Genomic DNA, 57,671 nt, shown 5'->3' on the forward strand with positions numbered 1-57,671 from the left:
CATGGGTTCATAGTAGGTTTTGGGGCAAGGGTTATAAATACACAGACCTTGCAGATCATTGCCTAATTGTCTCAAGCAGGAGAGCGGTGCTCAAAAGACCCATTTAGAGTAGGAATAGTCAACCGCTGAGCAGGGTGTCATAGACACCCTGCTCAGCGGTTACAAAGAGCTGCCGAGAGATCGTGATGCTGCTTAGAGACTATTTGCGTTCTATAGAAATGGTTTCTGTAAAAGATCCAGTCGCAGAGTAGTTGCAGCGCGGGACAACTACACCTTTACACCCGAGCCAGCAATGGGCCAGCTCCTAATGGCTTTCAACTTTATAAAGCTGGATGGGTGAGAGGGTAAATGACCAGACCCAGCAGAGCGGAAACCAGCACAATGAGTGGCTCAGGCAGCTTCTTTTTGAAGATCAGCAGCAAAGCTAGGGTGACAACAGCCACGATGACTGTGGGAATATCTACCAGCGATCGCTTCCCAAGCACCACCACCGCTCCGGTGATTGCCCCGATCGCCGCTACCGTCACCCCTTCGACAAAGGCCGCTACCCCTGGCTGCTTGCCATGCTTCTTAAAGTACGGTGCTGGAATAATCGTAAATAGATAACAGGGTAGAAACGTCGCCAGGGTCGCCACAATTGCTCCGGCTAACCCCGCTACCAGAAACCCAATAAATCCAACCGTAATAACAATTGGCCCTGGTGTAATCATCGCCACCGCTACGGCATCGACAAACTGTTCAGAATTCAGCCACTGCAACTCATTTACCAATCCACCGTAGAGAAAAGGCACAATCGCTAGGCCACTGCCAAACACAAACGCCCCTGCCTTGCCAAAGAAGGTGAAGATTTGCCAGAGGATGCCTGGATCGGTGACTGGAACAGCCATCAGAGTCGGCAGGAAAGGCACTGCAGCAAAACTAGATAGCCTTTTAGGCCGCCACTGCTTGGGCGGAGCCTTCACTAACCACACCAGCACCCCCGCCGCCAAAATCAGCGCAATTTTTTCAGACTCGGTGATTACCGTGACCGCCGCTGAGACAATGTAAATCGCCCAAAACAGCCAGTCTTGGCCGATAGTTTTGACCGTGAGCTTGTAGCTGCTGTTGGCAATGATGCCGATGACCGTGGCACCGACCGTGTAAAAAATGGCCTGCATCCAGGGCAGGCCCCCATAAATTGTGTAGGCCCACCCCAGCCCCAGCACCATTAAAAAGGCTGGTAGGGGAAAGACTAGCCCCGTCAGCGTTGCGCCCAGAGTGCCATAGTGGACATAGCCCATATAGATCGCCAGCTGCTCCGCTAGGGGGCCAGGGGCCAACTGCGCCAGAGATAGCCCTTCTTTGTAGTCAGACTCAGAGATCCAGCCGCGCTCTTCCACCAGGTCGCGTTTCATATAGCCCACTAGGGCAATGGGGCCACCAAATCCCCAGGTGCCCAACTTGAGAAAGTACAGCACCATTTGCCCCAGCGAGTAGGGCGGCGGCGACAGTTCGGGGTGCTGGTTTGCTGGCAGTGGGGCCTCGGCCATGGGGTGATTCCTCTGGTGACAGAACAATTTCTCTGAAACTATTCAGAAGATGCTCAGTCAAAACTGTAATGCTTGTTTATCTTGTAAGCAACATGTGTTGCACAAAATTTGATGCGCCTGTCTCAGTTTACCGCTCAGCGGCTTGAGGGGCGGAGGAACCTAGCGGAATGGCCCGCTCCTGAGCCAAGGTTGCGTACAGCCCCTCAAACAGAGCAATACCGTGTAACTCTAGGGCAGTGTCAGAGAAATCGGTCAGCAGCCAGCCCCGCAGCAGGGCATCGACCCCCGCAGTCTGGGGCTGGCGGTATTGACCATCGCGCAGGTCAATTTCATGCACAATCTGACCCAGCACCTGCAGAGCTGGATCATTGTCTAAACCAAAGGCTTTAACCATGACCTCAAAGGTGCACAGATTGCCCTGGTGCTGAAAGTCGCCTTTGTCCATATCAAAGGTGACTTCGTCAGCTGCCGCCGTTTTGGCGTAGCGAATCACAGCCTTGGGGTCAATAAATCGACGAATCAGCCAGATGCAGGCCAGGCGATCCACATGGGGACGGGGCCGAGTTACCCACGATCGCTGCTGATACTGGTCTAGGGCAGCGGCGACAATGGCGATCGCCTCCGATACAGGCGTAAGGTCTTCAGCAATCTGGTTGAGACGGGCCATCACCTGCGCCCCTTCAGGGCAGTCAAAGAAGTCGATGCGGCGAATGTCAGCATAGTGCTTGTAGAGCTTTTCGAGGCGCTCGTGTAAATCACCCTGGGCATCAGAGGCAGGGGAGCTAGCCAGCGCTGTAGCCTGGGTCGCTAGCTCGGCGTAGTCGTCGCGTCGAGCGGCTCGAAACCGCTCGACGATCTCGGAGTCGGATAGGCCCTCAAACTGCTCAACCCGCATAATCAGTGCTTCTCCACTGGCTTTTTGCACCTCTTGGGCTAGCCACTGAAACGCTTCGAGGCACTCATCGCGATCGGGCAGCACCTGAACACTGTTGAAGGCGATCGCCCCCAGCCGCTTCAGCCGCCGCCACAGGGTTACCCTCGGGCTCGACGAGGCCTTTGAGGGCAAAGAATAGGAAAAAACCAGCCAGCTCACGCTATGACCTCTACTCAAAGGCCAGAGTAACGGATATAGCTATAAGGAGCAACAGGTGTTGCTACACGCTGGCTTGGCTGGGGCTATTGACCTTTAAAAGGGCTGGCGACGCGCTGATGGTGACCAATGGCCTTGAGCCGCCTATACCCCGAGAAGCAGTTAAATCAGGACTTAAAGTTGTTTCCCTTTCTAGCAAAATTGATATGCCCAATGTCTCTGAGCTTGTGTAGCGGCCCAATGCCGTGTGTCGATTGCACATTGCTCTTAGGAAGGGGCGGGCAGAACCGTATCGTGAGCTCGCAGCTCTGGCAGGGTGAGTTGCTGCGGAGCAAACGTACTCTGCAACGGTTAAGGTACGAGAAACTATAGAGCCCGACGCGATCTTCCGTGAATCACCGTAAAACTTGTATCACGAACAAAGCTTTCACTTGAGTGTTTCCGTAAAAACGCGGATTCTGACTGATGAATTAATTCAGACTAAGGCGACTTGTCCTGGCTAAGCAAGCTCGTATTGGTGTGGCTAAAACAACGTGGACCTTATGGTCTGTGGGGTAATCGCACACTTGTCCGCATCGGGAACTCGATTTTTCAGGGAAAGGGGAGAGTGCTTCTGTTTGAACAGGACATCACGCTTGGCTCAACTCACGCCGTTGAGTTTAGACCTGCCTCAAGCTCACGCATGGACAGTCTCTAGTTCTGCTCAGGGCTCAATTTGAATTTTATCTTAAGGCTTTTTTATGTTCGATCCCGTGCTTAATCTTTCTGACCTTAACGGCAGCAACGGCTTTGTGATTACCGGCATCGCTGCAGATGACAATTCAGGCTTTTCTGTCAGCAATGCAGGCGACATCAACAACGACGGCATTGACGACCTGATTATTGGGGCAGATGGAGCAGACCCCAACGGCAACAGTAATGCTGGCGAAAGCTATGTGGTCTTTGGTGGAACCGGCGTGGGCAGCAGCGGCAGCTTCAACCTCTCTGACCTCAACGGCAGCAACGGCTTTGTGATTAACGGCATCGCTGCGGAGGACAACTTAGGCAGATCTGTCAGCAGTGCGGGCGACATCAACAACGACGGCATTGACGACCTGATCATTGGAGCATTCGTAGCAGACCCCAATGGCAAAAGTGGGGCTGGCGAAAGCTATGTGGTATTTGGTGGGGCAACGGTGGGCAGCAGTGGCAGCCTCAACCTCTCTGACCTTAACGGTAGCAACGGCTTTGTGATTGAGGGCATCGATGAGTTTGACACCTTAGGTTTATCCGTCAGCAGTGCGGGGGATATCAACAACGATGGCATCGACGACTTGGTTGTTGGGGCAAACCTAGCAGACCCCAATGGCACCGTTAATGCTGGCGAGAGCTATGTGATTTTTGGTGGGGCCGGCGTGGGCAGTAGTGGCAGACTCAACCCCTCTAGCCTCGACGGCAGCAACGGCTTTGTGATTAACGGTACGGAGGTGGATGACTTCTCAGGTTTTTCGGTCAGCAGTGCAGGAGACATTAACAACGATGGCATCGACGATCTGATCATTGGGGCACCCAAGGCACTCCCTCCAAGCAGCGCGGGGGCTGGCAAGAGCTATGTGGTGTTTGGTGGGGCCGGCGTGGGCGCTGGAGGCAGCCTCAACCTCTCTGTTCTCGATGGCAGCAACGGCTTTGTGATCAACGGTATTGATGCAGGTGGCATCTTAGGCAGTTCTGTCAGCAATGCGGGTGACATCAACAACGATGGCATCGACGACTTGATCGTTGCGGCAATCGTGGCAGACCCCAACGGCCTCTTTAATGCTGGCAGAAGCTTTGTGGTATTTGGTGGAGCAGGTGTGGGCGCTGGAGGCAGCTTCGACCTCTCTGCCCTCAACGGTAGCAACGGCTTTGGAATCAACGGCCTTAACGGGGGCGATCGCTTAGGCACCTCCCTCAGCGCAGCGGGTGACATCAACAACGATAGCATTGACGACCTAATCATTCGGGAAGGTGCTAACGAGGGCTATGTGGTGTTTGGCGGAGCAACCCTGGGCAGCGGGGGCAGCTTCGACCTCTCTACTCTCAACGGCAGCAACGGCTTTGTGATCAACAGCACCGATGAGTTTAGCAGCATAGGCCCCGCCGTCAGCGCGGTGGGAGACATCAACAACGATGGCATCGATGACGTGATTCTTGGCGCACTTTTTGCAAACGCCAATGGCAACGATAGGGCTGGCAAGAGCTATGTGGTGTTTGGCAGGGCAAGCGCCCCTAACCTTGCCCCCGATGCCGTCAATGACAGTGGCTTCACCGCCAACCAAAGCACCCCTTTGGTAATTTCCGCGACGGCGCTGCTGGCCAACGACACTGATCCGGATGCCAACACCGTACTGCGCGTCACCGCTGTGAGCAGTGCCACAGGCGGCAGCGTAGCGCTGAGCAACAATGACACCCCCAATGACTTTGCTGACGATTTTGTCACTTTTACCCCCAATGCTAACTTTAGCGGCACGGCTAGCTTTGTTTACACCCTCAGCGACGGCAGCTCGAGCGATACCGCTACGGTGAGCATCGCGGTGGGCAAAACCGTCAACGGTGGCAACGGCAAAGACACCCTCATCGGCACCGCAGGCAACGATAACTTGAACGGAGGCAATGGTGACGACGCCCTATCGGGCCTAGCGGGCAACGACACACTGGTAGGTGGCAATGGCGCTGACCGTCTGGTGGGCGGTGCTGGGGGCGATGGCTTAACCGGGGGTAATGGGGCTGACAGGTTTGTCATCTCCAGCTTGAGTGACTCGCTGTTGAGCAACTTCGACCGCATCACTGACCTGAAAATTGGCACCGATGTGATTGATGGTCCTACTGCTGTCAACGCGGCCAACGTAGCAGAGCTAGGTGCAGTTGCCTCTCTGAATCAGGCCGGTATCAGTGCTGTGTTGACGGCGGGTGCCTTTGAAGCCAATCGAGCAGCGACCTTTAGCTTGGGCTCCCGCGCCTTTGTCGCTCTGAACGACAACACGGCCGGATTTCAAGAGGCTAGCGATGCCGTGTTTGAGATTACTGGCTTCAGCGGCAGTTTGACCAGTTTGGCGATCGCTTAATCACTCATCGACCCATTAAACCAGTGAGGTGCAATCTCACTGGTTTTTACCGCTTCTGGCATTACGTACAGTGCGATCGCCTCATCTAAAGTGAGCCACAGAAGTAGGAATAAGGCATTGTTTCTAGTCCTACAGTGGTTGAGATTAGGTCTTCAAACTCACTGGCAGGACAGCAATATTGGCTTAAATTTTTTCGCTATATAAAAGAGCAACTTTACTGTGCAGGCAGGAATTGGTCTGTACTCGCCACAGTGAGAGTGGAGTAATCGCCTGCGCGCAGCTAGCCTATATGTTGTTGCCACAACCAGTCAACGAGAGAATGCGGGTTTCCCGTAGTACGCTTAGGGGCATATCATTAAGCTCGATCGCGGCTATCTTTATTCCACTTCCTTGATAAAATCAAGCACCTGCTGCGCTTCTTGAGGGCGATTTTGCTGTCTTAGCATCTCAGCGCAACGGTGGTAGGTATTGATGATGAACTCAGTAGAATATTGTTGAAACCATGGCTCGCTCAGCTGCTCGCGAATTGGTTTATATACTTCAGCAGACTGCTCAAAATAGTTAATGGCTAAGTCGGTTTGATTCTGCGCAATTAGCGCCTCCGCCATATTGGCAAGCGTTGCTGCTTCAAACACTTCCACTGTAAGCGTAGTTTGCAGCGCTTCAACCCCGCGTTCGGCTTGAAGGATTGGCAAAGCTTGCTGGTAATACTCAATGGCTTGCTGAGGCTGACCTAAGGAATTGTAAGCAAAGCCAAGATGATGGCTTACAAACGCTTCCCCCTCGGGATAGCGTATGGCTCGATAGTTTGACAAAGCTGGCTGAAGATACTCAATGGCTTGCTGAGGTTGATCCCAGAAAATGTAAGCCTGGCCAAGAGTGGTCTGTACGTTCCCTGCGTAATAGCTATCATCCAAAGATTGATAAATGGCCAAGGCTTGCTGAAAGTACTTAACGGCTTGTTGGTCCTGACCCAAGTCATAGTAAACCAAGCCCTGACTATTTAATGCATACGCTTCGTCGTCCCGATCGCCGTTCTGACGAAAAACTTCTAAAGCAGCTTGAAACGATTGCAAAGCTGCTTGATGTAGACCAGCATCATGCTGGTTAATACCTTGGCTCAAAAGGCGCTGGGCTTCTCGGTCTAAGAGGATATCAGGATCTCGAATGCTAGATGGGTGAATTGGGGCAATTTCGATCCGGTTTTCTTGCGCTCGTGTAAGCGGCACAGCAACAGGCGTAAGAAGCGCTAGCGGAAGAATAATCAACAACAGTAACGGTTTGGTGAAGCGCAGGGAGGGTAGAAGCATCTGCTTTCTAAGGGAGGGAGAAGATTATCGCTGACGCTTCAACCGTACTGCGGAGTTACTAAGGCAAACAAGGCTAGAAAAGCTACTTTAAGTAAACAAGTTGATCGGACACTGGTTCGTTAAGACGAGATACATCGAACCCCTCTCATACAAAGATTTCCTGGGTTGATAAGGGATGAGAGCAGAGGCCTATCGCTGTCACCACCACCGTTGCAATTGCCCCATCACTTAAGTTTGAGTGGCCCCTCGCCGTCCTGTAGGCATGGTTACTAACCACTGATTGAGGACGTCCTCAATCAGTAGTTGGTGAGACTTCCGCGCTGGTTCAGACCAGCGTTATACTCAGACCAGTTACGGACTCGGTACTGCATCGGCGTCAGGTTTTGGGTGGTACTTAAACATTAGGCCATCGCCCCGTTCGTAACACCTTACTCATACAGCAACGCCGTTTGGGGTGATAATCTGGGAGTGCATTCCCGGTTGTAAACCTGGCATTCGTTCTCTCTTCTCTAGTTTGGGTCAAACGAGAAATAGTCAGATTGCGTCCAGGTATCTTTAGTCCAGGTGTCTATGGTTGCACTGCTCGGTTATCACCCCCAAGCGCTGCTGTACGAGAGCGCTAACTCGCGGGTGTATCGAGCTACAGCGGCAGCTAACGCCCAGCCCGTGATTCTAAAGGTGCTCAGCCCAGACTACCCGACACCGGCCGAGCTAGCTCGCTACCGGCGGGAGTACGAAATTCTCAGCAGCCTATCCGGGGCGGGCATTGTTCGGGCCTACGGCTTGGTACCCTACGAAAAAACCTTGGTGATCATTCTGGAAGATTTTGGAGCGATCGCCCTGCGCGATGTGATCCACCAAGAGTCCCTCAGCCTAGAGCAATTTTTAGAATTAGCGATCGCTATCACCGCTGCCCTAGCCCAAATTCACGCTGCCAATATTATTCACAAAGATATTAACCCCGCCAATATTGTTTTGAATCGGCAAACCGGACAGGTCAAAATCATTGACTTTGGCATTGCCACCCGTATTAACCAACTCAGCCCCAACCTCAAGCACCCCAACGTTTTAGAGGGCACCCTAGCCTATCTTTCGCCAGAGCAAACCGGGCGGATGAATCGGCTTTTAGACTACCGCACCGACTTTTATTCCCTTGGGGTAACCTGCTTTGAGCTATTGACCCAGCGGCTGCCCTTCTATGCCGCAGATCCCCTGGAACTGATCCACAGCCACCTGGCCAAGCAGCCCCCCGACCTCACAGCCCTCAATCCGGCAATTCCGCCCCTAGTGTCGGCCATCGTGCTCAAACTGCTGAGCAAAAATCCTGAGGATCGCTACCAAAGTGCCCTGGGCCTGCAGGCAGATTTGGAATATTGCCTGGCCCAGTGGCGACAGCAGGGGGCGATCGCAATGGTGCCCCTGGGCCGCGAAGACTATGTTGCCTGGCTGAGCATTTCCCCAAAACTCTACGGTCGAGAGGACGATCTGGCCGCGCTGCTGGCGGCCTTTGACCGCATTGCCACTGGCAACGAGGCCACCACCGAGGCCAGCGGAGCCCAGTCCCAACGCCCAGAAATGATCACCGTCACCGGCTACTCGGGCATTGGTAAGACGACGCTGGTGCGCGAGATCTATCGGCCGATTACCGAGCGGCGGGGCTACTTTATTACTGGCAAGTTTAACCAGCTCCAGCGCACCATTCCCTACAGCGCCCTAGCGGCTGCCTTTAGCGACCTGGTCAAACAGTTGCTGACCGAAAGCCCAGAGGCCTTACAGCAGTGGCAGGCTAAACTGCGGGCGGCGCTGGGAGCTAGTGGCCAGGTGATTGTCGAGGTGATTCCCGCTGTAGAACTGGTGATTGGCCCGCAGCAGCCGGTGTCCGCTCTGGGGCCCGCCGAAACCAAAAACCGCTTTCAACGGGTCTTCCAAACGTTTGTTCGCGCCCTTAGCGATCCGGCCCACCCGCTGGTGATCTTTCTTGATGATTTGCAGTGGGCCGATGCCGGTAGCCTGCAGCTGATTCAGCTGATGCTGAGCGATCGCGACGCCCGATCGCTGCTGCTGATTGGGGCTTACCGCAGCAACGAGGTCAGCAGCACCCACCCGCTGACTATGGCCCTGAAAGGTCTGGCGGCTGGGGGAGTGCCCCTCACCCAGATTCTGCTCCACCCCCTCACCGTCGATCACCTCAGCCAGCTCCTGGCCGACAGTCTCCACAGCGATGCCGACAGCACACGGCCCCTGGCCGAGCTGATTCACCACAAAACCAACGGCAACCCCTTCTTTGCCAACGAGTTTTTAAAGACCCTAGCGGCAGAAAACTTACTGCATTTCGATCTGGATCAGCGCCTTTGGGTCTGGGACATTGCCCAGATCCAGGCCCAGGCCATCACCGACAATGTGGTCGAATTGATGACAGAGAAGCTGCGCAAGCTGGACCCCAAGACCCAAGGAATGTTGCAGTTAGCCGCCTGTATCGGGTCCGGCTTTGGCCTTAACACCCTGGCGGTGATCGCCCAGCAGCCACAGGCGGCGATCGCCGCTGATCTGTTGCCTGCCCTTCAGGCGGGGCTGGTATTAGCGCCCTGTGAACCCGACGACCAGGGGGTAATGCAGACCTACCGCTTTCTCCACGACCGGGTGCAGCAGGCGGCCTATGCCCTGATTCCAGAGTCGCAGAAGCAGCGACTGCACCTGCAAATTGGCCAACTGTTACTCAACGACAGCTCCAGTCGCCCCCGGGCCGATGGTGGCGATGAGACTCTGTTTAGCATCGTGGATCACCTCAACATCGGGCGATCGCAGCTGTCCACCGAGGCTGAGCGCCTGGAGTTGGCCCAGCTCAACTTGCGAGCGGCTCGCAAGGCCAAAGCCTCTACCGCTTACCAGGCCGCCCACAGCTACCTGGCGGTGGGGTTAGACTGTCTGCCCTCCGCCACCTGGAATCAGCAGTACGCCCTCACCCTGGCGCTCCACCAGGAGCAGGCGGAGGTGGAATACCTGATCGGCAACTTTGAGACCTCCAAGCAGATTCTCAACACTATTCTCTGCCATGCCACGGCGGTGATTGACCAGGCGGAGGCCTACAACCTGCTGGTGGTGCAGTCTACTCTCAAAACCGACTACGCTGCTGCTCTAGACTACGGGCGGCAGGCTCTGGCGCTTTTGGGAGTCGAGTTTCCCGCCGACCAGTACGAGGCGGCCTTTGAGCAGCAATATCGGCAGTTTCAAGCTCGCCTGGGCGATCGCCCGCTGTCGGCCCTGCTGGATCAGCCGGAAATTACCGAGGCCGAACAGCGCCTGGCGGTGAAGGTGCTCTCGAATATGGGGTCGGCGGCCTACCGATACCGACAGGTGATCTGGCAGGTGGTGGTCACCGTGTCAATGAACCTCTTTTTGGAGTATGGCAACGGGCCCGAGTCGTGCTACGGCTACTCGAATTATGGCACCCTACTGGGTTCGGTGCTAGGCAACTACGCAGCGGGCTACGAATCTTGCCTGATCTCGATGCAGCTTAGCGATCGCTACCAGAGCCTCACCCAGCGATCGCGCGACTGCTTCATTCTGAGCAATTTCGTCCACTCCTGGGTGCAGCCCCTACGGCTGGCCGATGGAATCAACCAGGAGGGGGTGCGCGCCGGTCTGGAATCTGGGGAATTTCAGTACGTCGGCTATTCCCTCAGCTACCGCATCTCCAATTTGATGGCCCAGGGCAAACCCCTGCCAGAACTCACCGAGCGGGTGCAGGAGGCACTGCTGTTTTGTCAGGGGGTGAACAATCAGTGGGCGATCGATGTGCTGGAGGGCTACCAATTGGTGCTAGCCAACCTGGCCGGGCAGACCGCCGATCGCCTCAGCTTCGATCTGCCAACCCTGACCGAAAGCAATTATCTCCAGGCCTGCGAAGCCCACAAAAGTTATAGCGCTCTGTGCCGCTACGCCATTGCCAAGGCCCTAGCGCTCTACCTGTATCACGCTGATGAGGCGGCCTGGGCCTGCATCGAGCGGGCGCTGGCGTTGCAAAACTATATTTTGGGGGTGATCTCCAACGCCGAGCTGCACTTCTACGGGGCGCTGATTTTGCTGCGCCTGGCCCACAACGCCACCGATCGCCAGCGGGCGGAGTACCAGCAGCAGGTGGCCACCCATTTTGCCAAACTGGAGTGCTGGGCCACCAGCTGCCCCGACAACTTCCAGCACAAGGTCTGGCTGCTAGAGGCCGAACTAGCTCAGCTCCAGGGCAGTTCCCTGGATTACACCCTCGACCGCTACGACCGGGCGATCGCCGCCGCCGCCGCCCAGGGTTTTTTGCAGGATGAGGCCATCGGCCACGAGTGCGCCGCCGACTTCTGGCAGCGCCGCCACAAGCCCGACTTTGCCCGCAGCCACAGGCAAAAAGCCCGCTACACCTACAACCGGTGGGGGGCAACGGGCAAAGTAGAACAGGTAGACCTGCCAAAGAGTGGCAACCCGGAGCGCCCCTGGCACCCCAGCGGCGCCACCACTACTGGATCCACCTCCGGCCAGGCCCTCGATCTGAGCACGCTGATGAAGGCCTCCCAAGCGATCGCCAGCGAAATTGTACTGGACCAACTGCTGGCCCGGCTGATGGAGGTGCTGATGGAAAATGCCGGGGCCCAGCGGGGCCACCTGATGCTAGAGTCGGCGGGCAGCTTTTATATCGAGGCTACCAGCGAGGTCGATGGCGAAACCACGGTGCTGGCCTCGCTGCCCATGGCCGACCGGGTACCCGTGAGCGTGATCAACTATGTGCTGCGCACCCAGGACAGCCTGGTGTCCCACCAGACAACCGAGGCCGCGCTGGGCCAGGATCCTTACATTCAGCGCCATCGCCCCCAATCGATCCTCTGTACACCGCTGATCCACCAGGGCAAGCTCACCGGCATTTTGTATTTAGAGAATCGCCTAGTGGCCGAGGTCTTTACCCACGATCGCCTAGAGTTGCTCAAGCTGCTGTCGGCCCAAGCGGCCATTTCCCTGGAGAATGCCCGCCTGTACACCACCCTGGAGCAAAAGGTGCTGGAGCGCACCCAGGAATTAACTGCTGAAAAGGCCCTCTCTGAGCGGTTGCTGCTCAACATTTTGCCGGAGTCAGTGGCGGAGCGGCTCAAACGGCAGAATCAGGCGATCGCCGACGGTTTTGACGCGGTCACCGTGCTGTTTGCCGACATTGTCGGCTTCACCCGCTTTGCCAGCCAGATTCCTCCTCAACAGCTAGTAGATCTGCTCAACCACATCTTTTCTCAGTTCGATCAACTCTGCGATCAGCACGGCCTAGAAAAAATCAAAACGATTGGCGATGCCTATATGGTGGCCGGTGGCTTGCCTGAGCCCCACCCCGACCACGCCGCCGCCATTGCCGATATGGCCCTGGCCATGCAAGCTGCCATTCAGAAACCCCTGGTCCTATCCACCCTGCCCCAATGGCTGCCCCCTCAAGACATTGCCATTCGCATTGGTATTCATACGGGGCCCGTGGTAGCTGGGGTGATCGGCACCAAAAAATTTACCTACGACCTGTGGGGCGATACAGTTAATGTAGCCAGCCGCATGGAAGCCCAGGGGCAGGGCGGTAAAATTCAGGTTTCCGCCACCACCTACGAACAGCTTAAGGGGCGCTACCACCTGCAGCGGCGGGGAGCGATCGCCGTCAAAGGCTGGGGCGAAATGGTCACCTACTGGCTGACAGGGCCACGCTAAGGCGGGAAAACGGCAATCGCCAACCTGTAATGGAATATGGTGGCGTAGCGCGTCACCAGCGTCGGTCAGATCGAAAAGAGGGCGGCGAAGGAAATAGTTCCAATCGAAATCACTTGAAGAAAAGTCTCCAAATCGCTCCTGCAATATCGCTGTTGTCAGATCGCGCCGCTTGGGTAAGCGCGCTCTTTCGGCGGAGGCCAGTGCGTCGGGTTGCTTTGCTAGGGTAAGGTCAGTGCAGTAGACAGGCGCTCCCGGTTGCATCCGCCAGAAGTTTTTGAGTGAGCCAGCATCGAAGGCATCAAAACCTGTATCTGCCACCAGCGCCATCCCACTTCACGATCCCTGTCCCGATCTGCCGCCACAGGTAAAGCAATACGGCCTAGGCTTCCCGCAGGCTTTCCCTTGTTCGAGAAGGAGCCCGAAACAACGGTGTTCCAGGCTTTGACAATGGGCCGACCCAGTTGTTCAACGACCCACAAGCTCTCGACTTGTCCCGCGTCGATGGCCTCGATCCTGTTGTCGCGCACGGGGTGGTAGTTCGACGTGTCTATGGCAATGGTGTCCTCTAGCACGCCTGCGAACAAGGACGCAACCTTGGAGTAGCTGGTGGAATTGATGGAGAGAATGACAACGTCAACGTCCTGCACGGCTTCTGCGGCTGTAACGGCGCGGGCACCAAACTCCAGCGCATCGACGGGGTAAGATTATGATGCTGCTCTGTGGTGCAGGGCAACTAGTTTAGGCTATTATGCAGCCTGATCATGGGTTAACCCTCACATTTAAGGGCTCAACCTTCTCATTCCATCCAACATGATGAATGCCACAAAACCGTCGTTTCTAAAGAAGAAATGCTTTGATTTTGCTCAATACCCATCTCATATCTATTAATAAACTGGCTTGAAGGGCATCGAGAGGCACCATAAGATTAGAGCGGATCCTATAGCTTGACTAGTCGATATAGTCTTGCCATTTTAGGCCCTAAAGCGTTTGGCTCAAAGAGTCAAAATGGAAGCAGTACTATACTGAAAAAACCAATTCTTCTGTACTACCCTGCGACTCGAAGCTTTTGATGCCAGATCTTGTGGCCAGGATTTGATCGACTGACTCAAGAATTGACTTTAAGCCAGCCCCCTTAGAAAGGACAGCATCAGCTGAGGGACAAATACCTTCTGCAGAACAGAGCATATCGTTAGTGAAGAATGCAGACATCAGCACTAACAGAGGCGGTTGGCCAAGTTCACTCTTGAGCTTACAGATGAGTTCAGCTCCGTCTAAAGCTCTTTGGTAGCTTCTACCGGGCAAACAGAAATCAACCAGTGCCAAGTCGAATTGGTGAGCAACTGGAATAAATTGAAAAGGGTCTTGGAAAGCTTTAGCCTTAAAACCTACTTGTTCTAAGGAGCAGGCGAGTGCAAAGCCCCATGCTTCATTGTCATCAATAACAGCAACCCGCATCATCTTTAATGAAACCTACCTAAATTATCCAAGTATCATTATCCAATTGCTTCTAATCCACTTTTACTGCACGAAGCACTTCTATGAGTCCTCCTCGGGAAGGATATCTTAATAAAATCCAAAAAACAACAGCCCCTAAAACAACGCTCATACAGTTTTAAGAAGTGGTTTGGAATGATCTTTGGCTGTCTCTTGAGCCACTGAGAAATATTCAATTTTAATAATATTACTAAGCATGCTCAATTCTTGAATGCTTCTCAATCGCCTACTTGGCGAACAATTGAAAGACCCAGACAATTTCTGCACATTTCAAAAATTATGAGTGGTTATCTATCGTGTGGATGAAGATCTTTTCATCCACACGATAGACTAGAAGGCTCGCGGTGGCAGATAGGGTAGTAGCCATGTTATTCGCTGTTCGCCAAAAGGTTTTTCTCAGAAGCTCTTTTTTGGCAAGTTCAGCATTAGGAGGAGCACGCGGAATCTGCCGCACCTAATATTACGTCTTGATTGATAAGGAGAATCGGTTATGAAGCTACCTACACTTAAAGCAAAAGGAGCTCTTACAGCAATTACTCTAATGCTGCCTTTAGGGCTAATTGGAACAGTAGTTTGGGAGCAAGAAGCAAGGGCACAACAAAATAGCCCTTCAAAACTATCTGACTCCTTACCGGATGGTGTATACCTCTACAGTGATGTGCCGCAGCCTGACCAAATTCAGCATACCTACATCGTTTTTGAAAAGGAACAGGGCAAGGTCGTCGGAGCACTCTATACTCCTCAATCGGAATTTGCCTGCTTCACAGGAGAGCAGGAGGGGAATCAGTTAGAGGTTAAAGCTGTCCCATCCGAGGCTTCTCAAAGTTTTGAGGCCACCGCTAAACTCAGCGAACTTCATCGTATCGATTCCTACAGCACGAATGACCAACGCATTCTCTCGATCTGCAAGCAGGATGCAACTAGCGTTAATTGATGACCTCAGTTGCCTTCCGAGAAACAGGGTGCCGAAGGAGGCTCCACAATTTCATCACAAAGAGGCGATTTAGGTCAGATTAGAGGGTCATGAATTGGGACAGGGGCACTATTCCCCTAGAAGGGAGTGGCTAATTCTCTCAGCAGCAGGGAACATAGGGCATGGAATGGGTTCTGAGGCTCTATGGGCGTCTTTAGCGGTAAATCCCTACAGCAGGGAAAATATGTTGTTGAACAGGAACTAGGCCGCGGCGGCTTTGGCATCACTTACAAAGCCAGAAATACCGTGCTGGCGCAAGCTGTGGTGCTGAAGACGATCAATGATGCGTTGCGTCAAGAGCCCCAATTTGAGGAGCACCAGAGGCATTTCCAGGATGAAGCCAAACGGCTAGCCCGGTACTCCCACTGGGTAGTTGATACGGCTCATGTGGTCTCCTCTTAACCCCTCCCGCCGTGGAGTACCCATTGGGCATGTGACACTTGAACGAAAGGTTTTGTTTACAGACTTTTAGGGAATGTCCGTGTAGGGTAGCAACCCAACATAGCGGTACAGCAGAAACTCATCAGCTTCTAGGTTTGAGCTTAAGAGATTTGGCGGCAAGTGCATTGTTGTAAGGGAAACCGATTAGGTTCCTGAAGAAGAGCAATGGGAACCGATGCATACCGCTGTCGTCAATGTTTCCATCCCTTGCTGGGCAAAACTTCTTAAATTAATCATCCAAAATAAAAACTCATTCAGAGTTGGGGATAGATCAGGTTCGCTTAGGTTTCGTAGTCTTAAGCTATCCATATCGGGATCGCATCCTCAGTCAGTTCCTATGACAAGCAGTAATTCTTTAGCTTATAGAGGAATCAAGATTACCCTGATCATCTTGATGGCAATGGGGTTGACGATCGCCTCTTTGCGCTACAAGCAACCTGCTCATTGTGAAACACTTTGCAGAGATGCTCAATCCTGCCAAATTGGACAGTGCATGTTTGGTGAGCAGCAGGCAGGCTTCCCTCTGTCGTTTGTTCAAGATACGGAGGCTAATTCCCCTACAAGTGGTTGGGGTAAGGTCGGACCAGAAGATTATTTCTATGCGAATCTTGAGGCATTTGCCCTCAATGTTGCTTTTTACAGTCTCATCCTATGGCTGTTTCAAAGGCTGCTTAAATGGCTTTTTTCGTCGTTTCAAACCTAATTCAGTATCAAGGGTGCATTTTCAGAGAACAGCCTCTTACTCAAACTTTCTAGCTCTATCGAGTCACTATGAAATCTAACGTGCTCTGTGCCAAACTTCTCCTCCTAGCCGCCCTACCCGCTCTTGGAATACTTACCCCGAAACAAGCGATCGCCCTACCCGCTCCGGATCTGCAAGCCAGATTGCTGTCAGACATCGCCTTTCAATATGCAAAGCTGGGTGATTCGCAACAGGCATTTGCTATTTCTGAGCAGGCCCTGGAAGCAGCAGCGGCGATGCAACCCTGCTTCAAAGCAAATTCTCTAGCCAAGGTAGCGGGTAGCTACTGGCTAATTGGGCAGGAGACAGAAGGCAAGCGACAGGTTACAGAGGCCATTGAAACCGCCCGTACTCAGGAGGCAACCGGATGTAGTGGCAGTGCCACCTCTCCGACCGAATCGTTAATGAACCGGGCTGTGGAATTGTCCGACGAGGGGCAGTTTGAGTTAGCGATCGCGCTAGCCAGCGGGATGGGAGCCCCACTGGCCCTGTCGGAAATTGCAGCTGATTTGTTGGACGTAGGACAATCTCGGCGAGCGGACGAGTTACTAAAGGAAGCGATCGCCCAGACACAAACGATTAAGGAAGCGCTCGGCCAGGCACAAACGACTAACGATGCCTATTACCAAACGCAAACGTTGAACATGATGGGCATGAATCTGGCTCTAGCAGGGCATCCTGAGCCCGCAAAGATGGTGCTAGAACAGGCCATTCTGAGCGCGGAAACCGTGGAGACCGACAACCCCGAAAGGGCTTCGTTGCAGGGAAGTGCTCTGCTTTGGACGGCCCGGCAGTTTGTGGAGTTAGGTGCAAACGATCGGGCGATCGCGGTTCTTGATCAAACCCTTCCCAAAATCCGTAACCTTCCTACTGCCCCGCTTCCCCTCGATAAAGTGATTCAGTTTGTCGATGCGGCGCTCCTTTACCAGCAGGTAGGTCTAAACGACAAAGCCGTGGCGACACTGGAAGAGGCCCATCAGGTTGGAAAAGCCATCGCTCCCGCTAATGCCTTGCGAGGTCGAGCCGATGCGGATGCGCTGGGTCGAGTAGCCGTTGGCCATGCCAAAATTGGCGACTTTGAGCGAGCCATGCAAATTGTCGAGGAAATCCAGCCGGTCAGCGAGCGGCAGGGGGCATTGGGAGACATTGCGATCGCCTATGCCGCAGCAGGTAATTTAGACGAGGCAGTCAAACTGGCGGAGTCTAACCCCAACCGTAACGGTGCGATGATCGGCATCGTCAGACACTATTTGCAAGAAAAGCAGCTAGATCAGGCGTGGCAGGTTGTTCAGGTACAGCAGGTCAAAGGCATCTTGTCAGAAGTGGCAGTTGGGTATCTCGATGCAGGCCAGCCTGAGCGGGCGTTGCAGCTCGTTCAAACCGGCAAGCTAGAGGGATTTATGCCAGACATCATGCAGGGCTATGCTGCGGCTGGGCAACCGGAGCAGGCAATGGAACTGGCTCAAAGTGAAGGCATCGAATGGCTCCTGCCCTCGGTGGTGCAAGGATTTGCTCAGCAAGGGCAGTTTGATGCTGCTTTGCAAACGGCGCAATCGATTGTCGAGCCGGTCGATCGCGCACAGGCGTTGATTGCGATCGCTCGTGCCTATACTGAGCCACCGGCTGAGGCACAAGGGATACGACGGTTCGTGACGCGGACGCAGGATAGGATTGTCGGGCTGTTTGGCACCTCCGATCGTGAACGAGCAGCTGAGGTGTTGGTACAAGCTCTACAAGCGACTCAATCTATCTCCTCAGAGGAATGAGGGATGTGGGAGCGCAAGCAGTCGTTTTTGCGTTCTAAAACCGTCGTACTACTGTCGCACATCAGGCCGCTGGAGCTGCCGTCGGAGGCATTGTCGATGACGCGCGCGATCAGCTCTGAAGCCTACCGCGTCAGTACTATGACTAAGTTGAATGCATCGGCTGAGACGCAGTACAACCATTCTGGTGCAACGGACTAACGGAGTTACTTTTAGGATTACAAATTCTTTTGTAGTCGCAGCCAGAACCGTTATCTGATGAGGACACGCAACCATTGCATTGAGTGACATTCGACTTGGAGTGCAGGTTGATGAAACTTAGCAGTCTTATCAGTAACACACCGATAGTGGTGTTCTCGCAGAGGTGCTGGTGCAAAACAACGTATCAGTAGATGAAAGGTCGCAGGCTTGCGAGCAAGTCAGGAGACAATTTATTAGCCTTGTGCAGGATTACATCACAAGGCAGCCAACGGGATTAACACGAATTTTTGGTGCTTTTGAGCTTACCCGCAAGCCTCGCTCGGGCTCCAAAGTCGTGATTACTTTCGCGACTTCAGCGGAGCAGCCATTCATTCCGCTGAGTTTAACCACACCTGAGCTCCAATTCATAGCCTGATTCTGGAACGTCGAAACAGCAAAGCTGATCCGATAAACATCATGACGAAAAATGCGTTCAGACCCAGTACACCTAACACACCCATAGATGCTTCTACCGAGGTCACCTGAGGCTTGTTGATGATCAGTGCGATCACAGGAACCAATGCCTGAGCGAGTGCTGTTGTAATCAACGTACGTGCCATTCCCTGTGGCCGAAAACGCGCCATGGTGGCACCGAGGATTCCAATGGCGAGCACTCCGAAATACATCAGGTTAACGGGGTTGTCCTCAGACCCGATGATCCCAACGGCAAGATTCATCCAGACGAGCAGGAACGCTGCCGCAAGGGCAATACCAACAGCTACTCGGTATGCCATAGTGCCCCCTTTCTTCGCTACCAGTTCATAAGCGAGACCTGTACCAAAAATGAGGGCACCGGCAACAATGAAGTCGATCAAGTCCCAGACCATTTGATCGGTAAACAGCATCGCTAACAAGGGCAACAGCAATATGGATGCTGTCCCGAGCGCAAGGTAAATAATGTTTTTGTTTTGCATAATGATATTTGTTATGTTCTCTCTCATAATTCCTGCAAATGTTTCGAGGAACATCCAAAGAGCGCAACCCAATAGCGCTCGTCTTTCCTCGGCACGCTCTCGGAGAAGATCAGTGAAAGTTTGCTTCATTCCCTCACCAAACCGCTCATAGTACGGCTTTGAATAGAGACGAAGCAGTTTTGCATACCAGTTTCGGTATCGTCGTATTAAGCGTTCAGATGTCATACGCAAAAGTATTCGGAAAGATCCGCTTCTGTTGTGCAACCATCAAAATTTCGCTGTATCGCTCCAATTCCGCGGCGAGTGCTTTTTTACCGAGTCCGGTGATTTTGTAATAGATCCGCCGCTCGTCGTCCATTGTTGGGTCTATCTTTTTGTCGCTCTCACCTATCAATCCCGCCTTGATCATGCGACCAATCGAGCCGTAGAGCGTTCCAGGCCCCATCTTTACCTTTCCCTGTGAATCCGACTCGACCTGCTTCATGATTTCATAGCCATGGCTCTCCTGTGTGGAGAGTGCAAGAAGGATATAAAACACTGCTGGAGTAAGGGGTTTATGGGTTGTATTCTTTTTAGCCATGCTTCATACTATATCCGCTGCGGATATATGTCAATGCGATACCAAGAGGCAGCGATCGCGCTCATCTAAAACATAATCAGTGGCAATCGGTTTAGACTGCGTTCTGATGCGATCGCCACTAGGTTGCAACCGTTTCAGACCATGATTCTGAAGACAGGGGATTAGGGGCGATCGGTGAAGTGTTTCGAGATCAGGAGTTGAAGTGATCAAAGGTGGTGTTAAGACAACTTTGAATGAGCAGACGATACTGCTGGAAGGTAGCCAAGGTGACCATCGATCAAACCGAATGCTCAATGGCCTCAACCTACTGAAGGCTTTTAGGCGGCTGGCGATCGCATTTGCCTAAAGCTAAACTTGTGGCGGTCGATGTGATGGCAGCGATCAAGTGCAAGGAATGTGGCCGCGATGCGAGCAGCAAAGCGAAGCCGTCCCCTACTTGCGGAGCACAAGTGACAGGCACTATGGAGTCGGTGGTTTGGTGGACGATAGTAGGAGTCTTTTCTGCCGCCGCACTGGGTTGTGCATATCTTCAGGACTTATCAAATCAGTGCTGTGCGGATGGGCTTGAGCGGGAGTCCGGGGGATTGATGCAATCAGCAAGAGCAGGATACCCCTGCTAAGTATTAGCTGTCCCACCGGTGAACTACTCAACCCACTCCAAAGCCACAGCTAAGCCATCCAGCTACCCCTGCGCGGGCCTCGACTAATTGGGGCAATCTAGGCTCAGCATATTTGTGATACATCCTGAGAATTTCCCACTGGCTGCACTGGCCGGTGGGATTTATTTTGGTCGGTGCTGACCATTGACCGCGATGCTTAAACCGTTTATGTGGCGATCGCGTGGTCAGGCTATTGGGCGGGCGGAGCGGGTTGCTGAAGGTTGATAAACGGGACGGTTTCGCCCGTCACTTGAGGGAGAACCCCGTTCCACTTTTCGATGGCACGTTGCTGGAGTAGTTCGGCGGAGATGGACTCTTGCTGAAGGCGGTTAGCTTCTGCCTGAGCGCGGGCGGTCGCGACCGTTGCCTCACCGTTGGCCTTTGCCTTCTCTACTTCCTGTCGCGCCCGCTCAGCCTCCTGCTTGGCCGTGATGACAGAGTTGATGGCAGCCTGCAACTCTGCGTCTGGACGGAGGGAGACAAAGCTGATGGAGTGGACCTGGAAGCCGAGGGGATCTAGGTCAGACTGAATCTCCTTGAGGACGGTATCGAGGAACAAGCTTTTCTGCTCTCCGTAAATTTCGATTGCTTTCATAGTGGAGCCGACTCGGTTGAAGGAGTCCTGCACCATACGTCGAACGTACACATCCGCAATCATTTCAGGGGACTGGCGAAACTCAGAAAAGATTTGCTCGGCCTTGTCGGGGGCGAAGCTGTAGGAGATAGCCACGTCTGCCGTGAAGCTAGCGCCCTCAGATGAGTTGAGGGTAATCTGCTCATTCTGGTCAGGGTTGTCGCTGCGCTCCCAAACCAGGTTTTGGCGGTAGGTGGGGAAGTTGTAGATGTCCTCGGTCACCGGGTTGACACCGTAGCGCCCCACCTCAAGGGTTTCCATCTGACCACGCTTGCCGCCTGCCTGGTAGACCTTTACACCAACATTGCCGGGAGGGACGGTAGCGCAGCCGCCGAGAAGAGTAGCAGAAAGAACGATCGAGATTCCAAGGGTCTTGGTCTTCATTTGATTTGCGCCAAAGCGTAAAGGACAGAGAGTGTGCCTGCCAGACCCAGGATTACTGAGGCTGGCAGGGCAAAAGGAAAGGCAGCATTGAAAGCTTCTTTTGCCAGCAGAAACAAGATGACTCCGCTCGCTAGCGGGAAAAATACGTTGAGCGTCTTCCGGATCATGGCTAAATAGGGTTCTGGATTTGTAGGATGGTCAGCCTTGCAAGCCTGTCCTTGAGGGGTAGATGGTCCAAGTATTCCCTGAAGTGTTCGATCGCTTCATTTCACTGATGACTCCACGTGCGATCGCGACCCTGATTCCGTTGTGCCCGTTGGTTGAGTAGCTAGGGCACTATGCGTCAACCCTAGCTGAAGTAGATAAGTGGATTGTGATTCCACCGTTCAACAGTTCACAACGCTTTGCCCAGTACACTTGGGCAGTGCTCAAAAAAGCGTTCTCAGAAGTATTCTCAAAATCGCGCTAACCCACTCTGAATCGCGTTACAGCAGGTTCAATTGCTGTACCTTGGGCTGGTCCACTTCATCGGGTATCGCTGGCCTCAGCTCTGCCAAATGGCCTTTCCAATCAGCCTCAGCATCGACGTAACCATATTTTTAGCCCCCCTTGGACACCATTCCAGTGCGGCCATCGGGCAAGACAACGCGATCGCCATAGTCAAAGCCGTGGGGGTTGAATTGGTGCAATTCATACTCTGCTGAGTTTTTGGAAATATGCTGACTTTGGGATCAATACATTTATTTTTCTGATGCTCGGCATTGAGATTAATCTAGTCTTAATCGCTCACTTATAGCAAAGGGCATGCTAATTGCTAGTTAAAATTGATTGCAAACCGTATCGTGGTATACTAAAAAATGTTTACCTGAATTAAGAGCTAAGCCTGTTAGGAAAATGAATGCTGACGTTCATCGACACTTAAAATCTGCTAAAAAAGCAGTTGCAAATTCAAACTTTGATCACTTTGCCGCTCGGCACTGGGAAAGAACAGTCAAGCAGAAGTTGCTGTAATCGCTTCGCTGTAGTAGCACTGTGCGACTTGAACCCCACCAAGTTTTGCTATAAATTGCTAGCCGCTTTAGATCCTAGTTGAAAGACAAGGGTGGTCACTTCAGTTTATCAACCTGAAGATGATTGTCATACAGTTTTTTTTGGGAATCTATTTAGGTTGGATTCGTAATCCATTCATTGGATTCGGAAAGTTGCATGGGTATTCCATGCAACTTCAATTTCATGCGCTCAATATTCTTCTTTTTGCCCCTGCGTTAACTCTTTTTTCACTGAGTTAATACCACTTATATCACAGCCAATTTGCTTTGCACGATGTGAAGACTCAGCAAGAGAGCCTTTCAGAATGTGCTTACTAGTTTGAGATATCTATCAACAGTTGGCTTTTACTCCTCTCTTTCACATGCCTCAAAAAATTTTCGTCATTGATTAGTTTGTCATGGTGCTTACTCCGCTTATAACCTCACTTGCGATCGCCTGTTTTGCCCTGTATCTCAGGAAAATGGCACAGGAAGAGATGGTCAGGATATTTGCCGCAATTGTATCGCTTCTAAGTTTGCTCGCAAGTCTTACTCTAGCTCCCTGGTTTATTCAAGCGTTACTTCTGATTGTTATCTTGATGTCTTGGCGTAATTCAGTTGTTCGCTAAATCTATTGTTGTTTTCAATTGTCTAATAATTCTTCTTCAGTTACTGCAGGAAAATTCAAGTGAAAAAGGAAAAGTTTCAAGAGGGTAGGATCAATGATTGTCCCTCATATTGCCTCTCAAACCGTTAGGTGAAACGAGTTGGGCTAGGCCAACTTTCGCTTGACGGATTACCCCAGTATCGAGCATCTATGGGAGATTATCTTCTGTGCTTACTTGATGATTAGTTTCCATACAAAGCACTTCTGTCAGCATGCCCCAATATGGCTGGGGGCTCGGCTTTTTTGCCTCACCCTGGATCTTCTCAATGAACGGCTTCAGAAGCTTTTCCATGCGCTGATTGTCGATATAGCGGCTGATGGCATCGTTGTCGCCCCGCTCAGTGCTGGCCCCTCTTTGCCCGCGATAGGTACCATCGGCAGCGATCGCCTTGCAGTAGCCGCTGCTCAGCGACCCAATTTACGGATTGATAAGGGCTATGAGGTTCAGCCCATGAGCCAGCAAAGCGCCTTATTCTGAGTAGAGTTATTGCCAGAAGGCCGCAAACTATGTCTATCGCTACAGCTGAGAACGGCTGGGTCAATACTGTTGATGGTCAAACTCCAGAGGTAATCATCAGGGCACGAAAAATCCTTGAGGGTACTATCTACGGCACCCCCTCCACCAGTTCCCCCGATGGCTTGCCCTGGGTCTCCCCACTCTTCTTCACCTACGATTCTGACTGGAACCTGTACTGGTCTTCAGCAATGGTGGCCCAGCACTCTCAAAACCTCTATGCCAACCAGGGTCGGGCTGCGATCGCCATTTACAGTACAGATCGGGAAGAGGGCAAAGGCCAAGGGCTTTATCTCTCTGGCACTGCGGCTGAAGTAGAAACAGAGGATATGGATCGGGTGATTCCCCTTCTGCTAAAGCGGGCAGCTAAGGGCCAGCAGCGATCGCCTGCTGATTACCTCGCCCCATCCCCTCGACGGCTCTATCGGTTCCAGCCCCAAACAGTTTGGATCACTGGAGAGCGTATAGCCTTCAGTGAGACCGTTTTGATAGACACGAAGATTCAGCTCAATCTAGCCAGCCTAGTCACTAGGTTTTAGCTTCCTATCAAATCATCTACTCACAGCGTTTCTATTTAGGAAAGGTTCAACTATGGCCAGCTCGTTTCAAAACTATCCTGGCCACTGCCATAGACCAAATCTCCAAACTGCTGCCAATGCACAATTTCGTGTTCGGACATGGGCGGAGATGTGAGGGCAGCAAGATTATCTTCCAATAACTGGAGGGTTTTGGGAGCCGTTAGCACTAACCGAATAGCGGGTTGGTACAATCCAAAGCGATAACAATCAGAAGCTGTTGGCGGGGCAGTAAGCCAATCTGTAGGTTTTTGCAGGAGCGTTCCCCAACGAGTGCTTGTAAAAGCGACGACCGGGATTTTAGCGGCCTCTGCCATGGGAAACACGGTTTCTTCAGCCTTACGGTGAGCCATGTTGTAGCGATGCATTAGAACATCACAGAGAGATTCTTGGATAAGCTGCTGGGCGATCGCTCGATTATGGGTTGTGATGCCCACATACCGAATTACCCCATCAGATTTCCAACGATAGAGCTGATCCGCCAGGGCCCTTACCTGCTGCCAATCATCGGTAGGGGAGACATATTCGGCAAAGAGCACGTCTATTGTGTCGATGTCGAGGGTCTGCTGTACCTGCTCAATGTACTTTCGCCAATGGCCAATCTCTCGCTTCTCGCTCCCTGTAGCCACAATGACGGACTCTCTATGCTGCCGTAATAGCTGCTTCAAATCATTAACAATGGGGCTATCTCCAATGCCATAGGAAAAGAAGTAATTGACGCCAGCTTGCCAAGCCAGATCAACACAGCCCGCCTCCATAGTCTGCTGTACTGCTAGTCCAAGCATGCTGGCGGGGTTGCCCTGAATTGTTTGAATGTCCATAGCGGTTTTGTCTCCACAGACTCAAGAAAGGCAGGAAACCACTACCTCGACGTTAAATTAAATCCTTGACCCCTAAAACGCTACGCATTTTTATCTTCTTCAATGAAGGGTACAGCGATTGCATCAGCATCTACCAGCATCAGTCGATGGGCTTTGCCCTCAACCTTTTGCTTGAGCTTGTCCATTGTCGCCTCTGAAATATCACCCGGGCGTAGGCATAGTCAAGCTTGACCATAAGCAGAGCGATCTGCCCGGTGCCAATACCAGACTCAAGAAAGGTGGTGTCGGGGGTAGCCTGCCCCAGCCTTAAAATCTCAACCGTAAGCCGTTCAGACACCTCTGGAGCCAGGGTGCGGGTATTGTCGTAGAAATCAGCGGCTCGGTTGAAGGAAATGGCCATCAATTCTTCCTGGGGCAGTTCTAGCTCTTAAGCTACCAGCCGCAGGCGATCCACTTGGCTAACCATCATCAATTTAATGCCGATGCTAATTCAACTCCTGCCCATGATCCTGGTGGCTTGCTTGGGGTTTGGGCTGAGGCGAGCTGGGGTGCTGCACTCTGGCGATGCCAAGACCATTGGCAAGCTGCTGACTACGCTGGTGCTTCCAGCAGTAATTCTGCGGGCGCTGGCCACCGTCACCTTTGCCCCAGAACTTATCTACCTGCCCCTGTCTGCTTTAGTAGTCGTGGCGGGCCTAACAGCGATCGCCTTCTCCGGAGTTTGGTGGTTCAAGTGGGACAAACCAAAGGCTGGGGCTCTGATGACCACCTTTCCCACCTTTGAGGGCGGTGCGGTGGGGTATCCCATTATGCTGCTCACCTTTGGCGATCTGGGTCTCAGTCGAATTGTGTTGTTTGACCTAGCCCAGGCCATCTATCTGTTCACGGTGGTCTACTGCCTCTCCGCTTGGTTTGGCCGAGCTGAGGTCACAGGCCGGGCGGTAGCTCTGAAGCTGGCCCAAACGCCTTTCTTCTGGGCCATTGTGCTGGGTCTACTACTCAACGCTCTGGGCTGGATGAATGAGGTGCTGCTGGGCCTGCTGAACATTGCCGAGGGGAGCTTTTTGCTGCTGGTGCTCCTGCTACTGGGAATGGAGTTTCAGGTTCAACTTGCCTCTGTAGGGCGTTATGCCCTCCTGGTACTAGCCAAGATTGGCTGCGGGTTAAGCTTGGGCTGGGCAGCTACCCAAGCCTTTGGTCTTCAGGGTGTGGAGCAGGCCGCTGTCCTCGCCGGAGCAGCCCTACCCCCTAGCCTGCTAACCCTACTCTTCGCCCAAGAGAACGATCTCGACACTCGCTTTGTTATTAGCTTTATCTCCGCTGCGGTACCTCTTTACCTGGCGATAGTGACTCCCCTTCTAGTCCATTTATCGCTGTTACCCTAGCTAGGCTAGGTATCCTGGCACGGCCAACAATAGAAGAGCAATGGTGCAAGAGGCGATCGCCCTAATATGCCGTGAGCTTTAGTTGCCCTCACCATTGCAGTTGCACATTTTAGAATATAAGCAAATCTGAAAAATAGGCCATTTTCTCAATCACCCCAAAGCTAAAGATATATCTTTAGCCAAATTGGGGGCAGAGACAGTTTTAGTTCAAAATTGGATCGTTTAAAACAGTTGAACGCCAAACCTTTTGACTTAAGAGCGTTTTAGACATTGACACTTCAGTCTCGAAAACTATTTTGGGAAAACCCAACGGGGGTTCGAATCCCTCCCTCTCCGTTTTGTCATTGTGCATTGCCTGCAGGCTTGCCTATTCGGACTGGTGCCAGTAGTTCAATCTGGAGTTACGAGCACCAGTCCAAAACAAGCAGCGTTTTGCGCCTAATAGAGCCCAAAACAAGCAAGCAGGAGATTCAGGATTGAGCTTGACCTAAGCCGCCTGGGCTTGGGCTGGGTGCTTGCCCTCACAAAATTCCTCCACAATTTTGCTGTTGAAGGCGGGCAAATCGTGAGGGTTGCGGCTGGTGACTAGCCCCTGATCGACGACCACCTCTTGATCAACCCAGGTGGCACCGGCATTGCTGAGGTCGGTCTTTAGAGAAGGCCAGGAGGTGACGGTGCGACCCTTGACCACATCGGCTTCAATCAGCGTCCAAGGCCCGTGACAAATTGCCGCTACGGGTTTGCTATCGGCAAAGAACGCTTTGATAAACTGAACCGCCTGCTCGTTAGTTCTCAGCTGGTCGGGATTTAGCACCCCACCGGGCAACACGAGAGCGTCGTAATCGCTGGCCTGAACCTGATCAAGGGTGCGATCGACCGGCACTGGGTCGCCTTTGTCATGGTGGTTCCATCCTTGAATGGAGTCGCCCTCAGGGGCGATCACATGCACTTGGGCACCGGCTTGTTCTAGGGCCTGTTTGGGCTCGGTTAGCTCAACTTGCTCAAATCCATCGGTGGCTAAAATTGCCACTTTGCGGTTTTTAAGTTTTTGGGCCATGCTAAGTCTCCTGCGGGTTAAGGTTTTGCTTGTCGGTTCTAGATTTCCACCGCTCTCAGCCGAATTCTGCCCTTGAAATTAAGGCAGCACATCCTCAGTCGTGCTAAGCACAACCAGCATCCATTCACTCAATTTGACGGGCTGTGCTAGCCGTTGCGGATGCGTTGGTTACACCGCCTGCTAACTGGTCGGGGCCACAGGCTGAAGCTTGCAGATTTGTTGCCAAGAGCTGTCTTCAGCTTAGGTATCTGAACCGAGGGCAACGTCTAGCCGCGGGTGGAGTTAGTCCGTTCACGGCAGCGGTTTAGCCACACCTAGAGCGGTAGGGCCAAACCGCCGTCGCTAAACCTACCTCAGGGCAGACGAATGGGTCTACTACTGCAGTTGCCAACGAAAAGCAGGGATTAAAAACGTCTTTACTGGATTGAGAACTGTGATGGAAGATTGAGAACCCACAAGTCCCTTTTGAATACTTAAACTGAAGCTAATCAGCGCTAATTTGGACCACAGCTTTTTGGCAAAGCAGCGATTAGCTATGTCTTTCGGTTGATAGAGCCAGCTACATTTTCTAAAAATCGGCTGACATAGTTTGTCCAATAGAGCGATCGCGCGCTGTGTTGAAACAGCCTAAAACAGCGAGATTCTCCCCAGCGATCTTCAGCAGAGACTATTTAAGATGGAGCGAGTTCCATGAAAAATACCGCTATTGAGACCAAGCCTCACCGGGTTGTGATTGTTGGAGGAGGGTTTGGCGGGCTTTATGCCGCTAAAGCCTTGGGAAAGTCTCAACACGTTGAAGTCACGTTAATTGACAAACGAAATTTTCACCTGTTTCAACCGCTGCTCTATCAAGTTGCCACTGGTAAGCTGTCGCCCGGGGATATTTCATCCCCCTTGCGAACTATTTTGAGTGCTTACCGCCATGTCAGAGTGCTGATGGATGCGGTGATTGATGTTGACCCCCAGCAGCAGCAGGTGACACTAAACCATACAACTCTGCCCTACGACACGCTGATTGTGGCCACGGGCGTTAGCCACCACTACTTCGGCCATGACCAATGGGAGGACGCCGCACCGGGGCTTAAGACCCTTGAAGATGCCTTAGAAATGCGGAAACGAATTTTTGGGGCGTTTGAAGCGGCTGAAAAAGAGTCAGATCCAGAGCGGCGGCGGGCCTGGCTGACATTTGTAGTGGTAGGTGGTGGGCCAACCGGTGTGGAACTGGCTGGGGCCTTAGCCGAACTGGCTTTTCACACGCTTAAGGACGAATTTCACCACATTGACACCACCGAAGCCCGCATTTTGCTGCTGGAAGGGCTCGATCGCGTACTGCCGCCCTACCCCGCTGACCTGTCGGCCAAAGCCGCCGCATCGCTGAAGGATCTAGGCGTGACAGTGCGCACCCAGTCACTAGTAACCGACATCGAGGACGATATAGTGACGGTACGTCAGGGCGAGCAGACAGAGCAGGTGCGGGCCAAAACCATTCTCTGGGCCGCTGGAGTAAGGGCTTCTGGACTGGGCAAGGTGCTGGCTGCTCGGGCCGGGGCCCAGCTCGATCGCTCAGGTCGAGTGATTGTGAATCCTGATCTAAGCCTGCCCGAGCAGCCGAACATTTTTGTGGTGGGAGATTTAGCGCACTTTGCCCACCAAGGCGAGCAGCCCCTGCCCGGCGTCGCACCCGTGGCAATGCAGCAAGGGGCCTACATCGCCAAGCTGATTCAGCAGCGGCTTCAAGGGAAAGAGATGCCTCCCTTCCACTACGACGACGTGGGCAGCCTGGCGGTGATCGGCCATCACGCGGCGGTGGTGAATATGGGACGGTTCAAGCTGTGGGGCTTCCCCGCCTGGCTGATCTGGATTTTTGTGCACATCTATTACCTAATTGAGTTTGACAACAAGCTGGTGGTGATGATCCAGTGGTTGTGGAGCTATTTCACTCGCAAGGGCGGGTCACGGCTGATCACATGGGAAGAGAGCCGTCTGGATGAGCCGATGGTTGTGGATCAAGAGCCCCAGCGGGTTGAGCGGCATGATGCGCCAGAGCGCAGCTCAGGGGAATTCAAGGCACCGGTCATTGCAGAATCGTAGACAGGGGAGGCTGAATTGGCAGACGTAGTCATTGGTTTAGACTTGGGAACCGGCGGGGTGCGGGCGATCGCCGTCAATCTGCAAGGCCAAGTGGTTGCCCAAACAACCCAGAGTTATCCTCTGCTGACGCCACACCCCGGCTGGACGGAGCAGCAGCCTGCCGACTGGGTCGAGGCTAGTTTGACGGCTCTAAGTGAGGTAGCCGGACAGATTGAGGGGCAGCGAGCGATCGCCCTAGGGCTGTCAGGGCAAATGCACGGCATGGTACCGCTCGATGGGGCGGGCAAGGTGATTCGCCCAGCAATTCTCTGGAATGACCAGCGCACGGGGGCTGCCGTGGCGGAGATTGAGGCAGCGGTGTCCCGCTCAGACCTGATTCAGCGGACGGGCAATCCAGCGATTACCGGGTTTCAGCTGCCGAAACTGGTGTGGCTACGTAAGGAGGAACCCCAGGCCTACGAGCAGGTGCGACAAATTCTGCTGCCTAAGGACTACCTCGGCTATATGCTAACTGGCGAAGCGGTGACGGAACCCTCTGATGCCTCTGGCATTGGCTGTCTAAACCTGGCCAGCCGGCAGTGGGATCAGGACATCCTTACTGCTCTCGATATTAGCCCCGACCTGTTCCCTACCGTGGTCGAATCAACCGCGATCGCTGGACGGCTAAAGCAGGAACTGGCTGAGCGGACAGGACTCCCGGCAGGACTGCCCGTGGTAGCGGGGGGCGGTGACAATGCCGCAGCGGCCATTGGTTTAGGAATTTCAGACCGCAACCTGAAGCGGGGCAGCCTCAGCATCGGCACGTCGGGGGTGATTTTTGCCCCCTGCGATGTTCCCACCCCCGACCCCCAAGGGCGGGTGCACCTGTTTTGCCATGCCGATGGCGGCTACCACCTGCTAGGGGTAACGCTAGCGGCGGGGGGGGCCCTGCGCTGGTACCGCGACACCTTTGCTCCCGACATCGCCTTTGCCGACCTGATGGCTCTGGCCGAAAAATCTGAACCGGGGGCGCGGGGCGTGCTGTTTTTGCCTCACCTGGCGGGCGAGCGCAGCCCCTACCTCGACCCCGACACGCGGGGGGCTTGGGTGAATTTGTCGCTGGCCCACACCCAGGGCGACCTGATTCGAGCAGTGCTGGAGGGGGTGGCCTTTAGCTTGCGGGCAGCCCTAGAGGTAATTCAGGAAATTTCTCCGGTGAATCAGCTACTGGCAACGGGGGGTGGGGTGCGATCGCCCCTCTGGTTCCACCTACTAGCGGATGTACTGCACACCGAACTGGTCGCGCCTAAAGCCGAGGAGGGAGCGGCCTATGGAGCGGCGATTTTGGCGATGGTGGGGGTAGGGGCCTATCCGTCACTGGCGGAGGCGTTTGACATGCTGCCTGAGGCGATCGAGGCGGTGCAGCCCCAAAAGCACGCAGCCTATGAGGCGGCATTTGAACGATACACCCCACTTTACGAGTCGCTCAAAGTGGTGAGGTAGGGATGATGACAACGCTGTAATGCAAGTTTAGGGTAAACCGTCATTTTGGTTTGGCCCAATGGAAGCTGTCGATGTACCAATGCCCCTAACCTAATGCCAAGACAATATGTATCCAGAACGGATGGCCTCAGCCTCAAGCGTCGCGATGCCCTAGGCTTCATCGGTGGCACCTTGATGGTTTCGCTATTCGGCTGCTTCCGCAAGCCCTCGGCCTCGGCTGAACTGAGCAGTACCGTAGCCCAAACCCCGACCGAGGCAGCGGCAGCGCAGCCTGCCTGCACCGTACGCCCTCAGCAGACCGAAGGCCCCTATTTTGTTGATGAAGCGCTAAATCGCTCTGATATTCGCTCTGACCCGACGACTGGCACCGTGAAACCGGGTGTTCCCCTAACGCTGCAATTTCGCGTTTCCCAAGTAGGTGCTAATGCCTGTGTGCCGCTGGCAGGCGCAATGGTAGACGTCTGGCACTGCGATGCCACGGGAGCCTATTCAGATGTAGCCGATCGCAGAGCCAACACCCTAGGCCAAAAGTTTTTGCGCGGGTCCCAAGTCACCAACGCTGACGGCACGGTTGAGTTCACCACCATTTACCCAGGTTGGTATCCGGGCCGGGCTGTACATATTCACTTCAAAATTCGCAGCAATACTGCCGCAAATCAGGGCTATGAATTTACCTCACAGCTTTATTTTGACGATGCTTTGAGCGATCGCATCTACGCCCAGGCCCCCTATAACGCTAGAGGCCAGCGCACTACCAGTAATCAGAATGACGGTATCTTTCGCAGCGGTGGCGATCAGCTCATGCTCTCCCTCACCCAAGCTGGGGAGGGCTACACCGGACATTTTGAGATTGGGCTGGAGCTAACCTGATCGGCAGTCCAGCTCCTTTTAATGACCTCTAAGTTGTAGGGGCATAGCATGCTATGCCCCTACGGAGATGCGGGTTTTGAAGCGGAATTTCAGATTTTTTAGCTAGAGGCAGCGGCCTGTTGGTGTAAAAAGGCATCGACCTCCTGGGGAGTGGGCTGGGCGGCAATCGCCCCCGGTTTCAACGTCGTCAGTGCCCCTACCGCGCTGGCGTAGCGCAAAACCGCTTTAATCTCAGCTGGGTCTTGCCAAACATTCCATCCCCGCTGGCAAAGCTGATGAAGAATTCCGGCCAGGAAGGCATCCCCCGCCCCGGTGGTATCTTTGCTGCTGACATCAAAGGCCGGGAGTGAGACGCTGTGCTGTTTCGTGGCGCAGGTGCTGCCGTTGCCCCCGTCGGTGAGCAGCACGGCCTCACACTGGGGGAACTGCTGGCAGATCTCAGCAGCGGAATCCGTATCCAACAGCCATTGAGCTTCTTCCTTAGAGAGCTTGAGCAGATCGGCGATCTGCAAAAATTCCCGAATTTTGGGTGGTGCGAGTTCTACCTCAGGCCAAAACACTGGCCGCCAGTTTAGATCGATCACAATTTTGGCCCCGGCCTGCTGGGCCTTATCCCGCGCTCGCTCCATGGCGCTGGCGGTGGTGGGGTAAGCCAAGCCCAGCGTCCCCATCACTTTATACTTTACCCCGCTAAAATCGACGGTATCTATCCAGTCGGGGGTAAGGTAGGCATCGGCAAAGGCAGCGGGGTCGGGGGCGCTAAAGCCGATAAACTGGCGATCGCCCGTTTCATCCCGCTGCACCAGCACCGTGCGGGTAGGCATATCGGCCACCCGCTGAATCTGGCATGCCACCCCCTGCTCCTGCAAGACCTCAATTAGCCAATCGCCCAGGTCATCCTCGCCCAGAGCGCTGACTAGGCGGGTGGGGGTGCCGAGTTTAGCGATCGCAGCGGCCACATTGGCGGGCGCTCCACCGGGATAATCGGTGCCCTGGCTTGAAGCTGCCCCAGGCGTTTCACCTACCTCAAACAGGCGATCGACTAAGCATTCTCCCAGACAAATTACGGGCTCAGTCATAGTTTTCTCCTAAATCGCTCTAAACCCATCTATCCGAGCTAGCCGATCTCGGGTCGATAGCAGTTATCCCTTAATCAAAATCGCTGTGGCGGCGGCTTCATCGGTAATCAACCCACTGATCAGCCGACCCTGTAGGGCCGCGAGAATGGCCTCGGCTTTGCGAAGCCCCCCAGCAACGCCGATGATCAGACGCCGGGCTGGTTGCTCTAGGGGCACACCCGCAACTCGGCTGTTGGTACCTGCTTGCAGCAACTTTCCCTGGGAGTTGAACGCCCAACCCGCAATTTCGCCTACAGCTCCTAGCTCAATTAACTCGGTCAGTTCGGCATCGTTGATAAAGCCGTCCTCGTGCAGGGGCGCGTTCCAGGCGATGTGGCTAACGCCAACAAAGGTGACCTTAGCCTGTTCCGCTAAAGCTTTAACCGCCAAAAACGATCGCTGGGTCTGCAACAGGTCGCGCTCCTCCACGCTGGTGGCCACCGCTGGAGTGGGCACCGGATAGGTCTGCGACCCCACCCGATCAGACAAATGCATGACCACCTCATGGCGACCGGCCAGACCGCAGTGCGACATATTGCCCACAATCGAGACAATCTTGTGCTGAGGCTGATCCATTGAGGGAATTTGATCCACCATGGCCCGCAGGGTGCGCCCCGAGCTAAAGGCCAGAATGGAAGGGGTTCTGGCAACTAAATAGGTCTCCAGGTAAGTCGCCGCGCAAACGCCCAAGCCGTTGTAGAGGTCGCCACCGACGGCGGGGTCGGGCACGACTTCACACATCGATAGAGCGAACCGATCCCGCAGGGCCTCGGCCAGGGCGATGCAGTGGCTGAGGGGATGGTCGAGGCGAAATTTGATCAGCTTTTCGCTGACGGCCAAGGCCACCAAGCGCTGGGCTGCCTGCCGCGACACGTTGAGTTTAGCGGCAATTTCCTCCTGGGTATTACCGGCAATGTAGTAGAGCCAGGCGGCGTGGGCCGCTAAGTCAAGCCTACGATGGCCCTGCTGGGCCGGTCTCCGACCATCGCGTTTCTCCGCATACATGTCTCCCATCTGGTCACCTCATCCACCACTGCCTAAAGAAGGATTTTATTTGATTAAAGATCTACCCAAAGAATGATTGAGCATATCGTCCGCTAGAGAATATTTGCTCAATTCTATTGTCCTCCCGTAATATCCAAATTGAAGCCAGTAATATAGCTAGCCTCATCACTCATTAAAAAAGCAACTCCGTTGGCAACTTCTTCCAACCGACCCAACCGGCGCAGCGGCACCAAGTTGATCATCTGCTGCTCGACCACTTTGGGGTCGGCGTCAAAATACTGCGATCCTACCCCCGCCTGTAGTTCAGTCTGCCGAGTCCACATGAAGCCGGGACCAACCAGCGACGGTGACAGAGCGTTAACGCGAATACCATAAGGGGCTAGGTCTTTGGCAGCGGTCTGGGTCATGCCAACCACCGCAAACTTTGAGGCGGCGTAGGCCAGCATGTTGGGCGGCCCATCTACCCCGGCGTGGCTAGCCATGTTGACGATTGCCCCGCCCGCCTTCCGCAAATGCTGGGCAGCGGCCTTGAGAATGTGAAACACACCGACCACGTTGATGTCGATCACCTTCTGAAAATCTTGCTCAGGATACTCGTCGGTTTTGGCAAACGCACCCTGGTAGCCGGCATTGTTAAACACATAGTCGAGCTGACCCACCTGCTCAACGGCGATCGCAATCATGTCGGCCACCTCCTGGGCATCGGTGACATCGCAGCGAACGGTGTACACAGGATTGCCATAGTCTTTTAGCCCCTGGGCGACCTCGGCCAGCCTCATCTCGTTAATATCTAGCAACACAATTGTTGCTCCGTTGGCGGCAAATCGGTGAGCGGTAGCTTTGCCAATTTCCCCCGCCCCACCAGTAATCAGAATGGTTTTGCCCTGGAAATCGTAGGTTGCCGTCGCGCTCATACAGGTGGCCTCAAGATTAGAACTGCAATCAAGAATTGTTGCGAATACTACTGAACGCCTCGCCCCTGGGAAGCGACATCAGTATGATTCCATTATTGGGCTTTTGCCCATGACTAGAGCATAAGTTCAATTTAGTTTATTTTTTTAGCAATTCGAGGAGCCGTGCGATGCGCTTATTTCGCCGAGCCCGAATGCTGGCAGCATTCCTCATTGGCCTGCTGCTGGTGCAGCTGGTCAATGCCTGTTCAGCAGGCCCCCAGGCCGGGGACCGCACTCGTCTAACCATCGCCACCGTCAACAACGGCGACATGGTGGTGATGCAAGACCTGTCGAGCCATTTCGAAGCCGACAACCCCGATATCGAGCTGCGCTGGGTGGTGCTAGAGGAAAACATTCTGCGCCAGCGCACCACCACCGATGTGGCCAGCCAGGGCGGTCAGTTCGATGTATTGACGATTGGGTCCTACGAAACGCCAATCTGGGCCAGGCGGGGCTGGCTGCGATCGCTCGACGGGCTGCCCGCCGAGTACGACGTTGACGACCTGATCGACCCGATTCGCACCGGGCTTTCCTACGAAGACAACCTCTATGCGGTGCCCTTCTACGGCGAAAGCTCGATGCTTTACTACCGCACCGACCTGTTTGACAAGGCGGGCATTACGGTGCCCCCCAACCCCACCTATGCCCAGGTGGGCGAGTGGGCCAGCCAGGTGCACGACCCAACCAACGGCGTCTACGGCATTTGCCTGCGGGGCAAGCCGGGCTGGGGCGAGAATATGGCCTTTCTCACCACCCTGGTCAACACCTTCGGCGGCCGCTGGTTCGACATGGACTGGCAGCCCACCATCGACAGCCCCGAGTGGCAAAACGCCGTCAATTATTACGTTGATGTGATGAACCAGTACGGGCCGCCCGGAGCCAGTTCCAACGGCTTCAACGAAAACTTGGCCCTGTTCTCCACCGGCAAGTGCGGCATGTGGATCGATGCCACCGTCGCTGCCGGGCTGCTCTCGAACCCTGAGCAGTCGCAGGTGGCCGATCGCCTCGGCTTTGCCCGCGCCCCAGTCGAGTCTTACCCCAACGGCTCTAACTGGCTGTGGTCTTGGGCGCTAGCGATTCCGGCCACATCCCAGTCGCCCGAGGCCGCCGAGCGCTTCGTCGCCTGGGCCACCTCCAAGGAGTACGTCCAGCTGGTTGCGGATGAGTACGGCTGGGTCTCAGTTCCACCGGGCACCCGCACCTCCACCTACGAAAACCCTGACTACCAAGCCGCCGCTCCCTTCGCCGCCACCGTGCTGACCTCCATCCAGTCAGCCGATATCACCAACCCTTCCCCACTGCCGACCCCCTACAAGGGCGTGCAGTACGTGGATATTCCTGAATTTCAGGCGATCGGCACCCAGGTCGGCCAACGCATGGCCTCCGCCCTGACCAACCAGGTCTCGGTCGATCAGGCGATCGCGCAGTCGCAGACCGTCGCCGAGCGGTTTATGCGACACACGGGTTATATCGAGTAGGCGAGTGGGCAGGTGGATGGGTAGGCGGGTGGATAGGTAGATGGGTAGATGGGTAGGCGGGTAGACGGGTGGATGGGTTTTCCATGTACCTGACACCTAAACCCCAAAATCTGACACCTGATACCCAACACCAACACCAACACCCCCCACTCATCCACCCTTTCACTCTCCCACCCGCCTACCCTCCCACTCATCCACCCCCTACTCATCCACCCCCTTCCCCCCATGACCTCATCTATCGCAACCCCTACCCACTCGCCGCCGCCCGCGCGGGCGCGATCGCACCGCTCAATTCCCGCCCGGCTGCTGGTCGCACCGTCGGTGATTCTGCTGGTGCTCTGGATGGTGGTGCCGCTGGCGATGGCCATCTGGTTTGCCTTCCAGCGCTACAACCTGCTGATTCCTGACGAGCGCGAGTTTGTTGGCTTTGCCAACTTTGCCTACATTCTCACCGACCCCACCCTGTGGATTTCGATCGGCATCACGATGGTGCTGGTGGTGTCGGTGCTGGCGATTACCATTGGCCTCGGCACCGTGCTGGCGGTGCTGTTTAACCAGGAGTTTCCCGGTCGCGGCGTGGCGCGGGTGCTGGCGATTTCACCATTTTTTGTCATGCCCACGGTCAGCGCCCTGATCTGGAAAAACATGCTGATGCACCCGGTGAACGGGCTGTTTGCCCAGATCACGCGGGGGCTCGGCCTGGGGGCGATCGACTGGTTTGCCGACTTCCCGCTGCTGGCGATCATCATCATCGTGGCCTGGCAGTGGCTGCCCTTTTCCCTGCTGATTTTGCTGACGGCAATTCAGTCTCTCGACACCGATCAGATGGAAGCGGCTCGCATGGATGGCGCTAGCGCAATGCAGCTATTCCGCTTTGTGGTGCTGCCCCACCTCAATCGAGCGATCGCCGTGGTCGCCATGATCGAGACGATTTTCTTCCTCACCATCTTTGCCGAAATTTTCGTTACCACCGGGGGCGGTCCTGGCTTGGCCACCACCAACCTGGCCTACTACATCTACCTCAAAGCGCTGCTGGAATTCGACGTCGGTGGAGCCTCGGCGGGCGGTTTGATTGCCGTCGTGCTGGCCAACATCGTGGCGATTTTCTTAATGCGCAGTGTTGCTCGTAATTTGGACTCTTGATATGGCAACTAAGCAATCTCACCGCTGGTGGATTCCCCTGCTGGGCTGGCTAGTGGCCTGCCTGCTGTTCTTCCCGATTTTCTGGATGTTTATCACCAGCTTTAAGACCGAGGTGGCGGCGGTCGCCACGCCGCCCCAGCTGTTCTTTCGGCCCACCCTGGAGAACTACGTGGCGGTGCAGACCCGCGCCTCTTACTTCACCTTCGCCTGGAACAGCGTGGTGATCTCCCTAGGGGCGACGATTCTGTCGCTGCTGCTGGCGATTCCGGCGGCCTACGCCATGTCGTTTTTCCCCACTAAGCGTACCAAGGGCACGCTGCTGTGGATGCTCTCGACCAAAATGCTGCCCGCCGTGGGCGTGCTGGTGCCGATCTACATTTTGGCACGGGAGACGGGGCTGCTGGATACCCGCATCGGCCTGATCATTATTTACACCTTAATTAACCTGCCAATTGTGGTGTGGATGATCTACAGCTTCTTCAAGGAAGTACCGAAGGAAATTCTCGAGGCCGATCGCATGGATGGCGCATCCACCTATCAGGAACTGGTGCATGTGTTGCTGCCCCTAGCCCTACCAGGAATCTTCTCCACCGCCCTGCTCTCGATTATTTTGTCGTGGAATGAAGCCTTCTGGAGCCTCAATTTGACCACCTTTGATGCGGCTCCATTGACGGCGTTTATTGCGTCATTTTCGAGCCCCCAGGGTTTGTTTTGGGCAAAGCTATCGGCGGCTTCTAGCATGGCGATCGCCCCCATTCTGATCTTTGGCTGGGTCAGCCAGCGGCAGCTGGTGCGAGGTCTCACCTTTGGGGCCGTCAAGTAGAAATTGTTTGAAAGCCGTAGGGTGGGCACTGCCCACCAGCCTTCATTCAAGAACATTCCACTCTACAGAAATTGTCTTTTCTCCCATCAATAAGGTGAGCCACCCATGTCAACCGTCACGTTACGAGATATCCATAAAACCTACGTCGATAACGAAGTTATCAAAGGCGTCAATCTCGACATTCATGACCAAGAATTTGTCGTCTTTGTCGGCCCCTCCGGCTGCGGCAAATCGACCCTGCTGCGCATGATTGCTGGTCTAGAAGACATCACCTCGGGCGATTTGCTGGTGGATGGCGAGCGCATGAACGATGTGCCGCCCGACCAGCGGGGGCTGGCGATGGTGTTCCAAACCTACGCCCTGTACCCCCACATGACCGTGGCCGAGAATATGGCCTTTAGCCTGCGCCTAGCCGGGGTTTCTAAGGAGCGGCGCATGGAGCGGGCACGGGATGTGGCGCGGATCTTGCAGCTGGAGCCATTGCTCGATCGCAAGCCGGGCAAGCTCTCGGGAGGGCAGCGGCAGCGGGTCGCGATCGGTCGAGCCCTAGTGCGCAACCCCAAGGTATTCCTCTTTGACGAGCCGCTGTCGAACCTGGATGCATCTTTGCGGGTGCAGATGCGTATCGAGCTGGCAGGGCTGCATGAAAGCCTGCAATCCACCATGATCTACGTCACCCACGACCAAATTGAAGCTATGACCCTGGCCGACAAGATTGTGGTGCTCCAGGGCGGCATCGTTGAGCAGGTCGGTTCGCCCCTAGAGCTGTACCACCATCCCCGCAACCTGTTTGTGGCCGGGTTCATTGGCTCGCCCAAGATGAACTTTTTGGCGGTACAGACCACCGGTGTGCAAGACTCTGGCACCACCGTGCGCCTGCCGGGCGATGCCACCATCACCATTCCGGTGCAGCCAAGAACCTTGATGGCAGGCGATCGCGCCACCCTGGGCATTCGCCCCGAGCACCTGCGGATCGATGCCAGCAACCCCACGCTGATGGGCGAAGTCTTGGTGGTCGAGCGTCTGGGCGGCGAAACCTACCTCTACGTCAAGGTCGCTGGCGGCGACACCTTTATCGTGCAGACCGACGGCAACAGCCGAGCCAAGGTGCGCGATCGCGTCCCCGTCACTATCGATGGTCACCTATGCCACCTGTTTGATGGCGAAGGCCAGGCGATTCCCAAAGCCGAGCGCCATCCCCTCAGCCTCACCCGCCATCCCGAAGTCCCGCTACAAACTGAAGCCCCGCGAGAGCAGACCTATGAACAGCCCATCCAACACCACGAAGTCCCTCGTCAAGCTGAATGAGCGATCGCTCGGCCAGCTAAGCGACCGGGTGCGCGTGCCCCGGTACGATCGCAGCGCCGTCACCCCCGGCATCGTCCACATCGGCGTCGGCGGCTTTCACCGCGCCCACCAGGCGCTCTATCTAGACAACTACCTGGAGCAAAACCCTGGCAGCGACTGGGCCATCTGCGGCGTCGGCCTGCTGGAGTTTGACCAGAAAATGCGCGATGCTCTGGAGTCCCAGGATTGTTTGTATACCCTGGTGGAGCGATCGCCAGCCGGTGACGACGCCCGCGTCATCGGCTCGATCACCCAATACCTGTTCGCCCCCGCCAACCGCGAGGCCGTGATCGAAACCCTGGCCGACCCCCAGTGCCGCATCGTCACCCTGACCATCACCGAAGGCGGCTACTACGTCGTCGAGGGCACGGGCGAGTTCGACGCTAACCATCCCACGATTCAGCACGACCTGCAAAACCCTGACCAGCCCCAGGGGGTCTACGGCTTTCTCACCGCCGCCCTGGCCCGGCGGCAGCAGCGGGGCATCGCGCCCTTTACCGTGCTCTCCTGCGACAACATTCAGGGCAACGGCGACATGGTGGGCAGAATGTTGACCACCTTTGCCGATCTGCAAACCCCCGACCTGGGCGGATGGATTAGAGAGAACGTCGCCTTCCCCAACTGCATGGTCGATCGCATTACCCCCGCCACCGCCCCCAACGACCTGCAAATGGTGGCCGACCAGTTCGACATTGACGACGCCTGGCCCGTGGTGGCCGAGCCCTTCTTGCAGTGGGTGGTCGAAGATCGCTTCAGTGCCGGACGCCCCGACTGGGAGAGCGTCGGCGTGCAGATGACCGACGACGTGCACCCCTACGAGATGATGAAGATCCGGCTGCTCAATACCAGCCACCAGCTGATTGGCTATCTCGGCTCGCTCAAGGGCTATAGCTACGTTCACGAAGCCATGGCCGACGCCCAGATTCGCCAGGCGGTCGAGCATCTGATGGATGAAGTCACCCCAACCCTGCACCCCGTCCCCGGTATCGACGTCACTCAATACAAGCAGACTCTGGTGGAACGGTTCTCGAACCCGAAAATTCGCGACCAGCTGCCCCGGCTCTGTCTCAACAGCTCGGCCAAGATTCCTAAATGGGCGCTCGGTTCCTTGCGCGACAAGCTAGAGCAGAATGGCGCGATCGACTATCTCAGTCTCACCATCGCTGCCTGGTTCCGCTACCTCAACGGCAAAGACGATCAAGGCCACGACATGCCGATCGACGACCCGATGGCGGATACGCTGACGGAACGGGCGAAGTTGGGCGGCACTGACCCCATGCCGCTGCTGAATTTGACAGAGGTGTTTGGCGACCTCTCCCAGTCGTCACGATTCGTGGAGGCGGTGACCCAGTACCTGCACCAGCTCCATGAATTAGGTACCGAAGCTACCCTGGCTAAGCTGCTCTAGGTCATTACAGCTAAATAGAGTAAAAACCTTCCGATAGGGGCATTGCAATGCAATGCCCCTACGTCGAATTTGGCCCAACCCAATGGACGTTTGCAGTACAACCGACGAATCTGGCCTAGTCTCGCTCTAACACGCCCACCTGGCGGAGCCCAGCCAAACTTTCTTGCCCGGTGCAGAATAGTACTGTCCTAATCTCGGCCACCAGCACTTCCGCCAGGGCTGCCACGGCCTCCTCTGACTCACTCGCCGCCTGCAAAAACGGCATCGCTAGCCCTGCCAAATCGGCTCCCAAGGCCAAGGTTTTTGCCACATCCAGCCCGTGGCGCAATCCTCCGGAAGCAATCAGCGGCAGGGTCGGAGCCACCCGCCGCGCTTGCACAATGCAGTCTGCCGTGGGCAAACCCCATTCCCCAAAGGTCTGCCCCAGCCGCCGCTGGTGGGTATCGATCGCCCGCTCACTTTCTACCCTAGCCCAGGATGTGCCCCCGGCTCCGGCCACATCCACGGCTGCGACCCCGGCCTCCACTAGCCGCTGCACCATGGGGGCCGAAATGCCGTTGCCGACCTCCTTGGCAATCACCGGCACCGGCAACACCGCGCAGAGCTGCTCAATCTTGCCTAGCAGACCCTTAAAGTTGGTATCGCCGCCGGTCTGCACCGCCTCCTGCAGGGGGTTAAGGTGCAAGATCAGCGCGTCAGCCGCCAGCTTATCTACCACACGGCGGCAGTGGTCGAGACCGTAACCATAGTTGAGCTGCACTGCCCCCAGATTCGCCAGCAGCAGAATGTCGGGAGCCTGCGATCGCACTGCAAACGTATCCATCACGTCAGGATTTTCGACCCCGACCCGTTGAGAGCCGACCCCCATGGCCAGCCCGTAGCGCTGGGCCACTGCCGCCAGTCGCCGGTTAATCTCGTGCGCCGCCTCGGTGCCCCCAGTCATCGACGAAATTAGCAGCGGTGCTCCCAGTCGGTGCCCCAGAAACACCGTGCTCAGGTCGATGTCTTGGTAGTCGAGTTCCGGTAGACAGCAGTGGGTAAACCGATAGCGCTCTAGCCCTGTGGTTACCTGGGCACACTGCACCGGCCCCTCTAGGCAAATGCGCAGGTGGTCGGCCTTGCGGGTCTGGGTCTCATGGGCGACAGGCAGTAGAGTCACAGGGGTTTCGCAAAATCAACGCTCCCTATCCTAGGAAAAATCGGGGCGCTTTTGGCGCGATCGCACACCAGACGTAACACCCTATCCCCTAAGCCCGCTTCAACAGCTCCACCCCATCTCGCCCGTCCGTATCCTGCAAAAACACCTTCACCGACTCATCCTTTGCCGTCGGCAGGGTTTTACCGACAAAGTCAGGGCGCACGGGCAGCTCCCGGTGGCCCCGGTCAATCAACACTGCCAAGCGAATGGCGCTGGGCCGGCCATAGTCAATCACCGCGTTGAGAGCAGCACGAATGGTGCGGCCGCTAAAGATCACATCGTCTACCAGCACGACGACGCGATCGCTGATGTCGAAGGGGATCTCGGTGCGGGCTGGGGTGCGCGTGCTGATTTTATCCAGGTCATCGCGATACAGGGTGATGTCGATCGCGCCCACCGGCAGCTCTACCCCCTCCAACCGCTGAATTTGCTGGGCCAGCAGATGGGCCAGGGGCACGCCTCGGGTATAAATGCCCAGCAGCACCAGACGGCTCAGATCGCCGCCCCGCTCCACCACTTCCGACGCCAGCCGGTTTAGCGTGCGGCGCATTTCCTCCGCCGATAAAATCTTGACCACGTTGCTGCTTGTATTCATGCCCCGGCCTCCTGGCAGCTGTAAAGCCTCACTATACCTGACCTACAGGGCAACTCATCCACGGAACTGGCCTAGGAAAAGTGCCTGAGAATAGCCCCAGAAATCTATCTGGAGCGATCGCCACCCGCCATTCCGTCCAGCCGTTTCTAGCCCCGATTCTTGATCGTCATCACCTGCACAATCTGCTGGGCTAGGGGGCTGGGAATCTCTAAAATTCGGTACAGGTCTTCTAAGAATGCTTGCTCCTGGGGCGTAACGGTGCGGTCAGACAGCACCAGATCGGTGGCAACCGCAAAAGCCGTCTCCCGTAAATCTTGGGGCAAAACAGCTTTGGCCTGATCAACCATCGCCCCCGGCCCCTCGGTCTTGAGGCGCGTCAGCAACAGATCAAACAGGTGGTGCACAGCATCTTTGGAGTAGCTGCTAAACAACGCCATGCGCGACAGCAGCATAGTCATATCCTGACCCTCCTGGTCGGCCAAATAGCCGTCGGCGGCGATCGCCACTAGCGCAATGCTGGCCAGCGCCTCTGCGGTGCCCATAGATGACTCGGTCATGGCGATTTTCCCTGGTATTCTGGGCACAGAGCCCTATGTGCCCCTATTTTTGCCCTAAAGCCGATGCGGCGCAATCCTGTTGTGAGGAGTCTTTACTTGGGAGGCGTCTTTGCCGCTGACTCCCTAATCCTCTCCGTGGCATCCGCCAAAATACGGAACTTTGTGATCAAACTCACCTTTGGCCGTGATAAATCCGCTAGGTTTTCAGGAACCTTCCAGGGATACTGAAATTGACTCAACTTTAGCCGAGTCATCTACAGGGAACACACAACCAACCGGCAAGCCCGCAAGGGACTGTCGGTTTTTTTTGCCCCTACTTACCCGACGCCTGGTGGTAAAACCGCTGCATGTCCTCAAACCAAAGCTGCCGCGACTCATCCCAGGTATAAAACATGTGGCCTCCCTGAAAATGCCGCAGGGTGAGGTTTGGCTGTAGCTCCGGGTTGAGATTCATCAAATCCCTCAGGTGCTCTGACGAGAAGTAGGGCGTCACTAGATCATAGATGCCGTGGGTAATGTAGACCTGGAGGTAGGGGTTGAGGGCCATGCCCACCCGCAGATCATCCACCGAGCCGACAAAGCCTTGGCGGTATTCACTTTCAGGCAAAAACTCCCAGGCTTTAAATACCTCAAAGCTGAGCAGGTTGTAGGTCAGAGTGGTGTTCACCCCCAACGTCGAGCGCAGGTGGCTGTTAATAGCTCCGGTAAACAGGCGATCGATGCCCTCTAGGGTGGGGTCGGTGCCCTCATGCATCAAGCGATCGGGGAAGGGGTCGATCGCGGTGACTGAGCCATCATAGAGACCTAAAATGCGCTGCTGATGGCGCAGCAGCTCGCGGGCAAATACCACAATGTCGATGCGGCCTCGGTGGCGCTGCACCACCTCCGGTGGTAGGCCAATCAGATGGGCCAGCTGACCAAAGACCCGCTGCTGGTCTTCGCCAGAGGCGGTGCTGCCCAAGGCTAGCAAAGGAATCAGCGACTTGCGGGCAAAGTCAGCGGCCTTGGCCCCGTGGGCAGCCGGGCTATCAGTAGTGTCGACCTGCCCGTGATACACCGCCGTGGCCGCCATCGAAGGAATCACCGTCGCCCAGCCGCTAAGGCTGTAGTCGTTGCCCTCCAGCAGCATAAACTCCATCACCGGCGAAATCAGAATCGCCCCGCACAGGCCAACCCCATAGTCTTGCTGAAGCTTGCGACAAAGCTTTGCCACCCGAAAGCCGCCGTAGCTCTCCCCGGCAATAAATACGGGCGACAGCCAGCGATGGTGAGCCGAGAGATAGCCCTGAATAAACTCGCCCAGGGCGTTGAGATCGCGATCGACCGTCCAGAATTTTTTGGCCTTTTCGTCGGGTTTGTCTTCCCCTTTATCGTCAGGCTTGTCGTCCGATTTCTCACCTTTAGCGTCGTCCTTGGGCAAAACCCGGCTAAAGCCCGTGCCCACGGGGTCAATGAAGACTAAGTCGGTGAAGCTCAGCCAGCTTTCGCTGTTGTCGGCCACCTCTACCGGCGGACGCGGCAGGCTACCGTCGGAGTTAAACACCACCCGGCGCGGACCTAGCGCCCCCACATGCAGATAGGCCGATGCCGCCCCTGGTCCGCCATTAAATACAAAAGTAATAGGCCGCTGAGCCGGGTCTTGGTCGGCAACGGTATAGGCCACGTGGAACAGCTCCGCCACGGGCTTGTCGTGTTCGTAGAGGGTTTGCCACTGGGCTGAAGCGGTGTAGGCCTGGTCACCCAGCATGTGCTCGGAGGTGTTGCCCTGACGTTGGGTGTGATCTGGCATGGAGATGCGGGGGTGAAGACTCTACTTGTTATAGCGCGGTCGGTCGCCTTCAGAATAGGCGCAGGCCTAGTGGAGGGGGATGCGATCGCATCCCCCTCCACTAGAGCAGACACTTGACTCGCTAGCGATTAAATTGGGTTAAGCCAAATCTGCCTTAGGAGTTGAGACCCAATGAGATGGCTCCTGCCCAACATTATCAGCGCCTTTGATAACGTCTACAGTGGCTGGATTTTGTGGAACTTGTTTTTGGCGGCGATTCCGCTGCTGCTGAGCTTTAGTTTGTTTCGCCGCCAGAGCCTGTCCAACCGATGGTTTTTGGCGGCCTGCGTACTGGTGGGGATAATTGGCGTGCTAGGGCTGGGTCCTCGCACCCCTCGTGCTGTGCAAGGACTCTACAACCTACTCCAAGACAACTCCAGTCCGTTCTCCTGGTTTGAGCTGCTGTGGCTACTGGCGGTTACGGCCTTTGCCGGTCTTCTCAGTCTGAAAATTTTTAAGACCAAGCAAGATCCCAAGGGCTGGCTGTGGTGGGTGGGGCTGGTAGTGTTCTTGATCTTTCTACCCAATGCTCCTTATGTCCTCACCGATATTATTCATTTGATTCGAGGCACCAGCTCGGGACAGATTCGCATTTTGGTTGTGGCTCTGGTGTTCATTCCCCTGCACGCGGCCGCCATTTTGCTGGGGTTCGAAGCCTACGTCGTCTCGATTCTCAACCTGGCTGCCTACCTCAAGCAGCACGGGGCAAAGGCAATGATCTTGCCCCTCGAGCTAACCATTCACGCGCTCAGCGCGGTGGGCATCTACCTAGGCCGATTTCTGCGCTTTAACAGCTGGGATCTGGTCACTGACCCCACTGGCGTCATCGCCTATACCCTCGATGCTCTGACCTCAAAGCAACCAGCGGCCGTTATCTTCGTCACATTTGTTATTTTGGCCAGCCTTTACTGGGTGATGAAACAAATTACCCTGGGGCTGAAGCTGCGCATTCGCTACGCCCGCCAGGGCATAGATGCGCTCGACTAGGGCGATTCCCGGAGGGATACTCGTTCCGAGTCGGAGCCCGAACGCTGCGCAAATCGCCTCAGACTCCGAAACCCGCCGTGCAGCGACTGTAGGCAGAAGCGGGCACCTTAGCCCTAGCGTTACTTTAGGCAGTCATGTCTTTTAAAACCAGTGTCAAGCACTTTCAAAACCTGGTGACCTCTTTTCACCCGGTCATAGTAATCGACACGGTGGAAGAAGAACGGGTACAGGGGCTGATCAGGGCCGCCTGTGCTGACATGCAGATGGCCGTATTCGAGTGGAGCGTTGCCCAGGGGTTGATGCGATCGCCCGATAGCCCCGACCATCGCTGGCAAAATGAGTATGCCCCCCCCGGTAGCAAGCGTGGCCAGGCCCTGCCCAAAACCAATGAACCCCTCGACATGCTGCGCCACATTCAAGACATGAGCTTCAAGGCCGTCTTTTGGCTCAAAGACTTTGCTGAACACCTCAAAGATCCAGTGGTTGCCCGTCAGTTTCGAGAAGTATCCCAACAGTTTTCTTTCAACAGCTCAACGCTGGTGCTCAGCGGCAGCGGCTATGCTCTACCACCAACCATTGCGCAGAACGCCGTCTATTTAGATATCAAGCTGCCCGAACCCGAAGAACTCTATAGAGCTATTTCCGAGACAGTGAAGACCCTCCAAGGTCAAGTCACAATTAATTTAAATCCGGATGATGTTCGCGCCCTGGTGTCAGCTCTCCAGGGCATGACCCTACATCAAGCTCGAAAGGTTGTGTCCTATGCAGCTCGGCATGACGGCAAACTCGACGTCGGTGATGTGAAGTGGGTACTAGAGCGCAAGGCCCGAGTGATTCACGAAGAGGGTCTATTGGACTACTTTCCACCCGAAACCAACCTGGCCGAGCTAGGTGGGTTTGAGGGGCTCAAGCGCTGGCTCGCCTACGCCAAAGTGGGCTTCACGCCCCAGGCTCGTCAATACAACCTGCCCGCTCCCAAAGGCATTTTGATTGTGGGCATTCAGGGCTGCGGCAAGTCGCTGGCCGCCAAAACCATCGCCCGCCAGTGGAATCTCCCTCTCCTTAAGCTCGACGCTGGCCGCCTCTACGACAAGTACATCGGCGAGTCCGACAAAAACTTCCGCCGCGCCGTCACCATGGCCGAGACCATGGCCCCCTGCATTCTGTGGATCGACGAGATCGAAAAGAGCATGGGTCAAACCAGCAGCGAATCCGATGGCGGCCTGAGCCGTCGCCTATTCGGCTATTTCCTCACCTGGCTGCAAGAAAAATCCCAAGAAATTTTTGTAGTAGCCACCGCCAATGACCTTTCAGCTATTCCGCCAGAACTGCTGCGCAAGGGCCGCTTCGACGAAATCTTCTTTGTCGACCTGCCCGAGGCCGACGAACGCCACACCATCCTGCAAATTCACCTAGGGCGACGGCAGCAGGGCATCGAAAACTTTGATCTCAACGAATTGGTAACTGCTACCGAAGGCTTCAGCGGAGCCGAAATTGAGCAGGCCATCATCACCGCCCACTACCGCGCCCTTTACGAAAATCGACCTGCCGACACCACTCTGCTGATCGAAGAGATCAAACGCACGGTTCCCCTCTCTGTGACTCGTCGAGAGGATATCCAGCAGCTACGAACCACGGCTCGGGAAAGGTTTGTAGCAGCACGGTAGCTAGTTCCGCACTCCATCTGGATTCACGGCCGTTGGCAGATCACCGATAAGTTATTCGTGTTCTGCCAAGCCAATCTCTAAAACAGTGACAGAGCTAACCTAACCCGCGAAAATTTGTCAAAGATTGGTAGTTAAGCATCTAAATAATCAAGCGCCATTTGAAGAGATGCACAGTCAATCTTAAAGGAATTTGGCGATGGTCGAATAATGCCGTTAGGCAGTTTAGGGAAGTCTATGGTTTTTAAAAACTCTGGGGTAACCTGACCACGAACACCACACCACTGCCCATTCAACCCACTAATATGGCGGCGATGAGCCCAGCGACTTGACCACCCCGGAGAGTAAAGCTCGACTACTTTAACTCCGCTATTGGGCAGTTCAGGATTTTGCAAACCCAAGCGATTAAAAGCCATATGGCTAAGGGCAGCACCATGAACAGCTACCACGACCTTAACATCGCGAGTAATTGACCATTTTTGAGCACAGGTTAAGTCCTCGAAATAATAGGTTTTAAAGCCCTTTCCTTCGAGAAACTGGACTACTTCGTCGTTGTTGATTAAACAGCGATTCCCCCTGCGAGGGATAAAAACTTTTTCTACCCCTAAAGGCTCACAGCCCGCAAACTCAGCCTCATTAAACAAGGCTGCATGAAGGTTGTAAAGCTTTGAATCAATCTCGGCAACTAGGTGCTGATTTATAATTGGGAAAAACTGGGGTGCTTCCGTGCTAACTGCTGTAGTAGGACGAGCGACTGACATAGAGATCACTTCGCCATAAACACTATCATCGGTGTAGATTACCGGAATACCCAATGTCGCAAAGACTTCGCGAGCCAGATTTGGTGCTCGTTCTCTAAGAACCACGTGAACATCTACATCTTGACCCAAACGCTTACTCAGCATTTGCTTTGCCAGCAGAGCCGGAGCCGCCAAGTTTTCAATGACATGCCCTATGTTGGTATCTAGCTCTTGCCGGCCATCAAACAAAAATTTTTCTGGATAGTCTAATACTTGAGTTCCCTTTACAGCTTTGCAAAGTGCCTTATAGATTTTAGAGCGTTGAGAACCTGGTTTTCTAGGGCCGGTCTGGCCAGTTTTGACGTCTATTTTGACCTGCAAAGGATGTAAATACTCCTCAGGCAGAAATATTCTTTCAATTGCAGGACGTAATGTATCTCCTAGTGCCGTGGGATGAGAAAAAATCATTGAAGCAGGAATTTTTATCTCAGGCAGAACTTCAACAAACGACAACCCCATACCTGGCTCTCTTTCTAATAAAACTTAACAGATTAAAAAAGGTGGCTTTCGCTCTTGAGAGCACGAAGACTACTAGACATAAAAGTTTTTACAGCCAATTCCACAATCGTCAGAACTGTATACTCTAAAGTTTTGATAAAATAGTCTGTAACTTTAGTTGTATCTTGACAGTTTAGACTCCGCTTAGGAGTCTTTACATATGCACTCACCCATGCCTCTAACAAGAAATATGAGTGCTGCACTAGAGCTGTGCCAAGTCTACAACTCAAGTCGGTTAACCGCAACGATTGCCTTTGCTTTCATTAGTTGATAGGTGATTTAGTAACTTGAGTTCTCTACTGATTAACATCCGGAAACGAAATTAGTGAAGCCTATAGATGTCACTGTCAGGGTGAAGGATTTCAGGACTTAAAGTGGGCTGAAGAAACAGAAATTAACCAGTGCTCTGTGAAGTTGACAGGCCAAATTAATTTTTACTGGCGATCGCCTCCATATTAATGCCTACAAACCCTAGCTATATGGTTCCTTCACCATTGAGCAACAAACTTTAAGGGAATGTTAACCATAAGGTTACCCACCCTTCTAACAGTAACCTCAGCGGTTGGCGGCGTTGGGCTTCCTTATAGTGCCAAATTGTAGGGCTTCAGCTTACGTCAATATCGACTAGCAAAGTGCTCTGCTGTATACCGCATTTTTAGTACCTTCTCCTAGGGCTCTGATGCTCGCCTTTGGGATTGATTATTTTGAACGGAACCAGTCGGACTGTCACCACTATGGGCTAGTCCCTTAGCCAAGCGGCTGGCGATCTCCTCAACCGATACGATGCTCTACTGCACCTATACTGTCCGCCAGACTCATTGGGAGGCGCTTGCCTACACAGAGGCCACCCACCACTTCTACAATTCAAGGGTTGTGGCCAGGCAGCCAACATTAAGGGCGCAGAGCGTCTGCCAAGCCTGTAGCGTGGCTTGATCCATCTACGGAACTCTGCCCAGTGCTGGCGCCCCGTCCCCCGTGGTGACAACCTTGACAAGTGTTTATAAATGTTAAATTGATAAAGCGTTAAATTGATAAAGCGTTTTCAATAAGCCCCCAGATATGCCCAAATCGGACGCTTCCGCTAAGAAAACCGCTGCCTCTAGCAAAGGCCGAGCGTCCACCAATGGCAACCAGCACACCGGCCTCGCCCACCACCACGCCGCCATTGACGACAACGTCATTCGCATTCGGGGAGCTCGGCAGCACAACCTAAAGAATCTGGACCTAGAGATTCCCCGCAACAAGCTGATTGTGTTTACGGGGGTTTCTGGTTCAGGCAAGTCGTCCCTGGCCTTTGACACGATTTTTGCCGAAGGCCAGCGTCGCTATGTGGAGTCCCTCAGCGCCTACGCTCGCCAGTTTTTGGGCCAGGTGGATAAGCCCGATGTGGACGCGATCGAGGGGCTGAGCCCGGCCATCTCCATCGACCAAAAATCGACCTCCCACAACCCCCGCTCGACCGTGGGCACGGTGACGGAAATCTACGACTACCTGCGTCTGCTCTACGGGCGGGCGGGCGATCCCCACTGTCCCCACTGCGATCGCAGCATCTCCCCGCAATCCATTGACCAGATGATCGATCGGGTCATGGCCCTGCCCGATCGCACTCGCTTCCAAATTCTCGCCCCCGTGGTGCGGGGCAAAAAGGGCACCCACAAAAAGCTGCTCTCTAGCCTGGCCTCCGAAGGGTTTGTGCGGGTGCGGGTCAACGGCGAGCTGCGCGAACTGACCGATAACATTGAACTCGACAAGAACTACAGCCACAACATTGAGGTGGTGGTCGATCGCCTGGTGAAGAAGGAGGACCTGCAAGACCGCCTAGCCGATTCGCTGCGCACCTGCCTGAAGCGATCGGAGGGGATCGCGGTGATCGACATTCTGGCGGAGAAGCCCCAGGAGACCGCCAACCCGGAGCCGGGCAGCAATGTGGTATCTCTAACCGATCGCCTGCCCCAGGCGGCCGAGGCCGAAGGCAGCTACGGCCAGCCCAAGGAGTTGGTGTTCTCCGAAAACTTCGCCTGCCCCGAGCACGGCGCAGTGATGGAAGAGCTATCGCCCCGGCTATTCTCGTTTAACTCGCCCTATGGGGCCTGCCCCCACTGCCACGGGTTGGGCAGTCTACGGACCTTCTCGGCGGAGCTGGTGGTACCGGATCCTACCCTGCCGGTCTACGCGGCGATCGCACCCTGGTCGGAGAAAGACAACACCTACTACTTTTCGTTGCTCTACAGCGTCGGTCAGGCCTTTGGCTTTGAGATCCAGAGCCGGTGGGATCAGCTCACCCCCGAGCAGCAGCACATCGTGCTCCACGGCAGCGACGAAAAAATCTACATCGAGTCAGACTCGCGCTACCGCGAGCGCAAGGGCTATCAGCGCCAGTATGAGGGGGTGCTGCCCATTCTCGACCGGCAGTATAAAGACGCCACCTCTGAGCTACACAAGCAAAAGCTCGAAAAATACCTGATTGACCAGCCCTGCGAGGTCTGCCACGGCACCCGCCTCAAGCCCGAGTCGAACGCGGTGCGGATTGGCCCCCACTCTATTAGCGATCTCACCAACGTCTCTATTCGCGAATGCCTCAGCCGCATTCGCAACCTGGTGGGCGAAGAGGGCGAGGCCCCCAAGCTCTCGGCCCGGCAGCTCCAGATTGGGGCCCTGGTGCTGCGCGAGATTCGCGCCCGGCTCCAGTTCATGATGGATGTGGGTTTAGACTACCTAACCCTGCACCGCACCGCCATGACCCTGTCGGGGGGCGAGGCCCAGCGCATTCGCCTAGCCACCCAAATTGGCTCGGGCCTCACCGGCGTGCTCTACGTGCTGGATGAGCCCAGCATTGGCCTACACCAGCGCGACAACGATCGCCTGCTCAATACCCTGCACCGCCTGCGCGATTTGGGCAACACGCTCATTGTCGTGGAGCACGACGAAGACACGATCAGAGCCGCCGATTATTTAGTTGATATTGGCCCTGGGGCGGGAGTGCACGGCGGGGCGATCGTGGCCGAGGGCGATCTCAAAACCCTGATGACCGCGAAGGATTCCCTCACGGGGGCCTATCTGTCAGGTCGGATGTCGATTCCCACCCCACCAGAGCGGCGACCGGGGAATGGGCGATCGCTTACCCTGAAAAATGTTCGCCGCAACAACCTCAAGCATCTGGATGTCGAACTGCCCCTGGGGGCCTTGGTGTGCATCACTGGCGTCTCGGGCTCGGGCAAATCGACCCTGGTAAACGAGTTGCTCTACCCGGCCCTTCAGCACCACTTTGGCAGCAAGGTGCCCTTCCCTAAGCATATGGACAAGCTGGACGGGCTCAAGGCGCTGGATAAGGTGATCGTCATCGACCAGTCGCCCATCGGGCGCACGCCCCGCTCCAACCCCGCCACCTATACCGGCGTGTTCGACGTGATTCGCAACCTGTTCACCGAAACGATTGAGGCCAAGGCACGGGGTTATAAAGCGGGGCAGTTCTCCTTTAACGTCAAGGGCGGGCGCTGCGAGGCCTGCGGCGGTCAGGGGGTGAACGTGATTGAGATGAATTTTCTGCCCGATGTGTATGTACAGTGCGAGGTCTGCAAGGGGGCGCGCTACAACCGCGACACCCTGCAAGTCACTTACAAGGGCAAAAACATTTCTGACGTGCTGAATATGACCGCCGAAGAGGCTCTAGGTTTCTTCGAGAATATTCCTCAAGCCGCCAGCCGCCTGCAAACGATGGTAGATGTGGGTTTGGGCTACATTCGCCTGGGGCAGACGGCCCCCACCCTCTCCGGTGGAGAGGCCCAGCGGATGAAGCTGGCCTCGGAGCTGGCTCGCCGTTCGACGGGCAAAACCCTGTATTTGATCGACGAACCGACCACGGGCCTGTCGTTCTACGACGTGCACAAGCTACTGGATGTGGTGCAGCGCCTGGTGGATAAGGGCAACTCGGTGCTGATGATCGAGCACAACCTGGATGTGATTCGCTGCGCCGACTGGATTGTGGACCTGGGGCCGGAGGGGGGCGATCGCGGCGGTGAGCTAATTGCGGTCGGCACCCCCGAGGTGGTGGCTAAGGTGGCTGGTTCCTACACGGGCAACTACCTGGCCAAGGTGCTAGAGCAGCATCCCGCCGTGGATAAAGCGGCATCGGCTGGATGAGCTATCAGAGGCTCAGTAGATCGAAGACAATTCCTCCTGCCAAGATCTAGCCCTCACCCCCAGCCCCTCTCCCAGGGAGGAGAGGGGAGCCGGAAAACCTTTCAAAGTCCCTCTCCCAGTTTGGGAGAGGGATTTAGGGTGAGGGCTAGCAGGGAATTTGCGATCTACCGAGGTTAGGATGTGGCTAAATCAAAGCGATTAGCCCATGAATTTTCTGCCGACGACTGCCATGCAGACTGAGGTACCCACCAGCTTAATGGCTTAAGCCCAAAGGTTGATCGATGCGGGCTGGTTTAGCAGCATGGACGACATCATGCTCAGTGCACTGCGTCGTTTCCTGGACTCGCATCGGGAGGATCTTACAGAAGATTCCATCCGCCAGGATGTGGAATGGGGACTGCGCGGGAATGACTAATACAGCGACAGTCGTCATCTGTGATGCTGGCCCGCTGAATAACGAGCAAGGGTGAGAGAAGGTTAACTTCTCTCACCCTTGCTTTTGTGTTGAATTTTAGAAAATGGTGGCTGAGCGGAGTCGTTCGCTTTGCGTCTCCCAAAGGGAGAAAGCCACCGTTTTGGCGTTACGCCGCCAGCTTGGGTTTGCGGGTGGGGCGCTTGCGATCGCTCTTGCGAATGCCGCCAGCCATTTCGTATTCGTTGCTGTCTTTGCCGTAGCGGGTAGCGACCCCTAGCAAAATGCGTTCCGAAAAGTCGCGGACAACTTGCTCAGCGTCTTGAACGGCGTTGCCAGCCTGGTCAAGCAGAGAGAGGAATTCGTTGTAGTCGTGGAGCTTTTGGCGCAAATCTTCGATCGCTCGGGTGTAGGCGGTGGTGGTGATGCCGTTGCCCAGGTCAAGGTCTCTTTCAATCGACTGAGCACCCGCATTCCGTTTTTCGGCCAGGGTGAGGTACTTGGAGGTGCGTTTTTGGCGCGGCATAGGTTAGATGACCCTATTGAAATTACTCTTTGACTGTAGCGATCGCTGTAAGCCAGCGAGACTAGGGTTTTCGCGGATTTGGGTTGGATAGTCTGTGTTGTTTTGGCCCCGGTTGAGCAGGGTTGTGTAAAGGGAGTGACTTTTCGTCGATGGGGCAGGCGCAAAGGCTGGCGGCAAGGGCGGTTTGATGGGTTGGTGGCAGTACGGAGGGTGTCACCCCTGAGGGCGATCGCTGCCGTTTGAGAGGAGGCTTTGGGTGTGGTGGTGCTAAGTAACGGGAGGCCGATACAGAGTAACGGCAGGCCAGTACAAAGAAACGAGAGGCTGGTGCAAAGGAACAAGGGGCCGTTGCAGAGTGACGAGAGGCCTGTACAAAGAAACAGAAGGTTGGTACAGAGTAGCGGCAGGCTGTTACAGAGTAGCGGCAGGCCCGTGCAAAGAAACAGGGGGCCGTTGCAGAGTAATGGAAGGCTGGTGCAAAGGAGCTAGAGGCCGTTGCAAAGGAACAGCTAGAGGTTTGGGAGCACGCTGTTGGTTTTGTGGGACACGTCTCGACGCGCTAGCATTGGGACGATGATCTTATCCTTGGCAGTATGCCTCTACCGGAGGGATTCAAGCACTTCAGGGGTAAAAGGGTTTTCGCCTCTCTCTAAAGCATTGACCCACTCCTGGCGCTGAGCTTTAGCTTCTTCGTCAGCTGTCCATTCAATGAAGGCTTGAAAATCGGTGATGGCCCCCTGAGTGTTGCCGGTCAGGGCTCGAGCCAAGCCGCGACTGTCGACGATGTCGCCATTGTTGGGGGACAGAGCGACGGCTTTGTCACAAGCGTACATGACTGCTTCTGCTTGGTTGTAAATGCTGCCATCCCAGCAGAGGCTATTCCAATCATCGGCTGAGATACTATTTTTTAGCTTCAGGGCATCAGCTTGGCGGTAGGCTGCTACGGCTGCTGCCAAGTTGCCGTCATTAACAAGTTGATTACCCTTAGCTAAATACCCCTGTACCGCTAGTTCTTCGGCGTAGGTTTCAGGTTCAAAGCCTAGGGTAGAATCCAGCAACTTAGCCGAGGCTAACTTAGCGGTCACTTCAGAAATTTTTCCTGCCCGGGCGAGTTCCTCTGCCTCGTCAACAAAGGTTTGAGCCTGAGCGACAATTTGAGCTTTAGTCCTTGGGTCAATGGCAAGACTGCTGTCCCAATCGACCGCTTGCTGAAATAGTTCTCTAGCCTGTTTAAGGTTACCGTCGCGGGCCAGCTTTTCACCCTGGGTAACTAGCATGGGTGCTGCCGCCACCGGTAACGAGGAGTCACGTTCTTGGCATATTGGTAATTTTATTAGTAACTCTGGAGATTGCTTTGTAAAGTAAGTGTCCAACCAGTTACAACCTTTAGCGGCTAAATCTGCTAACTGAAAGTTCCATAACTTGACGCTCTGGTCAGCACTGGCGGTGGCGATAGTCTCGCCGTCGGGGCTAAAGGCTACACTCAAGACACTGTCGCTGTGGCCTTTGAGGGTCTGTAACTCCTCCCCTTGCCGGTTCCATAACTTGACGCTCTGGTCAGCACTGGCGGTGGCGATAGTCTCGCCGTCGGGGCTAAAGGCTACACTCCAAATACCAGCGCTATGGCCTTTGAGGGTCTGTAACTCCTCCCCTTGCCGGTTCCATAACTTGACGCTCTGGTCAGCACTGGCGGTGGCGATAGTCTCGCCGTCGGGGCTAAAGGCTACACTCAAGACCCAGTTGCTGTGACCTTTGATGGTCTGTAACTCCTCCCCTTGCCGGTTCCATAACTTGACGCTCTGGTCAGCACTGGCGGTGGCGATAGTCTCGCCGTCGGGGCTAAAGGCTACACTCCAAACACCAGCACTGTGGCCTTTGAGTGTTTGCAACTCTTCCCCTTGTCGGTTCCATAACTTGACGCTCTGATCATCGCCAGCGGTAGCAATGGTCTCGCCGTCAGGGCTAAAGGCCACACTCCTGACCCAATCGCTGTGGCCTTTGAGGGTCTGTAACTCTTCCCCTTGCCGGTTCCATAACTTGACACTCTGATCATCGCTAGCGGTGGCAATAGTCTCACCGTCGGGGCTAAAGACCACACTCAAAACACTATCGCTATGGCCTTTGAGGGTTTGCAACTCTTCCCCTTGTCGGTTCCATAACTTGATGTTCTGGTCATTACTGGCGGTGGCGATAGTCTCGCCGTCGGGGCTAAAGGCCACACTCCTGACCCAATCGCTGTGGCCTTTGAGGGTCTGTAGCTCCTCCCCTTGCCGGTTCCATAACTTGACGCTCTGATCATCGCTAGCGGTAGCAATGGTCTCGCCGTCAGGGCTAAAGGCCACACTCCTGACCCAATTGCTGTGGCCTTTGAGGGTCTGTAACTCCTCCCCTTGCCGGTTCCATAACTTGACGCTCTGATCATCACTGGCGGTGGCAATAGTCTCGCCGTCGGGGCTAAAAACTACACTCGAGATCCTAGCGCTGTGGCCTTTGAGGGTCTGTAACTCCTCCCCTTGCCGGTTCCATAACTTGACGCTCTGGTCAGCACTGGCGGTAGCAATGGTCTCGCCGTCAGGGCTAAAGGCTACACTCAAGACCCAGTTGCTGTGGCCTTTGAGGGTCTGTAGCTCCTCCCCTTGCCGGTTCCATAACTTGACGCTCTGATCATCACTAGCGGTAGCAATGGTCTCGCCGTCGGGGCTAAAGACCACACTCCAGACACCGGCGCTGTGGCCTTTGAGGGTCTGTAGCTCCTCCCCCTGCTGGTTCCATAACTTGATGCTCCGATCATCACTAGCGGTAGCAATGGTCTCGCCGTCGGGGCTAAAGACCACACTCAAAACACTATCGCTATGGCCTTTAAGGGTTTGTAACTCCTCCCCCTGCTGGTTCCATAACTTGACGCTCTGATCATCGCTAGCGGTGGCAATAGTCTCACCGTCGGGGCTAAAGGCTACACTCCTGACACGATCGCTGTGGCCTTTGAGGGTTTGCAACTCCTCCCCTTGCCGGTTCCATAACTTGACGCTCTGATCATCACTAGCGGTAGCAATGGTCTCGCCGTTGGGGCTAAAGACCACACTCCTGACACTATCACTGTGGCCAATTAAGCGTTCGCGCTCATTAACCCCATACATTACTTCT

Annotated in this window: 41 protein-coding genes (1 of these 41 running past the window's edge); 20 read left to right on the plus strand and 21 right to left on the minus strand. The window is 54.9% G+C overall.

Translation table 11 applies throughout. The features are described from left to right. Nucleotides 1–320: 320 nt before the first annotated feature. Nucleotides 321–1,529, minus strand: coding sequence for a chromate transporter (locus H6F59_RS17955; protein ID WP_190703221.1), 1,209 nt, complete (start codon nt 1,527–1,529; stop codon nt 321–323). Nucleotides 1,530–1,656: 127 nt separating this feature from the next. Continuing rightward, nucleotides 1,657–2,622 carry a chromate resistance protein ChrB domain-containing protein gene (locus H6F59_RS17960; protein WP_199325862.1) on the minus strand — a complete coding sequence of 322 codons (966 nt, stop codon included), beginning with the start codon at nt 2,620–2,622 and terminating at the stop codon, nt 1,657–1,659. 737 nt (nt 2,623–3,359) lie between these two features. Here H6F59_RS17960 and H6F59_RS17965 point away from each other — a divergent pair. Beyond that, complete coding sequence (locus H6F59_RS17965; protein WP_190703224.1) at nt 3,360–5,702, plus strand: S-layer family protein; 2,343 nt, start codon at nt 3,360–3,362, stop codon at nt 5,700–5,702. Between the two features lie 377 nt (nt 5,703–6,079). Here H6F59_RS17965 and H6F59_RS17970 read toward each other — a convergent pair whose 3' ends face one another. Further along, nucleotides 6,080–7,012: a tetratricopeptide repeat protein gene (locus H6F59_RS17970; RefSeq protein ID WP_190703228.1), complete on the minus strand. Its 933-nt coding sequence runs from the start codon at nt 7,010–7,012 to the stop codon at nt 6,080–6,082. A gap of 570 nt (nt 7,013–7,582) precedes the next feature. Between H6F59_RS17970 and H6F59_RS17975 the strand changes: the two genes are divergently transcribed. Further along, entirely contained in the window at nt 7,583–12,733 is a 5,151-nt protein-coding gene (locus H6F59_RS17975; protein ID WP_190703230.1) for an adenylate/guanylate cyclase domain-containing protein, read from the plus strand. Between the two features lie 218 nt (nt 12,734–12,951). On the opposite strand, the gene H6F59_RS17980 is transcribed toward H6F59_RS17975, so the two are convergent. Together H6F59_RS17980 and H6F59_RS17985 are read right to left on the minus strand one after the other, a co-directional pair. Then, entirely contained in the window at nt 12,952–13,380 is a 429-nt protein-coding gene (locus tag H6F59_RS17980) for a hypothetical protein (RefSeq protein WP_199325863.1), read from the minus strand. Between the two features lie 370 nt (nt 13,381–13,750). Next, the gene (locus tag H6F59_RS17985) at nt 13,751–14,191 is read right to left on the minus strand and encodes a response regulator (RefSeq protein WP_190703233.1); all 441 of its coding nucleotides are present in this window, start codon (nt 14,189–14,191) and stop codon (nt 13,751–13,753) included. 526 nt (nt 14,192–14,717) lie between these two features. Between H6F59_RS17985 and H6F59_RS17990 the strand changes: the two genes are divergently transcribed. From H6F59_RS17990 to H6F59_RS18005, 4 genes are all read left to right on the plus strand, one after another. Continuing rightward, nucleotides 14,718–15,161 carry a hypothetical protein gene (locus H6F59_RS17990; RefSeq protein WP_190703236.1) on the plus strand — a complete coding sequence of 148 codons (444 nt, stop codon included), beginning with the start codon at nt 14,718–14,720 and terminating at the stop codon, nt 15,159–15,161. Between the two features lie 183 nt (nt 15,162–15,344). After that, complete coding sequence (locus H6F59_RS17995) at nt 15,345–15,602, plus strand: hypothetical protein (RefSeq protein WP_190703239.1); 258 nt, start codon at nt 15,345–15,347, stop codon at nt 15,600–15,602. Between the two features lie 376 nt (nt 15,603–15,978). Continuing rightward, nucleotides 15,979–16,344, plus strand: a complete 366-nt coding sequence (locus H6F59_RS18000; RefSeq protein ID WP_190703241.1) for a hypothetical protein — start codon at nt 15,979–15,981, stop codon at nt 16,342–16,344. Between the two features lie 68 nt (nt 16,345–16,412). Next, nucleotides 16,413–18,149 carry a lipopolysaccharide assembly protein LapB gene (locus tag H6F59_RS18005; RefSeq protein WP_190703244.1) on the plus strand — a complete coding sequence of 579 codons (1,737 nt, stop codon included), beginning with the start codon at nt 16,413–16,415 and terminating at the stop codon, nt 18,147–18,149. Nucleotides 18,150–18,751: 602 nt separating this feature from the next. Here H6F59_RS18005 and H6F59_RS18010 read toward each other — a convergent pair. From H6F59_RS18010 to H6F59_RS18020, 3 genes are all read right to left on the minus strand, one after another. Continuing rightward, nucleotides 18,752–19,429, minus strand: coding sequence for a hypothetical protein (locus H6F59_RS18010; RefSeq protein WP_206755219.1), 678 nt, complete (start codon nt 19,427–19,429; stop codon nt 18,752–18,754). Between the two features lie 85 nt (nt 19,430–19,514). Continuing rightward, on the minus strand, nt 19,515–19,880 hold the full coding sequence (locus H6F59_RS18015) for a PadR family transcriptional regulator (protein ID WP_190703247.1): 366 nt from the start codon (nt 19,878–19,880) through the stop codon (nt 19,515–19,517). A gap of 849 nt (nt 19,881–20,729) precedes the next feature. Beyond that, entirely contained in the window at nt 20,730–21,557 is an 828-nt protein-coding gene (locus tag H6F59_RS18020) for an SPFH domain-containing protein (protein WP_190703253.1), read from the minus strand. A 1,873-nt stretch (nt 21,558–23,430) separates the two neighbouring features. Here H6F59_RS18020 and H6F59_RS18025 point away from each other — a divergent pair. Next, a complete protein-coding gene (locus H6F59_RS18025; protein ID WP_190703258.1) occupies nt 23,431–23,730 on the plus strand; it encodes a hypothetical protein in 300 nt (99 codons plus the stop codon). Between the two features lie 29 nt (nt 23,731–23,759). Further along, on the plus strand, nt 23,760–24,305 hold the full coding sequence (locus tag H6F59_RS18030; RefSeq protein ID WP_190703263.1) for a pyridoxamine 5'-phosphate oxidase family protein: 546 nt from the start codon (nt 23,760–23,762) through the stop codon (nt 24,303–24,305). Nucleotides 24,306–24,355: 50 nt separating this feature from the next. Here H6F59_RS18030 and H6F59_RS18035 read toward each other — a convergent pair whose 3' ends face one another. After that, entirely contained in the window at nt 24,356–25,162 is an 807-nt protein-coding gene (locus tag H6F59_RS18035; RefSeq protein WP_190703266.1) for an aldo/keto reductase, read from the minus strand. A 139-nt stretch (nt 25,163–25,301) separates the two neighbouring features. Continuing rightward, nucleotides 25,302–25,562: a hypothetical protein gene (locus H6F59_RS18040; protein WP_190703270.1), complete on the minus strand. Its 261-nt coding sequence runs from the start codon at nt 25,560–25,562 to the stop codon at nt 25,302–25,304. An 82-nt stretch (nt 25,563–25,644) separates the two neighbouring features. Between H6F59_RS18040 and H6F59_RS18045 the strand changes: the two genes are divergently transcribed. Next, nucleotides 25,645–26,547, plus strand: coding sequence for an AEC family transporter (locus tag H6F59_RS18045; RefSeq protein ID WP_190703273.1), 903 nt, complete (start codon nt 25,645–25,647; stop codon nt 26,545–26,547). Nucleotides 26,548–27,034: 487 nt separating this feature from the next. Here the strand turns inward: H6F59_RS18045 and H6F59_RS18050 are convergent, their stop codons facing one another. Next, nucleotides 27,035–27,604: a type 1 glutamine amidotransferase domain-containing protein gene (locus H6F59_RS18050; protein WP_190703276.1), complete on the minus strand. Its 570-nt coding sequence runs from the start codon at nt 27,602–27,604 to the stop codon at nt 27,035–27,037. A gap of 690 nt (nt 27,605–28,294) precedes the next feature. Here H6F59_RS18050 and H6F59_RS18055 point away from each other — a divergent pair. The 3 genes from H6F59_RS18055 (at nt 28,295) to H6F59_RS18065 (ending at nt 32,047) form a co-directional block, all read left to right on the plus strand. Next, a complete protein-coding gene (locus tag H6F59_RS18055) occupies nt 28,295–29,695 on the plus strand; it encodes an NAD(P)/FAD-dependent oxidoreductase (protein WP_190703280.1) in 1,401 nt (466 codons plus the stop codon). 15 nt (nt 29,696–29,710) lie between these two features. After that, nucleotides 29,711–31,177 carry a xylulokinase gene (gene xylB, locus H6F59_RS18060; protein WP_190522418.1) on the plus strand — a complete coding sequence of 489 codons (1,467 nt, stop codon included), beginning with the start codon at nt 29,711–29,713 and terminating at the stop codon, nt 31,175–31,177. Between the two features lie 93 nt (nt 31,178–31,270). After that, nucleotides 31,271–32,047 (plus strand): intradiol ring-cleavage dioxygenase, encoded by a 777-nt coding sequence (locus H6F59_RS18065; RefSeq protein ID WP_242021552.1) that lies wholly within the window; start codon nt 31,271–31,273, stop codon nt 32,045–32,047. Between the two features lie 98 nt (nt 32,048–32,145). Here the strand turns inward: H6F59_RS18065 and H6F59_RS18070 are convergent, their stop codons facing one another. The 3 genes from H6F59_RS18070 to H6F59_RS18080 form a co-directional block, all read right to left on the minus strand. Next, complete coding sequence (locus H6F59_RS18070) at nt 32,146–33,126, minus strand: carbohydrate kinase (RefSeq protein WP_190703283.1); 981 nt, start codon at nt 33,124–33,126, stop codon at nt 32,146–32,148. Between the two features lie 63 nt (nt 33,127–33,189). Continuing rightward, nucleotides 33,190–34,179, minus strand: a complete 990-nt coding sequence (locus H6F59_RS18075; RefSeq protein ID WP_190703286.1) for a sugar-binding transcriptional regulator — start codon at nt 34,177–34,179, stop codon at nt 33,190–33,192. A gap of 104 nt (nt 34,180–34,283) precedes the next feature. Further along, nucleotides 34,284–35,084, minus strand: coding sequence for an SDR family NAD(P)-dependent oxidoreductase (locus tag H6F59_RS18080; protein ID WP_190703289.1), 801 nt, complete (start codon nt 35,082–35,084; stop codon nt 34,284–34,286). A 167-nt stretch (nt 35,085–35,251) separates the two neighbouring features. On the opposite strand from H6F59_RS18080, the gene H6F59_RS18085 reads away from it, so the two are divergent. The 5 genes from H6F59_RS18085 (at nt 35,252) to H6F59_RS18105 (ending at nt 41,322) form a co-directional block, all read left to right on the plus strand. Continuing rightward, complete coding sequence (locus H6F59_RS18085; RefSeq protein ID WP_190703292.1) at nt 35,252–36,601, plus strand: sugar ABC transporter substrate-binding protein; 1,350 nt, start codon at nt 35,252–35,254, stop codon at nt 36,599–36,601. 225 nt (nt 36,602–36,826) lie between these two features. Then, nucleotides 36,827–37,744, plus strand: a complete 918-nt coding sequence (locus tag H6F59_RS18090) for a carbohydrate ABC transporter permease (protein ID WP_190703296.1) — start codon at nt 36,827–36,829, stop codon at nt 37,742–37,744. Between the two features lies 1 nt (nt 37,745). Further along, nucleotides 37,746–38,567 (plus strand): carbohydrate ABC transporter permease, encoded by an 822-nt coding sequence (locus H6F59_RS18095; RefSeq protein WP_190703299.1) that lies wholly within the window; start codon nt 37,746–37,748, stop codon nt 38,565–38,567. A 105-nt stretch (nt 38,568–38,672) separates the two neighbouring features. Next, on the plus strand, nt 38,673–39,875 hold the full coding sequence (locus H6F59_RS18100; protein WP_190703302.1) for an ABC transporter ATP-binding protein: 1,203 nt from the start codon (nt 38,673–38,675) through the stop codon (nt 39,873–39,875). Next, nucleotides 39,829–41,322, plus strand: coding sequence for a mannitol dehydrogenase family protein (locus H6F59_RS18105; protein ID WP_190703305.1), 1,494 nt, complete (start codon nt 39,829–39,831; stop codon nt 41,320–41,322). Before H6F59_RS18100 ends, H6F59_RS18105 begins: the two co-directional genes overlap by 47 nt. Nucleotides 41,323–41,437: 115 nt before the next feature. Here H6F59_RS18105 and fni read toward each other — a convergent pair whose 3' ends face one another. The 4 genes from fni to H6F59_RS18125 form a co-directional block, all read right to left on the minus strand. Next, nucleotides 41,438–42,481: a type 2 isopentenyl-diphosphate Delta-isomerase gene (gene fni, locus H6F59_RS18110; protein ID WP_190703310.1), complete on the minus strand. Its 1,044-nt coding sequence runs from the start codon at nt 42,479–42,481 to the stop codon at nt 41,438–41,440. A gap of 88 nt (nt 42,482–42,569) precedes the next feature. Then, nucleotides 42,570–43,115: a bifunctional pyr operon transcriptional regulator/uracil phosphoribosyltransferase PyrR gene (gene pyrR, locus H6F59_RS18115; RefSeq protein ID WP_190522398.1), complete on the minus strand. Its 546-nt coding sequence runs from the start codon at nt 43,113–43,115 to the stop codon at nt 42,570–42,572. A gap of 146 nt (nt 43,116–43,261) precedes the next feature. Further along, nucleotides 43,262–43,672, minus strand: a complete 411-nt coding sequence (locus H6F59_RS18120) for a tellurite resistance TerB family protein (RefSeq protein WP_190522397.1) — start codon at nt 43,670–43,672, stop codon at nt 43,262–43,264. 313 nt (nt 43,673–43,985) lie between these two features. After that, on the minus strand, nt 43,986–45,461 hold the full coding sequence (locus tag H6F59_RS18125) for a S10 family peptidase (RefSeq protein ID WP_190703314.1): 1,476 nt from the start codon (nt 45,459–45,461) through the stop codon (nt 43,986–43,988). Nucleotides 45,462–45,632: 171 nt separating this feature from the next. Here H6F59_RS18125 and H6F59_RS18130 point away from each other — a divergent pair, with 171 nt between their 5' ends. Further along, the gene (locus tag H6F59_RS18130; RefSeq protein ID WP_190703317.1) at nt 45,633–46,487 is read left to right on the plus strand and encodes a DUF1361 domain-containing protein; all 855 of its coding nucleotides are present in this window, start codon (nt 45,633–45,635) and stop codon (nt 46,485–46,487) included. A gap of 134 nt (nt 46,488–46,621) precedes the next feature. Then, complete coding sequence (locus H6F59_RS18135) at nt 46,622–48,154, plus strand: AAA family ATPase (RefSeq protein WP_190703320.1); 1,533 nt, start codon at nt 46,622–46,624, stop codon at nt 48,152–48,154. A gap of 131 nt (nt 48,155–48,285) precedes the next feature. On the opposite strand, the gene H6F59_RS18140 is transcribed toward H6F59_RS18135, so the two are convergent. Continuing rightward, complete coding sequence (locus H6F59_RS18140; RefSeq protein ID WP_190703323.1) at nt 48,286–49,410, minus strand: DUF563 domain-containing protein; 1,125 nt, start codon at nt 49,408–49,410, stop codon at nt 48,286–48,288. A gap of 1,098 nt (nt 49,411–50,508) precedes the next feature. On the opposite strand from H6F59_RS18140, the gene uvrA reads away from it, so the two are divergent. Then, nucleotides 50,509–53,589, plus strand: a complete 3,081-nt coding sequence (gene uvrA, locus H6F59_RS18145) for an excinuclease ABC subunit UvrA (RefSeq protein ID WP_190703326.1) — start codon at nt 50,509–50,511, stop codon at nt 53,587–53,589. A gap of 581 nt (nt 53,590–54,170) precedes the next feature. Here the strand turns inward: uvrA and H6F59_RS18155 are convergent. Together H6F59_RS18155 and H6F59_RS18160 are read right to left on the minus strand one after the other, a co-directional pair. Next, nucleotides 54,171–54,527, minus strand: a complete 357-nt coding sequence (locus H6F59_RS18155) for a hypothetical protein (RefSeq protein ID WP_190703330.1) — start codon at nt 54,525–54,527, stop codon at nt 54,171–54,173. A 599-nt stretch (nt 54,528–55,126) separates the two neighbouring features. Continuing rightward, a protein-coding gene (locus H6F59_RS18160; RefSeq protein WP_190703335.1) for a WD40 repeat domain-containing protein crosses the window boundary here: on the minus strand, nt 55,127–57,671 show its final stretch. The gene runs 3,017 nt beyond the window's last position; 2,545 of the gene's 5,562 nt are visible here — the last part of the coding sequence; its start codon lies off the right edge, out of view; its stop codon occupies nt 55,127–55,129.

The sequence above is a fragment of the Nodosilinea sp. FACHB-141 genome (assembly GCF_014696135.1).
Lineage (GTDB): Bacteria > Cyanobacteriota > Cyanobacteriia > Phormidesmidales > Phormidesmidaceae > Nodosilinea.

Excerpts from the sequence above, each read along its gene's own strand:
- H6F59_RS18005 (WP_190703244.1), top strand. The coding sequence starts at position 16,413 with ATGAAATCTAACGTGCTCTGTGCCAAACTTCTCCTCCTAGCCGCCCTA.
- H6F59_RS18130 (WP_190703317.1), top strand. The coding sequence starts at position 45,633 with ATGAGATGGCTCCTGCCCAACATTATCAGCGCCTTTGATAACGTCTAC.
- H6F59_RS18035 (WP_190703266.1), bottom strand. The coding sequence starts at position 25,162 with ATGGACATTCAAACAATTCAGGGCAACCCCGCCAGCATGCTTGGACTA.
- H6F59_RS17955 (WP_190703221.1), bottom strand. The coding sequence starts at position 1,529 with ATGGCCGAGGCCCCACTGCCAGCAAACCAGCACCCCGAACTGTCGCCG.
- H6F59_RS17970 (WP_190703228.1), bottom strand. The coding sequence starts at position 7,012 with ATGCTTCTACCCTCCCTGCGCTTCACCAAACCGTTACTGTTGTTGATT.
- H6F59_RS17985 (WP_190703233.1), bottom strand. The coding sequence starts at position 14,191 with ATGATGCGGGTTGCTGTTATTGATGACAATGAAGCATGGGGCTTTGCA.
- H6F59_RS18090 (WP_190703296.1), top strand. The coding sequence starts at position 36,827 with ATGACCTCATCTATCGCAACCCCTACCCACTCGCCGCCGCCCGCGCGG.
- H6F59_RS18140 (WP_190703323.1), bottom strand. The coding sequence starts at position 49,410 with ATGGGGTTGTCGTTTGTTGAAGTTCTGCCTGAGATAAAAATTCCTGCT.
- H6F59_RS18050 (WP_190703276.1), bottom strand. The coding sequence starts at position 27,604 with ATGGCCCAAAAACTTAAAAACCGCAAAGTGGCAATTTTAGCCACCGAT.
- H6F59_RS18075 (WP_190703286.1), bottom strand. The coding sequence starts at position 34,179 with ATGGGAGACATGTATGCGGAGAAACGCGATGGTCGGAGACCGGCCCAG.
- H6F59_RS18045 (WP_190703273.1), top strand. The coding sequence starts at position 25,645 with ATGCTAATTCAACTCCTGCCCATGATCCTGGTGGCTTGCTTGGGGTTT.
- H6F59_RS17975 (WP_190703230.1), top strand. The coding sequence starts at position 7,583 with ATGGTTGCACTGCTCGGTTATCACCCCCAAGCGCTGCTGTACGAGAGC.
- H6F59_RS17990 (WP_190703236.1), top strand. The coding sequence starts at position 14,718 with ATGAAGCTACCTACACTTAAAGCAAAAGGAGCTCTTACAGCAATTACT.
- H6F59_RS18020 (WP_190703253.1), bottom strand. The coding sequence starts at position 21,557 with ATGAAGACCAAGACCCTTGGAATCTCGATCGTTCTTTCTGCTACTCTT.
- H6F59_RS18000 (WP_190703241.1), top strand. The coding sequence starts at position 15,979 with ATGACAAGCAGTAATTCTTTAGCTTATAGAGGAATCAAGATTACCCTG.
- H6F59_RS18080 (WP_190703289.1), bottom strand. The coding sequence starts at position 35,084 with ATGAGCGCGACGGCAACCTACGATTTCCAGGGCAAAACCATTCTGATT.
- H6F59_RS18015 (WP_190703247.1), bottom strand. The coding sequence starts at position 19,880 with ATGGCTAAAAAGAATACAACCCATAAACCCCTTACTCCAGCAGTGTTT.
- H6F59_RS18025 (WP_190703258.1), top strand. The coding sequence starts at position 23,431 with ATGATTAGTTTCCATACAAAGCACTTCTGTCAGCATGCCCCAATATGG.
- H6F59_RS18055 (WP_190703280.1), top strand. The coding sequence starts at position 28,295 with ATGAAAAATACCGCTATTGAGACCAAGCCTCACCGGGTTGTGATTGTT.
- H6F59_RS18070 (WP_190703283.1), bottom strand. The coding sequence starts at position 33,126 with ATGACTGAGCCCGTAATTTGTCTGGGAGAATGCTTAGTCGATCGCCTG.
- H6F59_RS17995 (WP_190703239.1), top strand. The coding sequence starts at position 15,345 with ATGGGCGTCTTTAGCGGTAAATCCCTACAGCAGGGAAAATATGTTGTT.
- H6F59_RS17965 (WP_190703224.1), top strand. The coding sequence starts at position 3,360 with ATGTTCGATCCCGTGCTTAATCTTTCTGACCTTAACGGCAGCAACGGC.
- H6F59_RS18120 (WP_190522397.1), bottom strand. The coding sequence starts at position 43,672 with ATGACCGAGTCATCTATGGGCACCGCAGAGGCGCTGGCCAGCATTGCG.
- H6F59_RS18105 (WP_190703305.1), top strand. The coding sequence starts at position 39,829 with ATGAACAGCCCATCCAACACCACGAAGTCCCTCGTCAAGCTGAATGAG.
- H6F59_RS18030 (WP_190703263.1), top strand. The coding sequence starts at position 23,760 with ATGTCTATCGCTACAGCTGAGAACGGCTGGGTCAATACTGTTGATGGT.
- H6F59_RS18065 (WP_242021552.1), top strand. The coding sequence starts at position 31,271 with ATGCCAAGACAATATGTATCCAGAACGGATGGCCTCAGCCTCAAGCGT.
- H6F59_RS18010 (WP_206755219.1), bottom strand. The coding sequence starts at position 19,429 with ATGAAGCAAACTTTCACTGATCTTCTCCGAGAGCGTGCCGAGGAAAGA.
- H6F59_RS18095 (WP_190703299.1), top strand. The coding sequence starts at position 37,746 with ATGGCAACTAAGCAATCTCACCGCTGGTGGATTCCCCTGCTGGGCTGG.
- H6F59_RS18085 (WP_190703292.1), top strand. The coding sequence starts at position 35,252 with ATGCGCTTATTTCGCCGAGCCCGAATGCTGGCAGCATTCCTCATTGGC.
- H6F59_RS18040 (WP_190703270.1), bottom strand. The coding sequence starts at position 25,562 with ATGGCCATTTCCTTCAACCGAGCCGCTGATTTCTACGACAATACCCGC.
- H6F59_RS18135 (WP_190703320.1), top strand. The coding sequence starts at position 46,622 with ATGTCTTTTAAAACCAGTGTCAAGCACTTTCAAAACCTGGTGACCTCT.
- pyrR (WP_190522398.1), bottom strand. The coding sequence starts at position 43,115 with ATGAATACAAGCAGCAACGTGGTCAAGATTTTATCGGCGGAGGAAATG.
- H6F59_RS18100 (WP_190703302.1), top strand. The coding sequence starts at position 38,673 with ATGTCAACCGTCACGTTACGAGATATCCATAAAACCTACGTCGATAAC.
- H6F59_RS18155 (WP_190703330.1), bottom strand. The coding sequence starts at position 54,527 with ATGCCGCGCCAAAAACGCACCTCCAAGTACCTCACCCTGGCCGAAAAA.
- uvrA (WP_190703326.1), top strand. The coding sequence starts at position 50,509 with ATGCCCAAATCGGACGCTTCCGCTAAGAAAACCGCTGCCTCTAGCAAA.
- H6F59_RS18125 (WP_190703314.1), bottom strand. The coding sequence starts at position 45,461 with ATGCCAGATCACACCCAACGTCAGGGCAACACCTCCGAGCACATGCTG.